Raw genomic sequence first — 57,671 nt, 5'->3', positions numbered from 1 at the left:
ATCACTTGCGCCTACTTCAGTCGCGCCACTCTTTTGCATGAAGATGTCAACATTACCATAGTCACCCTTAGATGCGAATGAGCCGAGCCTTGAATCGATAAAATCGGGTCCACTCTTAAGGTACTTCACTTTATTATTTTTATTCGCAAGCAGTCTTGCCAAAGCTAAACTTATAGTTGTCTTGCCGCTATTTGAGTTCATTGCGGCTATGCATATGCCTTTCAATTTTCTATCTCCCTTAGTTTTTCGATTAAATAATCATTCTCTTCACGAGTTCTTATCGCAAGGCGAATATAATTTTTGTCGATATTCTTGTAGCCTTGCATCCTTCTTATTAATATACCCTTTTCGAGCATAATCTTATACATTTCTTCGTCATTAAGTTTTTTTAATTTAATTAAATAAAAATTCGCATCACTATCTATCATCTCAAAATTTTCAAAATCTTTATATAAATTTTTTAATCTATTTCTTTCTTCTTGATAATATTTTTTTGTTTGGCTTAAATATTCTTCACTATTTGCCAATAATTTTGCTGCTTCATTTTGTATAAAGCCAGTCGACCAAGCAAGACTCAATTCATCGTAGTAGTCCTTGAAATCTTTTGACGCATAAGCAAAGCCAAAGCGCACGCCTGGCAAAGCAAATGTCTTTGTCATGGCTCTTACAATAATCACGTCTTCATCCTTAAATAATTTTATGCTGTCATAATCATGCATAGTAAACTCAATAAATGCCTCGTCAAGCAAAACTGTCGCGCCATGCTCTTTGCAAATCTCTTGCGCCTTAATTAGTTCTTCTTTTTTTAATAATCTGCCATTAGGATTATTTGGGTTAGTGAGTATAAGTAAGTCACCCTTCTTTAAAATATTTAATTCATCAAAATTTATTTTAAAATCCTTATAATTTATTCTAATCAGTTCTTTTTTGTAAACACTCGCTCTAAGCTCGTACTCGTAAAACGAAGGGTCAAAAATAACCACTCGACTCGCCCTGTGTATCGCCTTATCAATTATCTCTATAGACCCATTGCCCAGGATAATATTAGACGCATCACAAGCCAAGTAAGTGGCTACATTATCTATCGCTTCTCTCGCCTTTATGTCGGGATAAACATTGACATGGTCAAAATCTTCCCTGATAATTGAGAAAAGTCTTTCGTTCATATTAAATACGTTTATGTTAGAGCTGAAATCTATGAGTTTTTTATCATAATCATAAAAATTGGCTCCGTGCATAATTTACTTCCTTTTCTTTAAGTAGAATAGCGAGATATAATCGTTATCCTTGCGTATTTCTTCCTCATCTGTAAGATACATTTCGTTCGGCATCGATATTCTCTTAAAAAATTCTGCCTCGTAAGTATCTTTTAGCTTTAAAACAGCTTCTTTATTAAGAGTTCCTTTAAGTATAACAGCTCTTTCAGGCTTTGCCGACTCAACTAGCTCTGTGTTATCGCTTATCACAAGACTTTCGCCTTTTTCAATAAGCGGCTCTTTATTCATGGCAGTCAATGCAACGAAAGATGGCATACCATTGACAATATTTATATTTATCTTTTTATCAAGTATCTTACTTAGATTCATAGGTGTCGAGAAAACTGCCGCATCGCCTATAGTTACGAAGCTCACGTCTCTATACTCAGCTAAAGCCTCTTCTAGTTTAACTTTTAAATCATTATATAAAGCTTCGTTAGCACTTTTCATATCAAACGGCATCTTGATGATTGGCTTATCTTTAACATAGCTCATAACTGTGTCAAGAGCAAGATTACGGCCTCTGTTGTCAAGAACAAAGACAGCGTTTGTATTTTTTAAAGTAAGTATAGCCTTAACAGTTAATAAATCTTCATCGCCAGGTCCAACGCCAACTATGTTTAGTAACGGCTCTTCCATCGATTTAACTTTTTCTATACAGTCATTTAATATATACTCCTCTTCGCCAAGACCTTTATCAATAAGTTTTACTTCATAACCAAGCTTTTCTAGTCTTGTCTTGATTGAGTCTTCATCGTCAGGAGCAATATCTTCAAGCATGTGGACACCTGAAACTAGCATGAATGGTCTTAAATATAAAGTTTTTGTATCTTTGTCTAAATTTTTAATTACGCTTTCAAGATCAAGATCGCCTTCAATGCTCATCATGTGATACTTATCATTATGTGTTCTAAAAGCATTGTCAATGTCTTCATATATCCTATCAGCCACGTGATAAGTGCCATGACCTACATAAATAAATTCTTCGCCTTCGTTTAATTTAAAGGCAGTCATTCCATCTATAAGCTTAGCTATATCCTTGCTATTACTGATAAATGGCGTAGTCAGTCTATTTGAAACATTTTTAAGCTTCTTATACTCTTCTCCTGGGATGATGTTTGTCGAAACTACTCTTATGTCTTTGTATCCAGCTTCTTTAAGCTTCTTAATAGCCTCGCACTCATCATCAAAAGACATGCCCTTCTTTTCAAGTATCTTCTTAACTATCCTTGAAGTGAAGCATATCTTTATATCGCAGTCATTAAATTCATTTTTAAAGCCATTAATAAATTTATCAATGACTCTTTCGTGTTCCCTAAGCCTTGTTGTGCCAAAAAAACTAAGTAATATTGCCTTTTTCATATGAACCTCCATAATATGTACTCGAGAGAAAAGGAAAAATAGGAGAAGCGCGCCTTTTCTCTCGCCGGTTTTTTGGAAAATAAAAATCCTTGAATAGGGGTATCAAGGATATAAAACATACATATTTAGTAAGTTTTTCCTTCCCACCGAAGAAGTAACTTTATACGAACGTTCTAAAGATATCCTGACTTATAGATCAACCTCATCTAAACCTTCCCAGTTTCCCAGTGGTATACATAGACTCGTCACTATTTACAGTAGCGGGGGCTGTGCTGGATTTACACCAGCTTCCCTTTATATTGAACATTCAAAAATTACACCTATATAATATCATATATAAAAATTTTTTTCAAGTGTAATAATAAATTTTTATAAATTTTATTATTTGTGATTCAAAACACGGACACGACTTAATTAGAGCTATATAATATGTGCATACTTTTTCAAAAATAATTTCCTAAAAATTTAGCTTACAAAAAATGCAGAGATGTAAAACAATTGTTTTGACATAACTGCATTTTTTTATTTTATTATTAATTTTAAATAATCTATTCATTAGATTAACATGCTCTTCATCATTGAAAATTATAAATTTTATGATTTAGATATTACACATGTTAATATATGATTTCATATAATTTCACTATTGACTCCTTATTGATTTATATTTTTTAACAAATAACAGAACAATACCTATTTCAAGAAAAATAACTACAATTCCAAGTAGCCATACAATATTTATACCTGCTAATTCAGAGAAAAAGCCTAACAAATTTATAATAAAGAATCCAAAAATGGATTGTATCGTGCTAAATATTGAAGCATATGATGCTCTGACTTCACTTTTAATATATTCCATAGTCCATGTAGGTGTCATAGCTTGTTCTATTCCAAATCCAACTTCAATAAGAATAGAGCCTATAATAAATGTTATTAAATTATCCCCAAGAATTAATAATGCAAAACCTACAGCACTTACTATAAGTCCAACGATAGATACATAATAATTCTCTAACTTATTTGCAATTCTCGAAGACAGATAATTTCCAGCAGTTAAAGAAAACATAAATATAATAAGAAATATTGGTAAAAACTTTGCTTCTAATTCTAGTGTCTCCGTTAGATATATTTGCCAATAAAGTATAAAAGCCACAAAAGAAACATACGACAATAATTTTTTTATTGTTAAGAATATCATTCTCTTATCTTTAAGAAAGGATTTCAAGTTTTCATTCAACGTTTTCAACAGACTAGGATGCTTACTAAATCCATAATTATCTTCTCCCACAACGTATGAGTACAAACCTGTAAATATAGAGATTAGTCCAGCAACTATAATAGGCAAACTATTAGAAATATCTATAAAAAAATATGAAAAAATAGATGCTATTATTGCAAAAAAACTAACTATAGTTTGTATTTGTGGGAATATTTTAGTCCTTTCTTCGTAAACACCATCTTTTATCATATGGTCTACAAGCCAGGCACCTGGCGCTCCAGAGATAAGTGCTAGTCCTAATGCCATTAAAATCATTGAAATTAAAAAATAAGTATAGCTTTTAGAATAAGCAAATATTAGTAAACTGATCCCCCAAGTTATAAAGCCATGAGATGCTATTTTTTTCCTACCTATTTTGTCTGATATGGTACCAGTAGGGTAATCAAATATTGCTAATAAAATTTGTTCAATACTGAATAGATTAGATATTTGAAGCATAGATAAATTTGCAGATCGCATAAATGCAATATATATACTACCATAAAGTTTATCTGCAAATCCATATAAAGACATCATTATAATATATATTATTTTTGTCTTTTTGAAATTTTTCATATTTGTTTCTTTTGTTTGACTCGTATTCTCACCAATCTTTCTCCATGATAAATATTTCTATTAAATAATCATGTATATTTTCACATTACTGCATTTTTTTATTTTAGTATTAATTTTAAATATATGGCTGCAATCGCTATAACTAATAAAGTACTCATATACTAATGATATCAGAAATGGGGGGGGTGTCAACAACTATCTTTAATTTTTTCAAGTGAATAAAAAAATTTTATTTATTTTAATTTTCGTGATTTGAAACACTAATATAGCTTAGCAAAATCTGTATAATTTGAAAATACTTTTTCAAAAATAATTTCCTGAAAACTTAGCTTACAAAAAAATGCAGAGATGTAAAACGATTGTTTTGACATAAGTGCATTTTTTTATTTTATTATTAATTTTAAATATATAGCTACGATTGCTAATATCAATAAGACAAGTGCCTTATACATCGCTTTTATGGTGAAATAAACGCCATTTTTATTCACTTTCTCATCTAAGTCGCCAATATATGGTTTATCGACAATTTTAGAAAAATATTTGTGTGGTCCACCTAAACGAATTTTTAGGAGTCCTGCTATAGGCGCTTCAAGGAAGGCACTATTTGGGCTTGCGTGTGCATATCTATACTTAAAAAATGTTTTGCATGCGTAGAGAATATTTTTATTAAAGATGTTCGTGATTAATATAAGAAGCGCACTTAATCTTGCTGGCACTAGATTGACTAGGTCATCTATCTTTGCCGCGAAAAAACCAAGATTGTCATACTTTTCGTTCTTGTAGCCCCACATCGAGTCCATGGTATTTATAAATTTATAAACCAGTCCAAGTGGTGTATATATCGCGATGTAGATAAGCGGCGCTATGACACCATCTGAAGTATTTTCAGCGACTGTCTCGATGGTCGCCTTAAGTATCTCTTCTTCACTTAATTCACTTGTGTCACGTCCAACTATGTAGGAAAGCCTCTTACGGCCTCTCTCTAGCGAATGGTCTAGCTCTTTTACTACCATATCTGCCTCGAAGTGAAGTGAACGTGCGGCTAAGCACACGTATACCATGTATGAAGTGTAGATTAGATACAAATATTTATTGATCTTAAATAATATTATTGCCAAATAGCCGAATAAAAAGGCAAGGCTAATGTTGAATAATACCGCCACTAATCCAAGTACTTTCAAAAAGCCGCCTCTCGCCCCTGTCCTTCGAATTAATCTTTCTTCAAAGCTAATGACATTACCCATGACCTTAACCGGATGAAAAAAGTTATAAGGGTCGCCTAAGATTAAATCAAGCACAACGCCTATAAGTATGGCGATGAGTTTATAAGCCAAGTATTGCATTTAACTTATCTATATCGATGGCTTCTTCAAATACTTTAGCGAGTCTATCGATCTCGTTATTCATCGCATCGTGCTCTGCCATGTGAGCGTTGACGGCCTTCTCATAATCATGAAGTGAGTCTTCGTCCGCTATCTCAAGCTTTGTGTATGGCACTATGCCAAGACAGTCAAGTCCTGTTAGCTCATGAAGTTTTTTGATACCTTCATCAAGTAGGCTCGCATCGCCCCTAAACTTATTGATGATATAGCCCTTTATTCTCGATCTATCTTTTTCATCGAGTATCATGTACGTGCCATAGATTGAAGCGAAGACGCCGCCCTTGTCAATATCTGCGACGATAATTGCATTAGTATCGGCAAGTTCAGCCATACCAGTATTTACGAAATCATCTTCAAGTAGATTTATCTCAGCTGGTGAGCCAGCTCCTTCTATAATCATCACATCATATTTTTTCTCAAGTTTTTCAAAAACTTCTTTTACTTTCGCTTTTAGCTCTTTTTTAATCGAGTAATACTCCTTTGTATTCATGTGCTTATATAATTTGCCAAGCACATAGACGTCGCTACCTGTGTCAGACGATGGCACTAGAAGTATTGGGTTCATGTACTCGTCAGCCTTGATGCCAGCAGCGTATGCTTGTATCGCTTGAGCGTTACTAATAAGTTTTCCGTCTTGAAGCTTAAATGAGTTTCTCGACATGTTTTGCGATTTGAACGGACATACCTTGTATCCCTTGCCTTTATAATATCTGCACATAGCAGTCGCTATCGTCGATTTACCTGCTGACGATGTCGTTCCATATATCATTATCTTTGCCATTTAAAATTCCTCTTCGTTGTATTCAATAGTTCCTAAATCAGTCTCTATAGAAATTAAATTTTTCTTCCATTCTCTATATTTGGCCACTTCTTCGCCTATCGCCTTTATTAATATTGACACGCCAAATATTTTCGACGCTATGATGAAGAAAGCATTTTGCTTGTATGAATTTGGATACAAAACTATAAGTAGTCCTGAGATGATAAATAGCATATTTTTCTTTTCAATGCCTTTATAATGGCCATTGTAATAGTCTTTAACAAGGTCCAAAAAGTCATTGATTAGGTCTTGATACTTTGCCAAATCAGTATTTGTTTTGATTGCTTCACCGATGTCGCCAATCTTGTTCATGGCTTCATCCTTATTGAAATTACCAATGTTCATGTCTTTTAAAAAATCAAAGTTCATATCTACACTCCCTTTTTTAATACAAAATAAAAATTCGATCCTTTTCCATAGCTGCTCTCTACGCCAAACTCTGCCTTGTGAAGCAAAAGCACTTCGCGTGCGATGTATAAGCCGAGGCCTGTCGAGTACTTTTTAAGCTCATGGTTCGCGCTCGAGATGTAGTAGCGGTCCCAAACCCTCTTGATGTCCTCTTCTTTGATGCCCATGCCGTGGTCAATAACCTCGTATCTAACGCCTTTTTCCTCTTCAGTTATTCTTACAAGAACGTCCTCATCCTCATTTGAATAATTCAGTGCGTTCGACAAATAATTATATATAACGCTTCTAATCTTCTTCTCATCAGCCATGACCATAGTATCGCCACTTACGTCTAATTTAATTCTTTCTCTATTTTCAGCAGTATTTAATTTATCTATAATCTCTTTGGAAATAGCTTCGAGCGAAACCTTTTCTAAATTTAGTTCACCAAGGGCACTTACATTCTTTGACGCTTCAAGCATCTCGTTAATCATCGTGTTAAGCCTATCTGCCTCAGAGATGATGGTGTCAAGATTCTCCTCACGTTTTTCTTTATTATCACCAGTTATGTCTTTAATCATCTCAGCATAAGACTTTATCACGCTCAGAGGCGTTTTGAAGTCATGAGATACATTGGCAATGATATTCTCACGAAAGTCCATAGTCCTCTTTAAATCGTCATTTGCGCTCTCAAGGCTCTTCTTTAACTCCTCAATCTCTTCGTAGCCGCCCTCTTCTTCTACAGAAAAGCTCTTTGTGCCCAAAAATTTGGACGCTTCTGAAAGATTTTTGATTGGCTTAGTAAGTTTTTTTGCTAAAAAATATGAAAGAGCAAGTGCCAAAACTATTGCAACGAGACTTATGTATAAAAGCTCTTCCTTTAGCATCTTCTTAACCGAGCCATCTTCATCGAGATTGTCAATAAGCTTCATATATAATTTTGCGTTAACCGTTTCATATCTCTTTAAAAATACAAGGTATTCTCTATCGTCATGCTTCTTGATATAATCAACGCTATCTTCATTCTTTTTAACAAATTCAAGGTCTTCCTTATCAAGCTCAAGTAAATAATTTGGGTACAAGACCAAACCATTCTCATCGAAAATAATTATGCCGAGTCTAGTTTTGCCCGCAACGCTATTTAAAAACGAGACGAGATCTCTTCCTGAATAAGATGAAATTTCTTTTTCAGTGTTTTGAATGAGTTCTCTCTTCTTTTGCGTGTATATTTCCTTGAAGAAAACTATGTTAAATAGCCACATTGTTGATAGTATCAGCACAGTGAATATTAAAAAATAGCTGATTAACTTTGTGAATAATGATTTATTCTTCATCTTTTTTCTCCAGTTTATATCCATATCCACGAACCGTACTGATTATCTCCTTCTCAGAGCCAAGTGAGTTTCTAAGCATCTTTATGTGTGTATCAACAGTTCTATTGTCTCCGAAGAAATCGTAGCCCCAAACATTTTCAAGTATGGTGTCACGCGATAGAGCAATGCCTTCGTTTTGACATAGATAAGCAAGTAGCTCATACTCTTTTGGTGTTAAATCCAATTTTTTATCATTGATATAAGCTTCTCTCGCATCGAAATCTATTTTTAAGCTGCCATTAACGTAAACATTAGCTTTTGACTCAGTCTTGTGCCTTGCAAGTATCGCCTTGACCCTCGCCATAACTTCACGCGGGCTAAATGGCTTGACAACATAATCATCGATGCCTATCTCAAATCCATAAAGCTTGTCATACTCCTCGCCTTTTGCGCTAAGAACAAGAACTGGCACGTCCTTTACTTCCTTAATCCTCTTGTAAGCTGAGAAACCATCAAGCTTTGGCATCATTATATCTAAGATGATAAGGTCTATATCATTATTATTAACTTTGTTAAGTGCATCGATGCCGTCAACTGCCTCGATCACCTCATAGCCATTAATGACTGAGTACTCCTTGAGTACGTTTCTTATATTTTCATCGTCATCAGCTATAAGTATAGCCCCCATATCATCACCTCTATCAATTTTTACCCGATAATAATCTTTTTAAACGCTTTATGTAATCAGAGCCTTGCATTAACAAGGCCCGAATAATTATTTTAAACTGTCTAGATAATCTTTTAGCTCATCTATATCTAGGATGGCTCTTTCGTTGTCACCAAGTATAAGAGATGGTATGCCAATGTTTCCTATTCTCTTAGTCTCATCAAATTCCTTCATACTGTCTCTTGCTGCTAAAAACTTTTTCATGTTAGCAAGATTTTCTGTTATGTCTAGATATAGGAAGCGTACCCCTGATTCATCCATAACTTTTTTAAATGGTGGACAACCTGGACACATAGAGCTGCCGAAAACTATCTTCTTTTGTACTTTACTCATATAAATTCTCCTTTACTCATATATTTACTATTTTCTTATCTTCATTGTAATGGTAATGGCGGTTTTTGTCAAGAAAAAAGAAAGACCTAAGCTAATAGATCTTTCTTAACATAATTATTTATTTGATAATATCCCAAGCTTATCTGAAATAAATTCTTGCTTGCCGTCTCCATCTATCTTTATAGTGTAAACGCTTTGAACACCATAGCCCTTGCCACTATCGACTCTCTCCATAATAAGCACAGAATATAATTTGCCATCTTCAATATCATAAGAGACTTCTGTAAGTATCATATCACCGTCTTTGTGTGCTGACTTTTTATTAACTTTAACTTCATTAATGAAGCCGGACTTAAAGTTTTCAAGCTCTGCAATCTTCTCTTTGATGTACTCTTCATCATCTACTTCATCAAAAGTTTTATTAAAGTCTTCATTAGAGACGAATGAGCTTGGTGCTTTCCAATCAAAGTCTTTATATTCTTTTTCAAGGGCGTATTCTTTGCCTTCATTCCACCTTGTCAATTCAATTTTAAATATAGGCATCTTAATATTATTTTCTATGTTGATATCATCAATCGCATCTCTATCTACATTATCTAAAACTATATCGTTCTCTTTAATCTTCTTAATATCATCCAAGCTCACATTGCCCGCCGTAATTATGATAGGCTTCATCTCACTTGTATCGACATAATTAATACCATCTTTTCTTTCAAGCTTGTAATCAATAACTGCTATCACTATAGACTTAAGAAAGTCTTTATAATAAATCTTTCCTATGCTCTTTGTATAGTTTTTATTAAAGCTAGAGTTTTGATACTCACCATCAAGATAAGTATTCTTGACGTTATACACAAGCTCTTTAATATTCCAAGCGCCACTCTTAGCTGATGAGCTAATTCTTGAATAATCTTTCCAATACTTCATTATATCTACATCATCAATGTAGATGCTACCAGTAAATTCATCGGCAGCAAAAAACTTGTGCCTATAATTTAAATCCATGTGCAAAGTTGATTCGCTCCACTTACCATCTCTATATACAAATGCTTTCACATCACTTGTATATGGAAAGCTAAGTACTCCAAATCTAATAAAAAAGATTATTGCCAATATGATTATAAGTATTATTGTTTTCTTTTTCATATTGAACGCCTCCTTACTTAAGATAATTATATCACATTATTAAAAAAAAAAAAAAAAAGACCCGTAATGGATCTTTTCTTTATAAACTATTTTATTACTACTGTAAATATTTTGTTCTTTACATATATTTCTTTAACGATATTCTTGCCTTGCTTTGACTTTTCAAAAAGTTCGTGTGAATAAACTTTTTCTTTTACTTCGTCTTCAGAGGCATCTCTATCGATCTCAACAGTGTATCTAACTTTGCCGTTGAATTGAACTGGTATCTCTATAGTTTTGATGATGGTTTTGTCCTCATCAAAGCTTGGCCAAGTTGATTTATAAAGTTCTGTATCGAAGCCCACCATCTCATTGATTTCTTCTGTGATGTGTGGAGCGATTGGATAAAGAAGTGTGATATATGTCTTAAGCTCTTTTCTTGTGATGCTTCCCTTTGAAGTAATTTTATTAAGTAGTTCCATAAGTTTGGCAACTGCTGTGTTGAATTTTAAGTTTTCAAAATCTTCTGACACTTTTTTAATAGTGATGTGGAAGTCTTGTTCTAAGTCTTTAGAATAGTTTTCGTCGTCATTTAATATGTCCATCAAGCGATAAACTCTTTCAAGGAACTTTCTTGAGCCTTGTATACCTGTCTCTGACCACATAGCAACTTTTTCGTAGTCGCCCATAAACATTTCAAAAACTCTTAGTGTATCTGCGCCATACTCTTCAACTATGTCATCTGTATTAATAACATTGCCTCTTGACTTACTCATCTTTTCGCCGTCTTGAGCAAGTAGCATACCATGTGATGTTCTCTTTTGATATGGTTCGCTTGTTGGCACTACACCGATATCGTATAGGAATTTATTCCAAAATCTTGAGTATAGTAAGTGAAGCGTAGTGTGCTCCATACCGCCGTTGTACCAATCAACTGGCATCCAGTACTTAAGCGCATCCATGGATGCTGGTGCAGTAGAACACTTTGGATCAGTATATCTTAAGAAGTACCAGCTTGATCCTGCCCAGTTAGGCATAGTATCTGTCTCTCTCTTAGCAGGGCCGCCGCAATGAGGACAAGTAGTATTAACAAAGCTGTCGATCTTAGCTAGTGGTGACTCGCCTGTATCTGTTGGTTCGTAAGCTTCAACGTCTGGTAATGTTAATGGCAAATCTTCTTCATTAAGTGGCACCCAACCGCACTTTTCGCAGTATACCATAGGTATAGGTTCTCCCCAATATCTTTGTCTTGAGAATACCCAGTCTCTTAACTTATAGTTTGTCTTAACGACGCCTACTTTTTTATCTTCAAAATATTTAATTATCTTTTTCTTTGCTTCGTCAACTGAAAGACCATTTAAAAAGTCTGAGTTAACTAAAATGCCTTTTTGTGTATCAGTATAAGCTTCTTTACTAATGTCGCCGCCTGAAATAACTTCTTTAATCTCTTCGCCAAAGGCTTTTGCAAAGTCATAGTCTCTTTGGTCATGTCCAGGTACTGCCATGATGGCGCCTGTACCATAAGTCATTAATACGTAGTCTGATACGTAGATGACAATTTTTTCTCCATTAGCAGGGTTAATTGCAGTAAGTCCATCAATCTTAACGCCAGTCTTTTCTTTAACAAGCTCTGTTCTTTCAAAATCAGATTTTAATTTAGCCTTATTTTGATATTCATGAACTTCGTCAATATTTTTGATAATATCTTTGTACTTTTCTATAAGCGGATGCTCTGGTGAGATAACCATGTATGATACGCCAAAGATAGTATCTGGTCTAGTTGTATAAACTTTTAGCTTGTCATCTACTTCATCTATATCAAAATCAAGCTCCATACCGTGACTTCTGCCTATCCAATTAACTTGCTGTGTCTTAACTCTGTCAATGAAGTCAACTGTGTCAAGGTCATCTATAAGTCTGTCAGCATACTTAGTTATAGCTAGCATCCATTGAGTTTTAACTCTGTGTTCAACTGTATGGCCGCATCTTTCGCAGTGGCCTTGAATAACTTCTTCGTTCGCTAGACCAATCTTACAGCTTGGGCACCAGTTAATATTCATTTCCTTTTTATAAGCAAGACCTTTTTTGAATAATTGTATAAATATCCATTGAGTCCACTTGTAATATTCTGGATCAGTTGTGTTTATCTCTCTATCCCAGTCAAATGAAAGACCTAATGATGTCAATTGATGCTTGAAGTGAGCAACATTTCTCTTAGTAACATCCTTTGGATTCATTTTGTGCTTAATGGCATAATTTTCAGTTGGTAGACCAAATGCGTCCCAGCCCATTGGGTACAAAACGTTGTATCCCTCAAGTCTTCTCTTTCTAGCAACTATATCAAGTGCTGTATAGCTCCTTGGGTGACCAACGTGTAAGCCCTCTCCTGATGGATATGGGAACTCAACCATCAAAAAGTATTTTGGCTTGTCTGAATCGTTTTCTGCATGAAACGCTTTATTATCTGCCCAAATCTTTTGCCATTTGCCTTCTATATCTTTATGATTATATTCTTTCATATGGTCCTCCTAGAATTCACAGTGATGAACTGTTCTTGGGAATGGTAGGACGTCTCTGATATTTTCAATACCAGTTATATACATGATAAGTCTTTCAAAACCAAGACCATAACCAGAGTGAACTACGCTGCCATATTTTCTTAGATCCATATACCAAGTGTATGAGTCCATATCAAGTCCTAGCTCATTTATTCTCTTTTCAAGTTTAGCATAGTCTTCTTCTCTTTGTGAACCACCAACAATCTCGCCAATGCCAGGAACTAAGCAGTCCATGGCGGCAACTGTCTTATTGTCTGGGTTGAGCTTCATGTAGAAAGCTTTGATATCCTTTGGATAATCAGTAACAAAGATTGGTTTTTTAAATATTTGTTCAGTTAAATATCTTTCGTGTTCAGTTTGTAGGTCCATGCCCCACTCAACTTTAACATCGAATTTTTCTTCGTGTTCTTTTAATATTTCTATAGCTCTAGTGTAAGTAACTCTTTCAAAATTAGAGGTTCTAACGTGATTTAGTCTATCGATTAGACCCTTGTCAACGAATTGATTGCAAAAATCAATTTCTTCCTTGGCATTTTCCATAACATAGTTAATTACATATTTAAGCATTGCTTCAGCTACATCCATGTTTTGATTGTTATCCATGAATGCCATCTCTGGCTCTATCATCCAAAATTCTGCCGCATGTCTAGTTGTATTTGAATTTTCTGCTCTAAATGTTGGTCCAAATGTATATATTTTTGAGAAAGCCATGGCAAATGTTTCGCCCTCTAATTGACCTGATACTGTTAAATGTGTTGGCTTATCAAAAAAGTCTTTGCTGTAATCAACTGCACCATCTTCTGTTCTTGGTGGATTATCTATATCAAGTGTAGTTACTTGGAACATTTCTCCTGCGCCTTCAGCATCTGATGCTGTAAGTATAGGTGTGTGTACATAAATGAAGTCTTGTTCGTTGAAAAATTTGTGTATAGCAAAGGCTGCTAGTGATCTAATTCTATAAGCTGCTCTAAATAGGTTAGCTCTTGGTCTTAAGTGAGCTATGCTTCTTAAGAATTCCATAGAGTGTCTCTTATTTTGCAGTGGGTAATCCGCTGTTGAATCGCCTAAGACTTCAATCTCTTCTGCCTTTATCTCAAAAGCTTGTTTATTGTTTGGTGTAAGAACTAGCTTGCCCTTTACTCTGATTGATGCGCTTAAATATAGCTTTGAAACTCTTTCAAAGTTTTCTAGTGTGTTATCATAAACAACTTGAACACTACTAAAGAATGATCCATCATTAATTTCGATAAAACCAAATTCTTTTTGTGCTCTTAAATTTTTTATCCAAGCTTGAACCTCAACAGTTTTTCCGTCAAGCTCCTTATAGCTCTTAAAAAGTTCTCTAATATCCATACCCTCACTCCTATTTATAATCTTCTACTGTAATACTTTCAATTACAACGTCTTCTAGAGGTTTGTCGTTTTCGTTAACTTGTGATTTTGCAATCTCGTCAACAACGTCCATACCCTCATATACTTCGCCAAAAACTGTGTGCTTATAATCAAGCCAGAATGCGCCGCCAATCTTTTTGTAAGCGTCAACAACAGCCTTTGGATATCCTTTATCTTCGCCAGCTTCTTCCATTTGCTTGATGATATCATCTTGAACAGCTTGGCCTTGTACGATAAAGAATTGTGATCCGTTAGTGTTAGGACCAGCATTGGCCATGCATAGAGCGCCTCTGAAGTTTCTTGTATTTATATCAAATTCATCTTCAAATGGTCCGCCAAATATGCTTTCTCCGCCAGTTCCATTACCATTTGGGTCACCGCCTTGAATCATAAAACCATTTATAACTCTATGGAAGATTAAATTGTCATAATATTTATCTTCTGCGTGCTTAGTAAAGTTCTCTACTGCCTTTGGAGCTACTTCAGGGAATAATTTTACCTTGATTTCGCCCTTATTTGTCTTTATAGTTGCTACCTTGTCACCTGCTTTAGGATTTTGTAGTTGAACAAGTTCTGCATCCTCTGTAGTTACTTCGCTTTCGCTTCTTTCTTTTTTCATTTCTCCCTCACCACCATTGTCATTTTTTTTGCTACATGCAGTTAAACTAAAGCACATAGCCATCATTAATAATAATAAAATTATCTTTTTCATAATTCCTCCTACTTAAGTATTCTTTTTTGGCTAACTATATTTACATCCAAATCTAAAATATTTTTCTTTATTACATCACCTACGTTTATAGGTGCCTTTGCGCGCAAATTAAATATTTCTTTTAATATTGCTTGATGATAAATTTTCTTCACTTTTTTATCAGTTTTTACTGGCAGACCTGAAACCATCAGACTATCTATCCTAATCTTGCCATAAACGTAGTCGTCCTCTTCTTGAAGAAGGCTTTTTGCGTAATTATATCCTCTTCCGCAGCGATTGCCAGAAATTTCTTCACCATCAATTTTTATTCTGCAGCAAACTGGGCAGCAGACGCATTGTACCATCATGCTATCACCCTCGGTTCTATCTCTTTTTTAAGTATAATCTTAAACCAAACATAAGCAACTATCCCCTTTAATATTGACGATAGTGAAATTGCTATCCAAACGCCATCTAGTCCATAGTATTTCATAAAGAATATTGCAAATGGTATACGCATTAAATTTAGTATAACTCCAGAGTATGATGGCTCCTTCGTTCTACCTATGCCATTGAAAAATCCTGTTACGCCTATCTCTATAACCATGAATAATTGTGAATAGCCAAGTATTCTTAAATAATCAGCTCCAGCCTGCATCGCGACTGGGTCATTTGGTAAAAACGCTGAGAATATCGGAGTTGCAAATACTATAAGTAATAGTGATGTAGCTGTTCCAAGCGTTGACATGATTCTCATGGACTTTTTAAATCCAAGAACTATTCTATCATAAGTACCTTTACCAAAGTTTTGTCCAGTAAAAGCTGTGTTTGCAACTGAGAAACCATTCGCCGTCATCCAAGATATTGACTCTATCTGCGAGCCTATCGACATAGCTGAAACCGCATAAGCACCAAGCTTTGTTAAATAGCCTGTTAATACCATAGATACCGCTGCATGACACGCTTCCATAAGCGTTATTGGTATGCCAAGTTTAAGTATGTGATTTGTTATTTCACTTGGCACTTTTTTAAGATAATTCACTCTAACATAAATTAAATCATTTTTAAAGCCTATGTAAATATATATTAAGAATATTACTAAAGTTGCTATAACTGAGGCAATTGCTGTACCCATGGCTCCCATGTGAAATACAAATATAAAGACTGGGTCTAAAACCATGTTTACTAATAAACCGATTGAGCTTATTATAAATGGCGTCTTGCTATTGCCCATGCTATTAAATGTTGCTGCAAAGAGTGGATTTAAGAACATAAAGGCTAAACCAAAGGCAATTGCTACCATGTATTCACTTGCTAGCTCTTGAACAGCTGCGTCACCCTCTTTGAATGAATATAGTCCTATGAGCTCATTGTGAAAAATTATAAATATAGCTGTGATCGTCATGGCAATTATAAGGCCTAATCTAAAACCGCCGCTTATATAATCTTTAGTTTTTTCTAAATCTGATTTACCAAAGCTTTGTGAAACACCAACAGATAGTCCAACTTGGCACAGTATTATTAGTGAGCTAATCAGCCAAAGGTATTGACCAACTATGCCGACGGCCGCAACCGCCTGTGTACCAACTTTGCCAAGCCAGAACATGTCTGTGATTTGATATGACATTTGCAAGAGCGAGGTACCCATCAAAGGAATTGCAAGTTTAAATAGTATTGGTGATATTTCTCCTTGTGTTAAGTCTCTCGTATCTCTCATCTAAACATCTCCTTGATCAGTCGTAATTATTACTCCGTTGTCAGTTAAAGCTAAAGTATGCTCGAATTGAACGCATTTGCTACCATCTTTTGTTCTAGCAGTCCAACCGTTCTTGTCAAGCTTCATAGCCGCAGAGCCCATGCATATCATTGGCTCGATCGTAAAGGCCATGCCCTTAACTATTCTTGGTCCTTTTATACCAGCATCGTAATGAAAAACTTGTGGGTCCTCATGCATGTTCTTGCCAATACCGTGACCAATAAATTCTTTCACTATTGAATATCCCTTTGGTTTAGTAAAAGCTTCGATGCACTTACCAATCTCGCCTATCCTAACGTTTTCATCAACTATGCTGATGGCTTTGTACATTGCCTCTCTTGTGTGATCAAAAAGTTTTTGATCCTCTTCAGAAAGTTTTCCTACTGGATATGACCAACATGAATCAGCCATCCATCCTTTGTAATTGACAACCATATCGATGGAGATGATGTCGCCATTCTTAAGAATTACGTCCTTGCTTGGAAAACCGTGGCATATCTCGTCATTAACTGATGCGCATATAGCATAAGGAAAACCTTCGTATCCTTTTTGCTCTGGATAAGCGCCTTGACTTACTATGAAATTATCAACAAAATCGTTTAACTCCATAGTTGTTACGCCCTCTTTAACCTTGTCTCTCAAGGCGTGATGCACGCTGATAAGTATCTTGCCTGCATCAATCATTTTATTAATTTGATCCTTTGTCTTTAAATAAATCATATAACACTCCTTTTAAGTCTATTCTATTATTATATATATTTTACGCCAATATGTCAAGAAGTTCACAGTCATATAGAGAATTTATCTCTTAACTGTGAACTTCTTAAATATTTTATTAAATTATCTAATTCTTAGTGTGTTTATAACTGATATAAGTGTTACTCCAACATCGCCAAAAACCGCTAACCATAGAGGTAATTGTATGAATAAAGATAAAATGATGATGGCTGCCTTAACAAATCCTGTGAAAATTAAATTTTCTAAAATAATTTTGTTAACAAAGTGTGATGTATCGAAAATATTTACTATCTTTTCAATTCTATCATCCATGATAACTATATCAGACGCTTCGATGGCTGCATCTGAACCAAGTGCTCCCATGCTTAGACCGATATCCGCTCTCTTGATAACTGGCGAGTCATTGATGCCGTCACCAACAAAGGCTACGAGACCATCTTTACCTTGTTCTTTTTCAAAAAACTTTATTTTATCCTGAGGAAGTAATTCTGCCTCGAATGAATCTATACCTAAGTCATGAGCAACTTTCTCAGCATATATCTTAGTATCGCCTGTAAGCATAACAGGTTTAACATTTCTTTCTTTAAGCTCATTAACTAATCTCTTTGTCTCTTCTTTTATTTCGTCTTCTATATAAAGATGCGCTATAAGTTTATCGTCAAGATAAGTGTCAAGAACTTTGTATTCACTTTCCTTTTCACTTGTAATAACTTTTACGCTGCCAAATTTTGTTTCAGCCTCCACGCCATTCTTAAGGCTTGTGTAAGAAATTATCTCATCTTTATCAATATCCTCTCTACTATCAAGTATAGCTCTTGATATAGGGTGTTTTGAGTGATATTCGGCAAGTCTTGCTAAGTGAAGTGCCTTTCCTTCATCTATGTCAAAGGCTTCTACACTAACTAGCCTAAATTTACCGCTAGTTAATGTGCCAGTCTTATCAAAGCAAAATGTTTTTATATTTCTAAATTGATCTAAGAATTTTGTTCCTTTAAAAAGAATACCGTTTTTGCTCATCTTGCCTATACCAGAGAAATATGCTAATGGCACTGAAATGATGATTGCGCATGGACAAGATACTATTAAAAATGCAAAGCATGTGTGAAGAGCTTCCTTAAGCGGCATTATTTTTAGTACTGGTGCTACAAGTGCAATAAGCGCTGCGATGAAAACAACAATTGGTGTATAAACTCTTGCAAATTTTGAAACGCCTGTCTCAAGATTAGCTTTATCGCTTTGTGAGCTTCTAACAAGATCTTGTATTCTAGCTGCTGTCGAGTTCTTAGCAAGTTTAGTAGTTTCTATAATTAAGTATCCTTCCTTAACTATGGCACCTGAATAAACCTCATTATTGACATCTACATAAACTGGTTCTGACTCGCCGCTTATGTGAGCGTTATCAACTTTTGCGCTTCCTTCAATAACTATGCCGTCTATGGCGATGGACTCGCCTTCACGAACTATTATCTTAGAGCCAACAGCTACTTCAGATGGTTCGCTTTGAATTTCTTTGCCATTATTTAAAACAGTAGCAAAAACTGGTGACTTAACTATAAGCTCTTTAATTTTATCTCTTGATTTATCAACTGCGATGTCACTAATGATTTCACCAATTTGATATAAAAGTGCTACTAAAACTGCTTCTAAATACTCACCTATAATTATGGCGCCGACTGTTGCGACTGTCATTAAAAATTCTTCAGCAAGTATGCCGCGAAAAACGCCTTTAAGTCCATGTATGATTATATCATATGAAATAACAATGTATGCTAGTCCAAAAAAGACCATCTTATATGGACTGTCAATGAATAAATATGCAGCTAGTCCTAGAAGTGATAAAGCTATCCTTATTAAAAATATTTTTGAAAAGCCTTCTTCCTCTTCTTCTTCTTCGCTCTCGGCTTCACCGCGTGTAACTAAAACGTCTGGCTCTAAGTCATTAACATATTTTGTAATATCTCTTAAAGCGCCTTCAGCGTCAGATCCTTCTTTAATTTCAATCGATAAAATCGAATTGATAAAATCCAAGCTAGCACTTTCAACTGATTCATGCTCATTTGCAAAGCTTTCTATCTTTTGTGCGCAATTGGCACAAGTAAGTCCATTTAAAATTAATTTTTCCATGACTGCCTCCTAATTTATGTTAATTATTTTAATGTTATGTTTATATGTATGCATCAACACATAAACATATATTTATATATCAATAATAATATAGCACATATCTTTTTAAAAATCAATACTTTTTTTAAAAATTTTCATTGTTTTAACACTTTTGTATATATTTAATACGTCCTTTATGTTATAATCAAGATATATAATAAAGGAGGAAACATGCAAGAAATTATCGAACTAAAAAAATTAAAAAAAGCATTTAAGATCGGTAAAGAAAGTCTTCTTGTACTTAAAGGCATAGACCTCACTCTATATAAGGAGCAAGCGATATGCATTGTTGGACCATCTGGTTCAGGTAAATCTACTCTTTTAAATATGATGGCTGGACTTGAAAAGCCAACGTCGGGAGAGATAATTGTCGGCGGCATACACATTGAGAATCTTAATGAGGATGACCTAACTAAGTTTAGGCAGCTAAACATTGGTTTTGTGTTTCAGTCGTATAACCTCATCCCTACCCTAACTGCACTTGAAAATGTAGGTTTAGGTTTAATATTTAAAGGCATTTCTAAAAAAGAAAGAGATGAACGAAGCGCGTATCTACTCGAAAAGGTAGGCCTAAAGGATAGAATGAAGCACAAACCAAGCGAGATGAGTGGTGGTCAACAGCAAAGAGTAAGTATAGCTAGAGCTTTTGTAAACAAACCGAAGATAGTCTTTGCAGACGAACCAACAGGTAACCTTGATACTAAGACTAGTGTCGAGATTATGGAACTAATGACTACTATGACGAAAAAAGACAAGCAAACGCTTATCATAGTAACTCATGACTTAGAAACAGCAGTCTACTCGGACAGGATAGTTCACGTGCGTGACGGACTGATTGAGAAAGACGAGATGAACACAGATAAAAAGGAGGCACAATTAAGTGAAGAAGATATTTAGCATTTTATTAATTGCTATAATGATGATAAGCACCTTGAGTGTAAATATGTATGCGGGTAGCCCTACTAATCCAAGTAAACCAACTAACCCATCCAATCCAGGTGCACAAACACCACCAAGCACAGAGCCATCAGTAGTTGAGGATGATTTATTTTTGGTATCAACATCTACTGAAGAATTAAAACCTGGTGATGAAACTACAATATATTTTGAACAAGATAATCCTGGTTATCGTAGATATTACAATTATGCTGGTGATTATGAAATCTATTCAGTAAGAGCTACTAGCGATAGCCCCAATAACTGCTATGTTATTAACTCATATGGCGGAATGAATGGTGCTGAAGTAAGAGTTAGAATCCCACAAAGTGCAGAAGCAGGTACTTATAGGATTAGCCTTGTTGGTAAAACAAAGCGCAGAGGTGCTAGTGATGGTGCACCTGTTAAGGTTGAGGGTGAAGCTTATGTAAGAGTTAACGGAGGCAGTCAAAACAAAGCTCAACTAAAAATTACTAGAGTTGACATACTTCCAGAAGCAAATGTAGTTCCTGGCTCTTATGTAGCCTTTGGTTATGAAATTGAAAATATTTCCGATGTTTTAGCTAAAAATGTTGAATTAAACATATCTGGTCTTGCTGCAGCTGGCTTATCAGTTAAAGGCGGCACTACTACTCAAAAAGTTAAAACTATAGAATCAGGAAAGAAAATTTATTTATACTATGAATTAAATGTAGCAAAAACTGCTAAATTTGGTTCTTATGAGATAAAAACTGACCTAAGTTATGAAAGTGAATTTAATAAAGAGCCAATCAAAGAAGAAACAACTGCCTTTATCAATATTGGCGGAGATGCTTCACAAGACTCACAATTAATCATACAAGATTTAAAATTCCCTTCAGCAACACTTGGCGTAAATAAAACATTCGATGTAAGCTTTAAAATCAGAAACCAAGGTCAATCCATTGCTAAGAGGATCAGAGCAAGCGCTAAGAGCGATGATCCATCAGGCGTTGTATCAAGAACAGTTTCTGATATACTTGTTAGAGACCTAGCTCCTGGCGAAGAAGAAACAGTTAGTTACAAGTTCTTTACAACAAAGGGTGGCTCGACTAAGAACTATCCTATCAATATTAAGATAGAATATCTTGATGATTTTACTGAAAGCAAAGAGCCAAAGACAGTTGAACAAATTGTTGGCGTTTTCTTAAATAATCCTGAAAATGTTGGCGATGGCAAAGATGCTAAGAAATCAACTCCTAAGCTAATCATTGACAGATACGAATTTGAACCAAAACTTCCACTTGCTGGAAACGAATTTGAAATGAATCTATCATTCTACAATACAAACGCTAAAAAAGCAGTTAAGAATATTAAGATAGACCTAACAAGTCAAGACACAAGTAAAAGCGACTCAAACACAGCTGGCTCATCAGTATTCACTCCTGTTGATAGTTCAAATACTTTCTACATCGGTAGAATTGCTCCGAGCGGCAAAGTTGAAAAAACTATCAAAATGTTTGTCGTTCCAGACGCTACAGCTAAAACTTACAATATCACAGCTAACTTTGAATATGAAGATGACGAAAATAACGAGTACAAATCAAGTGAAAATATCGGCGTACCAGTTTATCAAGAATCAAAACTTGATATAGACCCAATAAATTATCAAACAAACGCCATGGTTGGAGATAATATTCCAATCACTGCAAATTTCTATAACACAGGTAAGGTTACTCTATATAACTTCAAAGTTACTTTAACTGCTGATAATGCTACTGTTAACAACGGCACATACTATATCGGTAACTTTAACTCTGGTGGACAAGACGTTTATGAAGGCTCAATCATGCCAAATGAACCAGGTGAAATAAAAGGTAAGCTTAAATTTACTTATGAGGACTCAACTGGTGAAGTAAAAGAAAAAGAAGAAGATATCAATATAACTGTTGAAGAGGCTCCTCCAGTAGATGAAAACGCTGGACCAGACGGCATGCCACTTCCTGATGGAGCTATGGGAGAAGCTCCTTGGTATAAAAAACCTTTATTTATAATTCCAGTGGCACTTGTAATTTTAGGAGCTATAGGCTTTGTAGTATTTAAAAAGCTTAAAAATAAAAAGAAAGAAAAGGATTTGAAGATAGATGAAGACTAAAGATCTAATATTGATGAGTTTAAGAAATCTTAATAGACGTAAATTAAGAACATTCTTAACAGTATTAGGTGTAGTTATTGGTTCTATATCCATCATCATGATGATATCCTTAGGCTTTGGTATGACAGACTCAACTAAAAAGCAACTTGCTTCAGCGGGATCTTTAACTCAGATTGACATCTACCCTGCTAATAGATATGGCGGCGATATGGATGAAGATGGCAATCAGAAGAAGAAAAAAACTGACAAAGTAGCTAAGCTTGATGACGCCACTGTTGAACAGCTAAAAAAAATTCCTCATGTTGATGCGGTTTTAGCAACTGAACAATTTGACGCGAAGATAAATGTAAAAAATTTACAAGGATATGCTTCAATAGTCGGTGTAGACCCTGCCGAATATGCTAAATTTGATATAAAGCTAGATAGCGGTAGACTTCTTCAAGAAGGCGATATGAACAAAGTTGTCATGGGTAGAGACGTTCTTAGATGGCTAAGCAATCCGCAAAGGCCTCGAATGAACGGTCCTTCGAAGGATCAAGAAAGAGATCCACTTACAACTAAGATGTTTCTTACTTTAGATACAGGTGGTAGCTACGATCCAGAAGGTCAAAGTACTGAACCTAATAAGCCTAATGTAAAATATCCCATCGAAGCAGTTGGTGTATTTAGAGATGACGACTATGAAAATAATTATTACATCGTAATGCCGATAGAATATTTAAGAAAAATTAAAAAAGATGCCAAAAAATTACAATCTGGTGGCAATCAAAATATGTATGGCGGATATATGATGGGCGGACGTGAAGATAAAGACAATAAATATAATAACATCAAGGTAAAAGTCGATAACGTTGACAATGTTCAAATTGTTCAAGAGCAGATAGAAGCTATGGGACTTAAGCCTCATTCCTTAAACGATATCTTGGTCGAAATCAATAACTCATCTAAAACTCAAAGACTAATACTTGGAGGTATCGGTGCCGTATCCTTATTAGTCGCAGCTATCGGTATCTCGAACACCATGGTCATGAGTATATACGAAAGAACAAAAGAAATCGGCGTTATGAAGGTTATAGGCGCAAGCGTTTCTGATATAAAGAAAATGTTTTTAACTGAATCAGCCTTCATCGGTCTACTTGGTGGCTTGGTGGGTATAGTCCTCAGCTACGCGATAAGCACACTCTTAAACTACTTGGGCGTGAAATATGGTTTTGCTGGTAATATGTCAGGAGGCGGCTTCTCACCAGATTTTGACCCATCTCAGTTAAAGATGTCAATCATACCAGTTTGGCTTGCACTAGCGTCTTTAGTTTTCTCAGCACTTATAGGTATAGTATCTGGCTACTTCCCTGCTAAGAAAGCAACTAAGCTAAGTGCACTTGAAGCGATGAGACAAAACTAAATATAAATCAGAAAAGAGTGAGCAATATATCTGCCCACTCTTTTTTTGCATAGTAAAGGCGATGGACTAAGCCATCGCCGTATTTTTATAAATTATTTTTTCTTTAATTATTTAGCTGGCTTTACATCTTGTACTAAAAATACTGTGTTAAGCGCTCTGCCTGCATTTCTATAGTATTTGCCGTTCGCATACATAGCGCTTGATGCGCCTCCATCAAGGTTAAAAGCATCTGTGCAGCCAAGGTCTTGCATTATACCTGTTACTTGTGCCATAGTTCCTGAAGTAGTTACCATGACTAATTGATTTGATTTATTGATGCCTATCAAGGTTCTTGCACCTGCTCCAGTTGTCATCTTCGCTTCCATGCCTTTAACATAAGTTTCGTACACGCTCTTAGAGTTTTCTATTAGTAGTGGTCCAGCAGATATTATCTCAGTAACTTTTGTATATGAAATTTTTTCTCCATTGTAAGCAAACTCAGTTTCAGTCACGAAGCCATCGTTAGTTTTCTTTGACAAAACTAATTCAAGTTCAACTGTTCTTCCCTCTTGGAATCTATCATTAATATATTTATCGTCACAAGCTTCTTTACCATAATAAATTATGTAGCCATTCTTTGGCAAAACCATGTTCTCAGATGATTTATATACTTTACTTACTTTATTATCAACAACTTCTATGACAGTTCCACCGCCAAACTTAGTAGGAGCGTTTCTGTATGAATTGTATACGTAAGCAGTCTTTTCACTTGTTAGATTGCCATTGACATTCCAAATTTCAAAAGTGTTTGCTTTTTTATTTATCCAGTCATTTTCTCTTTGTCCATCAAGAAAACCATTGTAACGAAGAAAGCCTTGCACTATCTTGAATTTATTTTTGTCAAAAACAAGTAGACTCGCGTGATTACCTGACATGTTTATCATCTTGCCCTCAGTCATTTGCGTACCATAAGGGTAAAATCCGCCCTTGTACGCTTCGAAATAATTTGCATTTATCGCAGCTCTTGGCTTATATGAAGCAATAAAATTTTTAAAATTTGTAACACCAACTTGCTTCATATTTGGCTTAACTACCTTAAAAGCAGTAGTATCATCAGCTGTAACAGTAATTACATTGCAGCTTCTATTTCTAAGCTTAACTTGTTTTACCTCAGTCTTTGCAAGTAGATTCACTTGACTTAATAAAAGCATGCCAGCTAGGGCTATACTCATAATTTTCTTCTTCATAAAATTACCTCTCTTCATTTACTTTATTCTATTATATAAGAAATGAAAAATAATTGCAAGAGAAAAGCCAAGATTTCTCTTGGCATATATTAGTACTCAATATTATTTTTTAAATATTCTCTATACTTTAATAAAATTTCATAAATTTCATCAAAATCTTTGCTCTCGCAGATGGCGTTTTTCACTTTCGCAGCGTTTCTAAGTCCCTTGATGTATTGGAGTAGCTGCTTCTTCATATTATTTTTTAATAGCTCCTTAGGATATAACTCCAAATCTAGCTGCATGTGTCTTATAGCTACGTCAATTTTTTGATAATCTTTAGAAATATATTCTTCGCCTTTTAAGTAGCTAGCTATCTCTTTAAATAAAAATGGATTTGCAAGCGCCCCTCTGCCTATAGCAACTCCACTTGCATCTGTCACTTCAAGTATCTTCTTGTAATCATCAAGGCTCGCCACATCGCCATTAGCAATGACTGGTATATCAACTGCGTCTACAATCTTTTTGATGTAGTCCCAATTAGCGCTTCCTGTGTAGAAGGCTTCTCTAGTCCTTCCGTGAACTGTGACTGCGTCTGCTCCTGCCTCTTCTATCGCCTTAGCATTGTCTATGCCATTTAAGTTATCATCGTCCCAGCCAATACGTATTTTTACGGTAATTGGTTTAGCTGAAGCGCTTTTCGCAGCTTTGACTACCTTATATACTTTTTCTGTATCTCTTAAAAGCGCACTGCCATCGCCATTTTTCGTAATTTTTGGCATAGGGCAGCCCATGTTGATGTCTATGATGTCAATGTCCATAGCGTTTAGATGCTCATCAATTGCTCTTTTGTAATCATCTTCATTGCTTCCAAAAATTTGTACTGCGTAGATGGCATCGTCTTTTATTCTTTTAGTTAGATCCAAAGTTTTTTTGTCATCATGAACAAGGCCTTTGACATTAACCATCTCAGAGACTGTCATGCCAGCACCAAGTTCACAAGCTATGTGCCTAAATGCATAGTCAGTAAAGCCTGCCATAGGCGCCAAGACTAATGAATTTTTTATTTCAAAATTCGATATTTTAAGCATGATTCATCTTATATATTTCGTAAAGACCTAGAAGAGTTAGATTTGGCTCAATTAAATTAACATATTCGCTGTATTTGGCAACTTTTTCTGAAAGTCCACCAGTTGCAACGATTAGAAGCTCTTCCTTAGTCTTTCCAATCTCTTCCAAAATCTTTTTTATGATGTAGTCCATCTCACCGATTTTTGAGTTCATAATACCGCTTTTAATGCTCTCAACAGTATTTTTGCCAAGAACGTGCTCAGGCATTTCAAGCTCAACGCGCGGAAGCTTTGATGTTCTCTCAGATAGAGCGTCCATCGATATCTTAAAGCCTGGTGTGATGATGCCTCCAAGGTAGTCACCTTTTTCATTTAAATAGTGATAAGTATTTGCTGTGCCTAGGTCTATGACTATAGCTGGTTTATTTGTAATGGCTCTAACAGCAACTGAGTTTACTATGTTATCTGAGCCAACCTCCTTTGGATTATCCATAACAATGTTGATCTTAGTTTTAAGATTTTTGCCAACAAGTTCAGCATCAACATTAAAATATTTTTTAATTGAATCAATAAGTGGTCCTGTCACAGGAGGCACAACCGATGAGATGATGGCTGCATTAACTTCTTTTGCATCAACTTTTGCAAAATTCAAAAAATCATGAAAAATAATGCCATATTCATCCAAAGTTTTATCCTTATCTGTGGATAGTCTAAAGCTTTCTATCATATTATTATCGTCGAACAAACCTAAAACTATGTTAGTATTGCCGACATCCATTGCTAATAGCATAATTATCTCCTCTCAATTGATAATACTCTTGAAGCGATTACTGTAACAGCCACAATCGCTATGATGAGCTCAGGTATTGCGTTTGTTGTTGCAATTGCAAGTATATAGCCCTTTGCAGCGCCTGCTTCTAGTCCGAGTGCTCCTTCAATGAAGCTTCCATAAATTAAATACATAAATGATAAGACAAGTCCAGTGTTTGCAAGCGTCCCAATAAATGCTGGCACTACTAGGTCAAGTCTATACTTTTTTGAGCCTTTAATGATAAAGATGAGTATCATTAGCGTAATTAATAAAAATCCTACGTTAACTAGCTTGTTTATGACTTTAATCTCAGGACTTGCGATGAAAAGGATGACCCATCTTAAATAATAGATAAAAATTAGTGCAAATACTGTTAAAGTTATTGCCTTATTTGTTTTTTCATCTCTTTTGTTCATAAATTTAAAGACAAGACCAGATACTAAGCCTATCAAAATTCTTGGCACAACAGCTATAATTGGATTTAAAAATACTAGTGATATAGGATTTGGCTTGATTATTGCATTGATTATACTTGTTATACCAAAAACAAAACCAACAATGGCCCCAATAAGTGGACCTTCTAGTATACCCGCCAAAATAACTGGTATATGTAGTGTAGTTGCATTAGTTAGACCAACTGGCACGAAGCCTATCGGTGTAAATGCAAATAGTAGTACAATAGCTATATAAATAGCTGTGTACGCGACTCTTTTCGAGTTCTTGCTCATGTTCATTAAATTACCTCCATTCCGGTTCACTAAGGATACCGTTTGATTTACGCTAAATATTATAGCACAAAGACAAATCCATTGCAATGATTAAAAAATAAGCAGCCATTGCTGACTGCTTACCCTGTAATAATTATAGTTTACTAATTAAAAAATTATTGAAGTATTGTACCTACTAAAATACCGTACCAGTTGCCTAGAACGTATCCAAGTGTACCAACTAATAGTGCTGGAACAATAAGTGCTTGCCAGCCCTTAGATACAGCCATAGCTGCTGCTGTTGTAGGTCCACCAACGTTTGCGTTTGAAGAAATAATGATTTCTTCGATAGAGAATTTGAAAATCTTTCCAAATATAAGTGATACGATTAAGTTTGTAAATACTATGATTGCTGCTAGTAATAATAGTAGTGGAGATTGTTCGATGATTAACTTTAATGATGCTGGTGCACCGATTACTGCGAAGAATAGGTAAATTAAGAAAGTACCGATTTCTTGGCTACCGTTAATCTTTTCGAAGAAGCCGCTAAATACTGATGCAAGTATCATAGTAATAGTTGTCATGATTAGGTATTTGTTACCTAATAGACCGTTAAATAATTGCATTACAAAGTTGCCTGTTGGTATAACTGATCCTAAGAATGAAGCAATAAGGTCAGATACTGTAACGATTAGGAAGGCACTTGCAACTACTGTTGCTATATCAAGTAATGATATATTCTTTGCTCCCCAATATTGAGCTGCCATAGTCTTGCTGCTGTCTTTAAGATCTGCGTTCTTTTCAAGTTCATCAATGTATGGATGCTTGTAAGCTTTTTTGATGAATGAAAGTCCTGGTAGAGCAATTAAAACGAAGAAGTAGATAGCCATTAATAAGTTATCTGCAACTAGAGCGGCACTTGTAACTGATTGATCAACTGCATAGTTGTCAGCCATAGCTACGAAGTTAACGCTTCCGCCTGTGTATGTTCCTGTGAACATAGGGATAATTCTACCAAGGTCATTTATAGCGCCTCTTAAGATATAGAATGCTGCGAAAGAACCAAGTATTGTTCCTACTGAACTTAATAGATAAATAATAAATACTCTTCCTGATTCCTTAGCAATTTTCTTAATATTAGCTTTGAATAATAGCATTGGTACTGCTAGAGGTACTACATAGCCCCAAACTGCATCATAAACTGGTGCATCTGTTGGGATTAGGCCCGCGTTTGAAAGTATCATAGTGATAGTTAACGCTAAGATACAGCCTGTTACTTTGTTAGCCCATTTGTATTTTTGTTCTAGGAATATTGCTAAAGCAGCTGAACATGCTAGAACTGACCAAAGAGCCCAAGTGTTCTCAGGCGAAATAAAACTTGCTAAAAACATAAAATCACTCCTTTGTAGTAAACTATTACAATAGTTATTATATCACTTTATAAAGTTTTTTTCAAGTTTATTATAATTTTTATTGTAAATTATTTTAGTAAATGTAATAATTTTGTCTCTTTGTGATAATATAATATTTTTGCATAAGAAAAGCGACTAAATTTATAGCCGCTTAATAATCTTATTGATTTTCTCCAAGAACTTCTAAGAATTCTTTTCTATTAATTGTTTCTTTTTCAAGAAGTGTTTGTGCTAATTTTTCAAGTTTATCTTTGTGCTCTAAAAGTATTTGAGTTGCTTCTTCTTTTGCCTTCAAGATAAAGTCTTTAATTTCTTGATCTATAGCGTATTGAACTTCTTCTGAATAAACTTTTGTTCTTCCGTAGTCCCTTCCAATGAAGACGTTTTCGCCTTCATTGTCATAGCAAACTGGTCCAAGCTTATCGCTCATACCGTAGACAGTAACCATGTTTTTCGCAAGATCTGTTGCTCTTTCAATGTCGTTTGATGCGCCTGTAGATATATCTTTAAATATAATCTCTTCAGCTATCCTACCGCCAAGTAAGGATTTAAGCATATTCTCCATCATGGACTTAGTTGTGTAATTAAAATCTTCTTTTGGAAGATATTCTGTGAAGCCGCCTGCTCTTCCTCTTGGAACTATAGTTATCATATTAACTGGATATAATTCATCTGTGTAGTGACTAACTATAGCGTGACCTGCTTCATGATAAGCAACTATCTTTCTTTCTTTTTCTATAACTGTTTGTGATTTCTTTTCTGGTCCAGCAACTACCTTGATTGACGCTTCTTGAACAAGTCTCATAGGTATCTTATCAAGATTTTCTCTAGCTGTTAATAGTGCTGCTTCATTAAGAAGATTCTCAAGGTCTGCTGGTGAGAATCCTACTGTTTTCTTAGCAATATTTTCTAAGTCAACATCTTCATCAAGCTTTTTATTCTTTGCATGAACTTCAAGTATTGCCTCTCTAGCCTTAACATCAGGAAGCGAAACATATATATTTCTATCGAATCTACCTGGTCTTAATAAAGCCTTATCAAGTATATCTGGTCTATTTGTTGCCGCCATAACGATAATGCCTTCATTTTGAGTGAAACCGTCCATCTCTACAAGTAATTGATTAAGTGTTTGCTCTCTTTCATCGTTGCCACCGCCAAGGCCTGCGCCTCTTTGTCTACCAACTGCATCAATCTCATCTATAAACACAATACAAGGTGCATTCTTCTTTGCTGTTTGGAAAAGGTCTCTAACTCTTGAAGCACCAACGCCGACAAACATTTCTACAAAGTCTGAACCGGATATAGTATAAAATGGTACTCCTGCTTCGCCAGCAACTGCCTTTGATAGATATGTTTTACCTGTACCTGGCTCACCAACTAGCAAAACGCCCTTTGGTATTCTTGCGCCAAGCTTGATATATTTCATAGGATTTTTTAAGAAGTCAACTATTTCAAATAATTCTTCTTTTTCTTCGACAAGTCCTGCAACATCTGCAAATTTAATGACTTTACCATTGACAGTTTTTGATTCTCTCGCTCTAGATCTGCCAAAATTTTGCGGACTTGTTCCATCTTGTCCTCTCGGTGCAATTAACGCACGCATGATAAACATGAAGAATAGCATAGATCCTGCCATCATAAGTATATTTATCATCATGGAGTTATCCTTAGGCATGCTCACATCGTATTGAAGTTTGTTTGCTATAACTCTATCTTTAACATAATCATCATATATAGACTGCCAAACATTTGGATCTACCTCAACATAATCACTTTTACCGTCATTTTTTGTATATTTAAATCCATAACCTTCTTGGCTAATTCTCTTTACTTTTCCATCTTTAATATCGTTTATGAAAGTATTGACATTGGCTCTATCCTCCGAGAAAAAACTTCCCGAGAAAAATCTCAAAGAGAAAAAGACAAGTATCAATATAAATGCATAAACAATTATATTTCTAATTGAAGATCTTTTCAAATTATTCCTCCTCACCTAAACAAGTTTCATCTAAAACTCCTATGTATGGCAAATTTCTTAAGTGCTCGTTAAAATCAAGTCCGTAGCCGATGATAAACTTATCTGGTATTTCGAAACCAACGTAATCAACCTTTATATCTACAACTCTTCTTTCACTCTTGTTAAGTAGTGTAACTATCTTAACTGATTTTGCTCCCTTGTTTAAAAGGTACTCGTGAAGACACTTAAGAGTGTAGCCTGAATCGATGATATCTTCAATGATAAGTACGTCCTCACCCTTTGGATCAAACTCCATATCTAACTTGATATTGACCTTGCCATCGGATTTAGTTTTGTTTCCATAGCTTGATGCTCTCATGAAATCAACTCTAAGCTCGTGATTGTCAACATTTTTAATAAGGTCAGCCATAAACACAAAGGATCCTTTTAATATCCCAACAAAGATTGGGCTCTTTCCTTTATAATCCTCTGTTAATTGTTTTGCTAGTTCTAAAACTTTTTCTTGAATTTGTTCTTCAGTGAACATAATTTCTTTAATTCTATAAGCCATAATTATCCTCCATTATAATGTTAAGATAGTTCTTTGTTTTTGTGCTTGCTCTGTATTTATTAGCTATGTCGTAGCCAATAACACATGCTATATCCTCATCATTTGTCAAAAATAAAATTTTAGCTCTTTCATCTGAAGAAATTTTTTTATCAATAAAGTAGTCCTTAATCTTTTTTGAGCCACTCATGCCGAAGGGGTTGAATCTGTCGCCACTTCTTCTATTTCTAAGACTAAGCTTTCCATTTAATAAATCATAGTCGAGATATTTTTTGCTAAGAATTTTATCACTTAAGACAAATTTAAATTTTCTTCCATAGATATTGTATACTTTATCTAATTTAAAGTCAAGCGATATTTCTTCTGAAAACTCATTGTTATCAAGCACTTTGAATGTGGTTTTATTAAAATCATTTACAAGATAATGTTTATTATCTATATCATACTTTTTACCCGAATCGAGCATAATTAAATTGATCATCTCTTCAATATTTTCTTTACTAATATTATTTAAATATTTTAAATTTTCTTTTAAAAATTTTCTTAAAATAATAGTTTTTTCGTAGTGATGAAGCATATTAAAACCATCCCTGTCAATGCTACCCGCCTTGACAATGCTTTTATACTTATCATTTATAATAATCTCAAGATATTCATTATTCTCTTTAGAGATTGCTGCAAGTCTAGCCATAGATGCAATTACATTCTCATTAAAATTCTTTTCAATAAATGGTATCATCTCGTTACGAATAAGATTTCTCTTGTAATCGTTGGTGAAATTAGTCGAGTCATCAACATAATTAATATTATTTTCTTTTAAATATTCAAGAATTTCTGATTTTTCAAAGCAAAGTATTGGTCTTATGTAAAAATCTCTTCTTAGTGGAATTGATTCAAGTCCGTCAAGTCCTGTGCCTCTAAATATATTTAGCATCATGGTCTCTGCTACATCGTTTTCATTGTGAGCTATGGCAACTGAATTTGCCTTGTATTTATTTTTAAGCTCTTCAAAGAAGATATATCTTAACTTTCTACCTGCTTCTTCACAAGTTAATGAATGCTCTTTGGCATAACCCGCCATGTCAATGTGCTCTACTTCATATAAAAGCCCATGTTTTTCAGAAAGATTTTTTACAAAATCTTCATCTCTTTGTGCCTCTGCTCCTCTAAGGCCATGGTTAACGTGACAAACTATAATATTAAGCTCATATTCTTCTTTAATACTAAGAAGCATTTCAAGCATAAAAACAGAGTCAGAGCCACCAGATACAGCACTGACTATGGTATCTGATTTATTTATTAAATTATTTTCTTTGATGAAATTTCTAAATTTTTCTATACTATTCATACTAACCTCTGCCATAGTTAAAATATAAAGAAAATTAAAGGCTGAACAATTGTTCAACCTTGCTAAATACTTATTAGACTCAAAAGCAATTAATTTCTATAGTCACCTTTTTTTGAATGATAACTGCTTCTTCTGTTTTCTTTAAACTTCATTTGATCCATTTTTTCAGTGCTTTCTTTCAAAAACCTTGAAATTTTATCTTCGAAGCTTAAATCATGAGATTCTGTCTTTTCCCCTTCCCAAGTATAAGCTTTTCTTGCTTGTGGCTTAGAAAAATCTCTTCTCGGTTTTGAGAAATCTTTTTTACTATTAAAATCTTTTTGTTTAACAAATTCCTTTTTTGGAAGAGTTTGCTTAATTGACAAACTTAGTTTTCCGTTGTCATTCGACAAAACTTTAGCTTTAACCTCTTGTCCCTTTTTTAAAACATCTGAAACATTTTCTACGTAATCATTTGATATCTCCGAGATATGCACAAGACCATTCTGTCCACCCTCTATCTCGATAAATGCTCCAAAATTAGTTATATTAACAACTTTTCCACTCACGATGTCTCCAACTGAAAGCGTCATAAAAAACAAAATCCTCCTTAATTATTATTTGTTTTCTTTAAATATATCTGTGTCGACTTTGTCAACAACTTTTATTTCTTTAGGCTTAATCATGCCTAATTCATCTCTAGCTATTAGTTCAATAAATTCTTGAGTTTTAGACTTAGAAAGCAATACCTTTACGTTTGATATTTCGTCCTTAAGTTCTGCAATCTCTTCTTGCTTTGCTTTATCTTCTTTCACTAATTTATTGTAAGTTGCTATTTGATTATAAAAATGGATTGATACAATTAAAAATAAAGATATAATTCCTAATTTAAATGCAGTAATGCCACCTTTTTTATTTTTCTTCATAATCATCACTCCTTACAAATCATAGCTCTTTATACATCAGCTTAGCTTGATCCTTGTTTGGACTTTCAAGCAAGGATACTACTTCATAGCTTCTGTGGTCTTCATTAAACGTTGTCGTTATAATGTCGCCAACTTTTAAATCATCACCTGGTTTGGCTACTTTTGAATTTATAAGTATCTTGCCGCTCTTTGCAGCATCATTAGCTACTGTTCTTCTTTTAATAATTCTCGATAGTTTTAAAAACTTATCAAGTCTCATGAAATCACCCTTATGTACATCGTAGAAAGTCAGGCATAGCCTGACTTATCTACTTATTGTGTTTTAAGAAAATATCCTTTTGGGACTATTTTGCTTTCTTTTTACCTTTAGTGTTTACAGTTTCCTTTAAAGTCTTACCAGCTTTGAAAACAGGTGCTTTAGATGCAGGAATTTTTATTTTTTGTTTAGGATCTCTAGGGTTTCTTCCTTCTCTAGCTTTTCTGTCCTTTACTTCGAAAGTACCAAAGCCTACTAGTTGAACCTTTTCACCGCTCTTAAGTGTTTCAGTAACAACACCTGTGAAAGCGTTAAGACAAGCTTCAACATCTTTTTTTGTCATTTCAGTTTTTTCAGCCATAGCTGCAACTAATTGAGATTTGTTCATAATAAATCCTCCTTTTAAAAAGTGCTTGAAAAGCCATTCGTGGCTCTTCTATACTTATATTATAACCTATTTTCTCTAAAAATCAAGGTTTTTTTGCATTTTTTTTAAATTTTTATGAAAAAATAGCGATTTTTTTGCTATTTTGATATAAAATCTTCAATTTTTACCAATTTTAGTAAAAGTGCGAGACCACCATAAACTATTATACCTAATGAAATCGATAGCGATGTTGATATTAAAAGGGAAAATCTCATGCTTAAAAGTTCATAAGCTACCTTAACCGAAATCGCCATAAATATGCTTACAGCTAAAACTTTTACTGCATAAAATAATAAATTATATTTTTTATCAAGTATTTTTTCTAAATCAATGTAATTTAATATCATCGCTACTAAAAAAGCAGCGTTTGTGCTTATTGCCGCGCCTTTTACATTGAATATGGTGATTCCAGTTAGTAGATAAGTTAAAATTATCTTTACAATAGAACCAATTACAAGGTTTTTAACTGGTTTTTCTGGGCTGCCAACTGCTTGGAGTATAGCTGTTAGTATTTGTATTAAGCATAGAAAGATAAGGCTTATCGATAAAATACTTAATAATTCAGCCGTTCCATTTATTGCTTCAGGTGAATTATTATAATAAATTAAAGATATTATTGGCTTACTTAAGGCAATAAATCCAAGTGCACAAGGGAATGCAAAAAGACAAGTGAACTTAAGTCCTGTAAATATTGTTTGATGCATTTTTTCGTTATCTTTTTTAACCATGTATGCTGAAACTAGTGGCACTATACTCATTGACAAAGCTATGGATATAGCTTGTGGCATATTAATAAGTGTTGTCGCCATGCCCTTTAGCCATCCAAACATATCGTTGGCCTGTTCCATAGTATATCCGATATCTGTTAGTCTCATAAAAACTAGTTTTGTATCGATAAAATCCATAAGAGGATTGATTGATGCGCCGATGGTAATTGGTACTGCAATTGATAAGATGTTTCTTATAACTTCTTTATCTCCATAGACAAAGCCGCTTTCGTCTAGTTTTTCTTCTGCTTTATATGATTTAAAATTAAATAAAAATACTATAAGCAAAAATAAAAAGCCAAAGAAGGCACCGATTGAACCGCCTGATTGTGCTGCGCCTGCTGCGACAGCTACACCATACATCTTAAGAGCATACTTTGTTAGTACAAGCCCAAATATTAACTTAAATAACTGCTCAATAACTTGTGAGATGGCTGTCGGAACCATATTGTCCTTGCCTTGATAAAAGCCTCTAAATGATGACATAAGTGGCGCAAATACAAGGGCTGGTATTAGTGCAACTAATGAGTACCAACTGTTTTCATTTTGTAAAAAGCCAACAATTTGGTGACTGAACACATAAACAAAGAGTGCACTCGCTATGCCCAAGATGAACATTAGCTTTGTCGACTCTCTGAATACTTTATGAGCTGCCTTTATCCTGCCTAGTGCATAATTTTCTGAAACGAGCTTTGCAACCGCTATCGGTAGGCCTGCTGTTGATATTGTTAAGAGTATTTGATACACAGGATAAGCCGCTTGATAGTAGCCAATCCCTGTATCCATGATGATGTTTGTTATAGGTATTCTATATACAGCGCCTATAATCTTAACTAAAATTCCTGCTATAACAAGAATAAAGGTATTTTTAAAAAATTTATTTGTTTTTTTCTTTTCCATATATTAATCTACGAAGTAGTAGCCTACCCCCCATTTAGTCTTTAAAAATTTTGGTCTCTTGCTGCTCTCTTCTATCTTATTTCTAAGTCTTCTGACATGAACGTCAACGGTTCTTTCATCTCCATAGAATTGATAGCCCCAAACCTTTTCTAAAAGGTCTTTTCTTGAGAAAACAACTTCTTTATTCGAAGCAAGTATATATAGTAAATCAAATTCTTTACCTGTTAATGAAATTTCAACGCCATCTTTGAAAAGTTTTCTGCCAATGGTGTTTATGGTAAAGTGATTAAACTCAAGTATACTGTTCTTTGAATCATCGCTTGCGCCTTGAACTCTTCTAAATAATGACTTCATCCTCGCTTTAAGCTCAAGAATATTGTATGGCTTAACTAAAAAATCATCTGCGCCATATTCAAGTGCAAGTATCTTTTTTATCTCTTCCTTATTATTTGTTGATATGATTATGCCGACATTTGAGTCTCTTCTAATGTCTTGACATAGGTTTAAACCGCTTTTGTCTGGCAAGTCTATCTCCATTATAATTAAATTGTACTCATTTGGCTTAAGAAGCTTTTGTGCCTCTTCAGCGCTATATGCTGTATCTATAAGATACTCGTCTTGTTCTAAACTGTATTTGAGTCCCTGAACGAAGGTTTCATCACTATCTATTAATAAAATCTTTTGCATATATTTTCCTACCTTTTTAATACTCTCTTATCGCCAAGCCTCTTAGTTAAATTGGCTTTGTCAAAATCTTCAAGCAAAGCAAGCGATATTTTTCTATTTGATGAAATAAGGTCTCTGAACTCAGCTAAACTTATCTCTTGATTATTATTTAAAAACTTAATTAGCTCTTCTCTTGCATTTAAGAAGGCTTTGTAGCTTATATAGTCATCTTGAAGCCTGTATATGCTCTTGCTAGCTTGTAAATCTTGTAGTGCTTCATTTAAAAATTCTAGATTAATCTTAATTTTTTCTTGAATTTCTTCTTTTGTGATGCCATCATATTTTGCTTCTTCAATCATATTTAAAACCATGTCCATGGATTTTTTGTCTTCATCTGATAAACTTGGCGCGTATCCTTTGATTGATACTAGCTCGCCATTTAATTCTAGGCTTGCTTCATCAAGTATAAGTCCAAGAACATATTCATAAAGTTTTTGATTGTTATTAAGTTTTTTGAAAAATCTATTCTTAATCTCTTCTTTAAAAATTCCTCTTCTAAGTGGATATTTTTCATAGTACTTATTTAAATGAACTATAAGTTCTTCGTTCACATTTTGTATATATCTTAAGGATATAGGATAAAGTCCGTTCTTTAGCTCGTAAACTTTTATTGCACCTTCATTAACCAATTCACTTAGCTCTTTATCTACTAAATCTTCTGATTTGCTTAATAATTTAGCAATTTCTTTTTTATTTAAGAAATCATCTTGTCTTGTGTAGATAAGATTGTTAAGAACATCTGTGTCTGAGCCGCTTTCATTTATTTTAAATTCTTCAACAGCATCTTCATCGAAACGTTTTTTCTTCTTTGGATTAGTTTCAAGTATTACGCCGCCTGCTATTGTCGACATTGGTGAGTAAAATCTTAGTATGAACCTATCCATCCTCTTACAAACTGTTTCACTCTCAAGAATTAGTTGAGCATAGCCTTCTTCGCCAGGATTAAGCACATCTCTATCTAAAAGGACTACTCTAGCTAGAATTTCTTCAGTGCCTATATATAAGAATACTCTCGAGCCATTCTTAATAGCTCTTTCTTGATCCTTAATACACTCGATCTTTACATCAATAAGATTAGTGTTCTTAAGTGCATCAGGAAGGCTTATTACGCTGCCCCTATGTATATCTTCTTTTTTAACGCCAGGAATGTTTAAAGCGCATCTTTGTGAATCATAAGCCACATCTTGTGACTCTTGATGCACCTGAATAGATCTGATCTTAGTCTTGATTCTCTCTGGATATATCTCGATCTCATCTTGAAGTGATAGCTTGCCATCCATAAGAGTGCCAGTAACTATGGTTCCAAAGCCTGATATAACGAAAACTCTGTCTATAGGAAGTCTTGGTGTATCATTCTTTTCTTCTTTTTCAAAGCTATCGGCATGTTTTCTTAAAATATTTTTAATATCATCTATGCCCTCTAAAGTTTTGTTAGATACTCTAACTATCTCAGAATTTTCAAGAAAAGTGCCTTTTAAAGCGTCTCTGATATCTGAAGTAACTAATTCTATCCACTCTTCATCAACTAAATCAGTCTTGGTTAAAGCAACAAAGCCATGTTCAACGCCAAGCATCCTAAGTATGTTTAAGTGCTCTATCGTTTGAGGCATTATGCCCTCGTCAGCTGCTATAACAAGCATAACAAGATCCATGCCACTAACGCCTTGAACCATGTTTCTGATAAATTTCTCATGGCCCGGAACATCGACTATGCCTACTCTTAAATCTTTTTCAAGATCAAAGTAAGTAAAGCCAAGCTCTATCGATATCCCTCTTTTTTGTTCTTCCTTAAGCCTATCTGTTTGTCTGCCAGTTAGCGCGCGTATTAAAGAAGTTTTCCCGTGGTCTACGTGACCAGCAGTTCCAAGTATTAAATGTTTCACTATTACTCTCCTAAAATCCCTCTAATTTCACTTGCAATAATTTCGTATTCTTCTTCGTCAATAGTCCTTAAATCAAGGAGCAACTTGTCCTTGTATATCCTTACAATTATTGGTATTTCAAGGTGTCTAAGTTTTTCTTCAAGCTTTGCAGCCGATATATTTTTTGGATCGATTTCAATTGCTTTTGACTTAATAAATTGGTTTGGAAGTGAGCCACCACCTACTTCTGAAGCTGTTTCAACTATACTTAATTCAGCTCCATTCACGCCTTCAAGCATTGAGAATAGTTTTTCCGCTCTTTTCTCTATTGATTCATAAGACTCTGTTATCATCTTTATAGTTGGTATCTCAAATGTTTTGTTCTTGTCAATATAATAGTTTAGTATTGTTTCTAAGGCTGCTATAGTCATCTTGTCTACACGAAGTGCTCTAAGTAATTGATTCTTCTTGATTTGACTGATGTATTTTTCCTTGCCGACAATAATGCCTGCTTGTGGACCGCCTAAAAGCTTGTCCCCGCTGAAAGTAACTACATCTACGCCGCTTGCAACTGATTCCATAACAGTTGGTTCGTGCTCAAGACCATAATCCTCAAGATTGATTAAAACGCCTGAACCAAGGTCTTCTATAAGAGGCAAATCGCCTTTTATAGTCGCAAGTTCTCTCGCACTAACGCTTTCTGTAAAGCCTAAAATTTTGTAATTTGATGTATGAACTTTTAAAATCGCGCCAGTCTCTTCATTTATAGCGTTTTCATAATCTCTTAGATGAGTCTTATTTGTTGTGCCGACCTCTCTAAGTGTCGCTAAACTTCTCTCGCAAACGTCAGGTATTCTAAATGATCCACCTATCTCGATAAGTTCGCCTCTTGAAGTGATTACTTCTTTGTTCTTGCTAAGCGTATCAAGTACAAGCATAACGGCTGCAGCATTGTTATTTACTACGAGTGCCGCCTCTGCTCCAGTAATCTTTTTAAGTTTTTCTTCTATATGAGAGTATCTTAGTCCTCTTTCGCCTTTTTCAAGGTCATATTCAAGATTTGAGTAGCTTGATAATAGCCTCATAATATTTTCTTGAGCTGTTTTAGGTAATTTTGATCTGCCAAGATTAGTATGAATGATGACACCTGTAGCATTTATCACAGGTCTAAGGCTATAATTAAGTTCATCTTGAAGCCTTTCTATAACAGTCTTATCAATATTTTTAAGTCTAGCTCTAAGTGAGTCCTCATCAAGTCCTTTCTTAATGTCATCTCTCATCTCATCTAAGATATTTCTTATAGTATCGTTAATAAGTCCAGCGTCGTGAAGCTCAAAAAGCTTCTTGATCTCTTCATTTTCCATGACTTGATCAACTCCTGGGATCATTCTAAATAAATTCATATCACACCTACTTAATTAAAATATATTTATCGTCAAATTTTTTTGCCTTTGCAACTATATTTACACCAAATGGAAGGTCTATCCTTTCCATATATGTCTTTGCATCCTCTTCTGATAGTGAAATCAATAGTCCTCCAGAAGTTTGTGGGTCAAATAAAAGATCTTCCATCTCTCTTTTAATATTGCCGTCTATTCTAAAATTATCACCAACAAAAACTCTGTTGTCATAAGCACCTGCTGGAACAAGGCCCATCATCGCATAATCAAGTGCTCCTTTTAGCACAGGAAGCTTTTCTGTATAAATTTCTACTGTTACATCAGTATTTCTAAGCATTTCATATACGTGACCCATAAGTCCAAAACCTGTTATGTCTGTGCATGCGTGTACATCAAGGCCATCCATGGCATCCTTTGCCTTCTTATTAAGTGTTTTCATAACTAAAACCGCCTCATCTAAGGAGTCTTTATCGCAGATGCCGCCCTTGATAGCTGTATTTATTATGCCAAGTCCAAGAGGCTTAGTTAATATAAGCACGTCGTCCTCCTTAACGCCAGTATTTCTAAGCACTTTATCTGGATGAACAAAACCTGTAACGCTCATACCGTATTTAAGCTCGTCGTCTTGAACAGTGTGTCCACCTATTAGCAAGGCGCCTGCTTCCTTAACCTTGTCAAAGCCGCCCTTTAATATTAATTTTAATATATTTGGCGATAAACAATTTGGGAAGCATGAGATATTCATCGCAAGTATTGGCTCACCGCCCATAGCATAAACGTCTGAAAGTGAGTTTGCTGCCGCTATCTGACCAAATGTATATGGATCGTCAACTATTGGTGTAAAGAAGTCTAATGTTTCTATGATGGCTCTGTCCTCGCTAACCTTGTATACAGCTGCGTCATCACTTGTTTCCAAGCCTACCAATAGATTTGGGTCTGGTGCACTTTTTTCTAGTCCTTTTAATATTTGATCTAAAACCTCCGGTTTTACTTTAGCCGCTCAACCAGATGTCTTAGCGAAACTTGTTAATTTTACATCTGCATCATTAATCATAAAATCACCTTCCATTTACACATATATAATCTTTCATATTTTTAAATTTATTTTCACCGATTCCATCTATGTTCATGACATCTTCAATCTTTTTAAACTTTTTCATCTCTCTATAGTCAATAATTTTTTGCGCAGTCTTCTCGCCAACACCTGGTATTGAAGTTAGTTCAAATAAATCAGCCTTATTAATGTTAATCTTCTTAGACTGTACAGCGCTTGCTGCATGACTTATCTCATCTGTTTCATTAGCTTCTCCTTTAGCAGGGACAATTATTCTCTCCTCATCAACTAGCTTTTCAGATAGATTGATTTGGTCTATGTCAGCATCTTCAGTAAGGCCGCCCGCTTCTTTCACAAGATCATCCATACGAGTGCCAGACTTCATCTTATATACGCCAGGCTTTTTAATCTCGCCAGTGATGTGAGCATAAATATATGCATCAGCCTCGTCACTTTCATCCAAAGAGTCTTTAGAGCCCGTATCAAAGGCCTTATCTACTTTTACATCTTTGTCATTTTGATTAAAAAAGTCTTTATTCATCATATTTATAAAGAATATTATCAGTAATATTATAAGAAATATTTTTATTCCTTTTTTGATTTTATCGATGTCCATAGAATCACCTAATATATTATAACACAAATTTGATAAAAATGAAACAACTTTATGAACTTTTATTCATAAAGCTTTATAATGCTTGCAATTGCTTATACTTATATGCAGTCACCGTCCATTGTAAATGGACTTATAGTTTTGCATCTATACCAATAAAAAAATAGAAGAGTTAATTAAATAACTCTTCTATAACTCTTCTACAAAATAACAAGCTTAAGAGGTTCTTGCTCTTCTCTTAAGTTATACATATCATAACACAAAAAAAGAGAAAAATCAAGAACATTTTTAGGATGTGAAAAAATGGAAGAACTAAGAACCGAACTAATACAAATAACAAGCACGCCAACCGTTAAAAAATTAGCATAAAAAAGGGCATAGACTTTGTCTATACCCATGTGGTGGTGGAGATGAGGGGGTTCGAACCCCTGTCCGAAAGCCCTTCCTAAAGAACTTCTCCGAGCGCAGCTTTTTATCAATTTTCACTAAGACCAATTTAAAAAGCAAAATAAAGTCTTAGCTAGCTTTAAGATAATCTTTTAACTTTTAAGCTTGGCTAAAAGATTTTCTCGTCTAAGTTGACCCAATATAAAGCCGTACGAGAAAACTCTATATTGAGAGATGCCTAACTAGGCAGCGTATGCAAAATTATTGTTTTCTGCGTTTATATTTTTTTGACAGATGTAACGTATCCATCGATCCGGCTCGCTATTCTAAATTCCAAACCCCCGTCGAAACCAAAATTCATCCCCGTACTTATTATTTTTACCCAAAATATCTCTAAATATAACTTTGATAATAATTTAAGGTGCGCTAGGCACCCTAAACTATATTTCCTTTTGATAAATTCTATATGTTATGTTAATTTTTGCTCCAAAGCTTTCAACGTCGTTCATCATATCTCTGTTGTACTCCCAAATTGTTGATCCTTCAAGCTCTGTATAGCCCTTCTTTAGTGCGTTTAAATAAGTTTTTAAATACATTACGCTTGTAACGCCTTTTTTCCTGTACTCTGGCACTACGAATAAAACAAAAAATCTAATTCTATTGATCTTTCTCTTATAATACAAGAATTTTAAAAATCCAAATGGGAACATTTTTCCATTCATCTTTTTAATTGCTTGATTATAATCTGGAAGTGTTATATTGAAACCGATTGGCTCATTTGTTTTATTGTCTCTCGCTATAAATATAAGATCTGAATCGGCAAATGGTACTAGCTGCTTAACTATCTTTCTTATCTCTTCTTCCTTTGGCGGAGCAAAGTCGTCCCACTCACGTGGTAAGGCTCTTTCTAGAACGTTCATGATGTCCATGGCGTCCTTATCTACATTAGAAAGATTAATATTATCCACTCTAAAATCAAATTTCTTCATTGCATAAGGAACTAGCTTTTCATATCTCTCTATGTCAGCATTTTCAATGGTGTCCTTATATGCGTAGCAGTCATAATACTTTTCAAAGCCATACTTTACAAAAAAGTCGTTGTAATATTTTTTATTGTATGTGTTCATGATAAATGGCTGTGCATCAAAATTATCTACGATAAAGCCTCTGTTGTCCTCGCCGCCTGGAAGTGATAGAGGTCCCTTGACCTTTGTCATGCCTTGAGATTTTAAAAATTCTATCGCCTTATCAAGAAGTTTTTCAGCGTACTCATAATTTCCCACGCACTCAAACAAAGAGATGTACCCTTCTTTAAATCCGTGATAATTATTAATAATGTTATTCACACCAACTAAAAGTCTTCCAACTACTTTATCATCATCATAACAGATGTACTTAGCATTTGGTCCGGCTTCATTTAGGTCGTTGTCAACACCTTGAACGTACTTAATATAGTCACTTCTTAGTGGCGGAACAAAATTTTTATCTCCTTTATAATTTTCATAAATAAAATCTACGAAATCATTTAGTGTTTTTTTGTCATTGACTTCTTTTATACTTATCATTGTAAGCACCTCTCTTTTAAATATTCATACACATCTTGGCTTAAGTATTTTTTAATGCTCTCAAAATCTGTTTCTAAGCCTTCTCTAAGCTTTGATGCGCTTATATACTCGTCATTTATCTTTTTTCTCTCAATAAATTCGCTCTCAACACCATATTCAAAAAGTATCTTCTTCATCATCTCATTGTATTTTTCAGTAACTTTGTCAATTGGTTCTGTGCCAAAATATCTTTTTTTTATATTTAAGTCCTTAGCTATGCGCTTTGCAAATATCTTTGCGTCAAGCTCTGTATATACCTTGAGTTTATCTGTATCCTTTTTTAAAAAATATGTTGGAAATGTTGCTCTTGAAATAATGTAAGGACCTGATTTATACACATGTACACGGCCATTATTATGATAATGATTTTTAACTATCTTATATCTATCCTTAGTACTAAAGTATGAAGCATCCTCTTCTAAAACGAAAATTATTAAGTCGCGAGCCTCTTCTAAGGCTTTATCTACTAGATATTCGTGACCAAGTGTGAGTGGATTTGCATTCATGACGATTGCGCTATACTCATCTTTATCAAGGTCTTTCTTAATATTTTGAATCCAATCAGCATATTTAAAGAATCCGCCCTCTAATAGCACGACATCTTCAGTTTTTTCAATTACGTCCATAGATAATGAAGTGAAAATGTTTTCATTTTTTGCCTTGGTGAACACAAAATAAGTTCTGTATCCCTTGGAAATGATGTCTTCAAGCGCACTATTGATCAGCTCTATGGCTAGTCCTTCGCCTTGATACGCTTCATCGATGTAGAAGAATTTGATTAGATTCTTCTTTACTGATACTGTGGCGATTATATCACCAGCATTTCTTATAACGTAGCTCGCATCAACATCTTCATAAATAACTTCTTTATCTAATAAAAATTCTTCAAGAGCCTTTTCGCTCGATGAGCCTTTAATTATTTTATCTACATAAAACATAGCTGATCCACTATAACGCCGCCGCCTACAACAGTTCTGCCATCGTAAACAACTAGGCTTTGTGAAAGAGTTATAGCTCTTTGTGGCTCTTCAAAAGTAACTGTGTAAGTACCGTCGTCATTTTTCTTTATTTTTGCTTTTTCATCATTCGATCTATATCTAACTTTTGCTGTATATACCTTATCTTCATCGATCTCATCAATTGAAATCCAGTTTACGTCTTTAATTATAGCAGTCTTTTTAAATAAATCCTCTTCTGGTCCAAGAATAATCTCGTTATGGATTGGATCTATCTTAGTCACAAAAGCTCTTTGACCTAAAGCAACATTTAGTCCACGCCTTTGGCCTATTGTGTAGTTCCTAATGCCATCGTGCTCGCCTAAAACTTTGCCACTTTTATCCTTAATAAGACCCTTCTTGCTAATATTTTCTGAATATTTATTTAAAAATGCCTTATAATCATCATTTGCAATAAAGCAAATCTCTTGCGAATCCTTCTTATTATAAACAGGTATGCCAGCTTCCTTGGCAATGGCTCTAGTTTTATCCTTGTCCATAGCACCAACAGGGAATATCGCGTCTTTTAATTGATCTTGCTTGATATTATATAAAAAATAGCTTTGGTCTTTTCTGATATTTGAAGATTTTTCTAGATAATGAATACCATCTTCTTCGTATTTTTCAACATAATGACCAGTTGCAATAAAATCAGCATCAAAATTTTTCATCTCATCGTGAAATCTTTTGAATTTAATATTTTTATTACAAAAGATACAAGGGTTTGGCGTATGGCCAAGCTCGTACTCGCGGATGAATGGCTCAATGACCTTCTCTTTGAAGTCTTCCTTGTAATCAACCACGTGATGCTCTATGCAAAGATAGTCTGATACTCTCTTTGCGTCCTCTATCATCCTTGTGTAATTGTCTTTAATAATATCGTCGCACAAGTTAAATGTGATGGCTACCACATCGTATCCTTGCTTTTTTAGTAAATATGCGCTGACGGAGCTATCTACCCCGCCCGATAAAGCTATTAAAACTCTCTTCAAACTATTTCGTCTCTCTTTCTATCAAATCAACTAAATCTTTAGCTAATCTTTTTAATTCATCTTCATCTTCACCTTCAAGCATGACCCTTAGAAGCGGCTCAGTGCCTGATGGTCTGATGACTACCCTCATGTCGGGGTTATTCTTAGTTAAATCATCTATAGCGTTTTTAACGCTTTTTATATCTAAAACTTTATTTTTTATCTCGTTAGTAACTTTTGCGTTTAAAAGTACTTGTGGATATGTTTTCATAAGTCCGTTTAATTCAGCGGCTGTCTTTTTTAGCTCTACCATGGCATTTATCAAAAATATCGCACTTAATAGGCCGTCGCCAGTATTTTGATAATCCTTTAATATTATATGACCCGATTGTTCGCCGCCAAGTGATAAATCGTCCTTAATCAATTCAGCTAGGACATATCTATCGCCAACGCTAGTCACATCAAGCTCTACGCCAATAGTATCAAGGTACTTCTTTAAGCCGATGTTTGACATGATAGTCGCAACAAGTTTATTCTTCTTAAGCTTATCATGCTTTTTCAAATATGTCGCAAGCGCTGCTAATATATGGTCTCCGTCCATAATCTTGCCTTCATTATCAACTACTAATAATCTATCCGCATCGCCGTCAAAGGCAATGCCTATATCCGCCTTATTGTCTTTAACAGTTTCTGTAAGTGATTCCAAATGAGTTGAACCACAGTTTTTATTGATGTTTCTGCCATTTGGCTCGTCATGAATGTATATCATCTCAGCGCCTGATGCGTTTAAAACTTCTTTCGCAGTCACATAGTTTGCTCCATTTGACATATCGCAAACAATTTTAAGGCCGCTATAATCCTTCATAAGCGAGCGTAAATAGCTTACGTACTCAGTTTTATCAATCTCATCATTGATGAAATTACCAAAGCGTTCCGGCTTTTTAAGCTCTTTACACTCAAGCATATTCGTTTCAATCGCTTCTTCAACTTCATCTGCAAGCTTGTAGCCGTCCTTATTAAATACTTTTATGCCATTGTACTCATAAGGGTTATGAGATGCAGAGACAACAATCCCGAATAAAGAATCGTTTTTGCTAATGATGTAGCTCGCTTCTGGTGTCGATGTTACGTTTAAATCATATACATCAAGCCCCATAGATGTGATGGCTGCAGCAAGTGATAGTTTTATCATATCCTTTGACTCTCTTGTGTCGCTCGCTATAAAAACTTTTTTGCCCTCACCGCCAATAAAGTAGTCTGCTATATATTTACCTAATTTGTATGAAAATTCACTAGTTAAAAACTCGCCAGCGACGCCTCTAACGCCGTCTGTGCCAAATAATTTCTTCATTATTCTTCCTCCATATATTCTTTAAGAAGTGGGAGCAAAGTTTCTCTGTCGTTCTCAAGCTCGCCTAAACTCACCATTTCTTTAATTTTTCCAAGTACGTACGCAAATTTTTTGCCTGGCGCATAGCCCATGGCAATTAAATCATCGCCGCTAACAGCAAGTTTAAGCTCGCCGCTTTTATCAAGACTATCCTCTATCTCTTTTATGTAAGTCTCAAATTTTGTTATATTATCAAGCTCTCTCCCAGGTCTCGTCGCAATAGTATCCGCTCTAATTAAATCAAGATAGCGATAAATATTATCCTTACCATAGTAATTATAAAGCCTTCTCACAGCCTTGATGCCAAAGTTTGGGTCCTGCTTCATGTGCTTTAAGATGAGGTCATGAGCCAAATTTATAGTCTTCTTATCATAATTAAATTTTTTTAAAATATCTACTGCCATCTCGGCGCCGACCTTGTCGTGATCGTAGTAGTGAGAAACATCCCCATCTTCAGAGCGTGTCAATGGTTTTGCAACGTCATGAAATAAAGCCGCAAGACGCGTCGGCAAATCTTTTTCAGTCGCTTCAACTGCCTTCATCGTATGAGTAAATAAATCGTAGCTATGATAAGGATTGTTTTGGTCATAATTAAACTCGGTATCAATCTCAGGAAGGACTTCCTTCAAAATGCCTAGCTCGTGCATAAGAGTAAAAGCGTAATGAGCATTGTCAAGAAGCAAAATCTTGTTGAATTCTTCACGAAATTTGTCTTTTGAAAGAGTTTTTACAAAAGGCGCATATTTTTTCGCTGCCTTAAAAGTCTCTTGCTCTATCTCAAAACCTAGCTTCGCCGCAAAGCGCACTAAACGCAGTATTCTCAAGTAGTCCTTGGCAAAACTTTCGTAAGGATCAATCACAGTTCTTAAAATTTTCGCATCAAGATCCTTTTTCGCGTCCATATAATCATATATATTTTTATTCTCACCCATTAGCATGGTGTTTATGGTGAAGTCGCGCCTAATAAGGTCTTCCTTGACATCACTAGTAAAACTTAATGTGCTTGGGTGCCTGCCATCAGTGTAGTCATCCTCACGCCTAAAAGTAGTTATCTCAATCGCATTCTCGCCCTTAATCTTGACAGATCCATATTTCATAAATTTAGTATCAAGCTCATAATCACTTAAAAGATTTATTATCTCATCAGGCTTCTTTGCCGTGCAAATGTCTATGTCGTAGACATCCTTGCACAGCAAATAGTCCCTCACAGCACCCCCAACAATGTATGAGGAACTTCCTAATCTTTTCAAGATATCAATAGCGTAATCTAAATTTTCCATAATATACAATAAATTATATCATATTCATAAGAAAAAATCAAAAATATGTAAATGTAAAAGAAAAACAGCCACATAATGTAGCTGTTAATCCATTATAATATCTCTTTTAATTTTTCGCTTTCGTATAAACAATAATCTTCAACTCTATCGACTTCATAATCAAATTCATCTATAATTTTTTCAAGAGCTTCTCTATTTTTAATCGAAGTGGCTAAACTATTGCCACAGGATGAAGAAAGATCTCTCGGTGTTGGTATGATGAGTGATCCGATGCCAATCTCTTTGAGTTTATTATTTAACATAAGGCACGATGATATTGAGTAGAATGTTACTATGACAACATTATTTTGTTGCTGTGATTTCAAAATCTTCTCCACTTTCCTTAACTGCTACTTTGTAGCCAGCATTTTCAAGAAATCTTGATACATTTTCTTTAGCAACTTCTATGTCAACTAAAACTGTAATGCTTTTTGTGCCTTTGTCAGCTTCATTTTTTGTTAATATAACTGGTTCTGGGCAAGAAAGTCCTCTTGCATCTATAATGTTATTTGCCATTGTGAGCTCCTTTCTTTCTTTCAGCTATGATGTAGCAAGCAGCGATAGCTACTAGTACAAGTCCAACTATGACAGCTACTCTTCCTGATGGTGTAGTGCCTTTACCTGATGAAGCTAGGTTAAAGTTGTGTGATGCAGCTGCTCCGCAGATAAGACCGATGACTGTCATGAATGCGTCTGTATCGCCTTGTGAAGCAAGTATAGTTTGTCTAATTGGGCAACCGCCTAGTAATACTGCTGTTAAACCGACTAAGCCCATTGACAAGAAGTTCCATAGGTGTTCTGAGTGAGCAATTGGTTGTTCAGCAAAACCTAGTTTGAATTGTCCTAGAGCCATGTTTAATACAGCATTTGCAAGAACTATACCTATGATGCCATATAAGAAATGGTAGTCTTTAATTAAAACTGCATCTCTAAATCCAGCTGCTGTACAAAGTCTTGTTCTTTGTAGGATAGCTCCAACTATAAGTCCTGCGCATAATGACATTGCAAATGGTGCGTGCATTGAGCCAGGTCCCTTTGCTGAGAAGTTTATAAACATAGGTTTAGCTAGTGCTAGAACTAAAAGTATTACAGCAAATATTGGCATAATAAGTCCTGATAATTTTGATTGATCATGGTTTCTACCAAGTGAGTAACCTTTTTTAATAAATACAATACCTACTAATATACCGCCTATAAAGCCTAGCAAGCCTACTACAGCGTTTAGGTCTCCAGCTCCGATTCTTAGAAGCATTCTAAGTGGGCAGCCTAAAAATACTAGAGCGCCTATCATCATTAAAAAGCCGTAAACGAAACGAAGTGCTGGGTTTGAGCCACCCTTTGCTCTAAATTCGCCTGTAGCCATGGAAATGATAAAAGCTCCTAATATAAAACCGATAATTTCTGGTCTTATATATTGAACTCCCTTTGCTCCGTGTAAGCCTAAAGCTCCAGCTATGTCTCTAAAGAAACATGCAACGCAGATACCCATGTTACCTGGGTTACCGAAGTGCATTAATAAGGCTCCGATTATACCGATAATGGCGCCTCCAATGAAGATCATTAAGTTTTGTTTTTTCTTCATAATATCCCTCCTTTATATGAGTATATCATAATTATAAGACTTTTTCGTTATTATAAGAAAATTTTATAGTTTAAGCCTTTATTATAAAAAATTATTATTAAAAATATTTATAATAAAGCCTCTAAGTATTAAATTATTTTATACTTATTGAATATGACTTCTTAATGAGATATAATCAAATTAACTATATATTAAGTGAGGTATATTATGCATTACATAGGAATTGACATAGGATCAACTGCTTCTAAAGCTGTTATCCTAGACGAAGAAAAAAAGAACATATTGCACGAAAAAATTATGCCGAGCGGTTGGAACAGTAAAGAGACTGGTGAAGAGATTAAAAGATGGATCAAATCACTAGGATACGGCGAAGATGATGTTAAAATCACTGCGACTGGCTACGGCAGAATCAGTGTGCCTTATGCTGACAGAACTGTTACTGAAATTACGTGCCACGCAAAAGGAGCTCACTTCTTAAATCCTGAGGACATGACAGTTATCGATATCGGTGGACAAGATACTAAGGTAATTATTGTGCAAAACTCAAACGTTATGGATTTTATCATGAATGACAAGTGCTCAGCAGGTACTGGAAAGTTCTTAGAAGTCATGGCTAATAGACTTGGACTTTCATTGCAAGAGATGTTTGAATTTGCTAAAAGAGGCCAATCTGTTAACATATCATCTGTTTGTACAGTATTTGCCGAATCAGAAGTAATTTCACTTATGGGCAAAGGAACTCCTCGTGAAGACATCGCAAGAGGCGTTGTTGACTCGATAGTTAAGAAAGTATCTGCCCTTGCCAATAGAAAAAATGCTTCAAACAATTATTTCTTAACTGGTGGTTTCTGTGACTCAGAATTTACAGTTGATTTGCTTAGCCAAAAACTTGGTGGACCAGTAAAGACTCATAAAGACGCAAGATTTGCTGGGGCCATAGGCGCTGCACTACTTGCAAAATAATGATAGACGTAGAATTCTTTAAAGAATTAAGGCGCAACGCCTATGTCGATGCTGTCACATTTAAAATGACTGAGAATAACGTCATCGGCTACTTTGCCAAAGACATCGACGAAGCGTTTTTACTGAGCTACGGCCTCGTTCCCTACCCAATCGAATCGACTGACACTGAGATTTTACAATATGGTGAGTATAACACCTGCGATATGATAAGCGCGACTACCATTTATATGACTACAAAAAAGTGTCCACTCATCTATTCATCGAAAATATTTTTGATTGAAGATATTTGTAAAAAATTTACAGAAGTCTTTAGTGCTAATTGCGATAGATATATATATGAATATAGTGGGGATATTGCAGGAACAGATATTGACGGCATAATAAAATCAGTTTACGGCTTTAATTTTGACGAGAAAAAATATAAAGAGAACAAAAAAATATTTTCTAAAATCGATGAACTTTTAGAGACGATAGAAAAAAAGATTGAGCCGTATGAGTATAACATTGTTAAATACTATATTAGATATGTGGCTGAACCTCAAAAAAGAGTAAAAATTCTTGAAAAGGTTTTAGAAGATAATATTAATGGCATTAATAAAACTAAATATAAATGTATTAATGTAGCCTGTCCAGAAATAATTCTGGATACACTAAAGAGCCCAATTTGTGAGAGCTACAAGAAAATCGACCTAGCTCCCAAGGGCTGTATATTAAAAGGAGGACAAAATGGATAAGAATCATGAAATGTGGAACAAACTAGGCATGGACATTGAAAAACATGATATGCTATGTGAAGTTTTACCAGGAGCTTTTGGAGACGTATTCCTAAGCCAAGAAAACAGACCAAAGGGTATGGACTACTGGAACATGGTAGTTGGCGATATCCACGGTATTAGACCAGCTGAATTAATCGAACATCAAAAAAACGGTGGCAAAGTAGTTGGAACATTCTGTATACACGTACCAGATGAAGTGCCTATAGCTGCTGGAGCAATAGTTACAGGACTTTGCAGTGGATCACAATTCTGGGTACCAGGAGGAGAAAAGAAACTTCCTACAGCAACTTGCCCACTAATCAAAGCATCACTAGGTGCAAGATTTGACAGAACTTGCCCATTCTTCAGAATAGCTGACCTATTCGTTGGTGAAACAACTTGTGACGGTAAGAAAAAAGCTTGGGAAATACTTGCAGAAGACGCACCAATGTTTATCATGGACATACCTCAAATGAAAAGAGACGAAGACTTCGAAAAATGGGAAGCAGAAATAAAACGCTACATCAAGAGAATCGAAGAACTAACTGGTAACAAAGTTACTGAAGAAGGTCTAAGAAAGGCTATACATATTGTCAACAACAAGAGAAAAGCATTAAAGAGACTTAATGAATTTAGAAAGAACGATCTAGTTCCAATAAGCGGTAAAGACGTTTTAGTTATCACACAAGTTGCTTTCTATGACGATCCAGAAAGAACTACACAAATGATTAATAAGCTTTGTGACGAACTTGAAGAAAGGGTTAAAAATAAAGTTTCAGTTTATAAACCAGGCGCAAAGAGAATACTTCTAACAGGTACACCACTTTCAATACCTAACTGGAAGATGCACCACATCATCGAATCACTTGGAGCAGCTGTTGTTTGTGAAGAAATGTGTACAGGAATTCGTTACAGCTACAAACTTGTTGAAGAAGATGATGGCGCTGATATGGATACTATGGTTCATAATCTTGCACAAAGATACCTTGGCAGCATTAACTGCGCTTGCTTCACACCAAACCATGCAAGAATCGACGATATCGTAAGACTAGCTAAAGAATACAAGGCAGACGGCGTTATCGACCTTAACCTTAAGTTCTGTAACCTATATGATACAGAAGGCTACTTCGTAGAAAAAGAACTTAACAAGCTAGGTATACCAGTTATGGGCATAGAAACAGACTACACAGACGAAGACGCAGAACAATTAAAGACAAGAATCGGTGCCTTCATAGAAATGCTTGACTAATAAAATGAAAGAGCTAAGAAATTACATTCTTTTAAGCGATTCAGCTTCGGCTACAAAACTATACTATCTTCTTAAAGATAACGGCTTTGATGTTACCATAGCGCCAACACCGAGAAATGCAGACCATTGCTGTGGTTTGTGCATAATATTTGAAGCACAAGATAAAGAAAAGATAGCGATACTCGCAGAAAAAAATTCCATAAAGATAGATAGATTTTGGGAAGACATCGTAAGAGATGATCCAAATAGAATGAGATTTTGCTAATATAAAAGGGATAGGCCTGTGGCCTATCCCTTCTTTTTCTTAAACTTAGCAAATAATTGTTAAAACTATAGCGAGTACTATTAAGACTAATCCAATAACAAATTCTATCAGGCCTAGTTTTTTAGCATAAGAAGCATCTCTTCTTTTATATAAAATATCTAAGTTAAAAGAATTTATCAAAGAATATTTCTTTTTAAAATAGATAAGATATCCGAATGTAGAAAAGATTGCGCCTAAGATAAATAATAATATTTTTAAAATCAACATAACTTTCTCCACCCCCTAATATAAACTATACTTCTTTATTCAGTAATATCGTTTTAAAATTAAGACCATTCAAGTAATAATAGTCCACAGATTTAAATGCTTTATTCTTTAAAGCGTAATCGAGAAATATTTTATCCCCTTCCCAATGAGGACTAGCGTAAAATTCCTCTTCACTCATAAACTTAAGAGTGCCTTCAGAACATTCTTTTATCTCACCTGTATAATCATCGCTGTAATATACATACATTTTTTCATAAGTACTAGAACCTATGTCGATGTAGCGAACCTCGCCCATGTAATAAAAAGTCTTAAGTGTAAGATTCGTCTCTTCATAGACCTCGCGCATAATGCACTCATCCTTCGACTCGCCCGGCTCAATCTTACCGCCAATGCCAATGTACTTGCCATGATTAATGTCATTTTCCTTTTTATTCCTGTACAAGAACAAAAATTTATTAGTAGTCTTGTCCTTGATGTATATAACAGTGTAAGCTTGTTTTAATTTCATAATAAATTACCTTTTATTTGCAAAATTTATTCCAAAAATCCACCCAGCTGCCATGTACTTCTCTTTGGTCAATGTAAGTAAAAGTATCTTCATCATACCAATCATGGTTAACTATATCGTCAATAGTCTCAGGAACAAAAAAGTTGAAAAATTCTTTCTTGAACGAACTTCCATACTGTAAATAATATGCGCCTACCATCTTTGTAAAATTGGTTTTCTTTACATCTTGTGGTTTATACAAAAGTGCTTCTCCAACCTGATTTAAATCAGGGCTTACTTCAAGAAAAACTAAACTTAAATCATCTTCCTTATAGCCAATTATAAAACTTCTGTATTTATAGGAAACGGTACGAAGCATTACGAAATTCGCACCACTAATATCTTCTGAATAAGCATAAACTATTTTATATTCCGAACCATTATCTACTTGCTTATCAAAGATTTCTCTCATGCGATTTTTGTTTTCATTGCTTTTTACATTATCTAACTCAACTGTTTTTTTGCCACCAAATAAATTAAACAAGCCCATTTTATTATCTCCTTTTATAATTTAGATTTTTTTCAGGTAATTATAGTATTTTTGCATTATTCCATTTATTAACTCAGTATAAACAAACTCAATAATTCCATTCTCTTCAAAAAGCCTTAAATGATAATGTATTTTAAGCCGCTAACTTATAAAGCATCTAAAAGGTCTTGTGTCGCCTTTGCTGTAGTGCCAATGTTGTAATTATTTTCAATCTTGCAGGATTACTCACTAAATTAATCTCTTTTAGTGTGCTTAATATGTGAACCTCTTTCATTTTCACATCATACTTACCATCTTTGAATATAAAATAGCATAAATTAATTCAACAGTCAAGTATTTTTTAACATTAAATTATATTTTATATATTTATAATATTTTTTATAGGCACGATAATTTGTCAAACCTATTATACAAGAATACCGCTCTTATTTTATTTGTTTTTGTAACATATGTTATACCACATAACATTAAAACACTTCATGAAAATTATTAACTGATGGTAATTTTCTGATACTATTATTAAATACCCAATATACAGCTACTGCCAGTATTATAAAGCTAGCTACTAAAATTGTCACAGGGCTTCCTAAGTACTCACCTAAGGCTCCGCCCATAAGTGCACCAAGAGGCGCCATGAATGTTGATATACCAACCATCGCTCCCATTGCACTTCCTAATTTATCTCTTGGCACTAAAATTTGCACCATAGTTTGAGCATATACATTAACAACTCCAACAACAAACCAGCCAAGTCCATATAATATAACAGCTAGAATCATATTATTTGAAAAATACGAAACACCTGACCAAAATATACTAAGAATTAGCATGCCATAAATATAAAGTTTTCCAAGTGGGCATTTTTTAAATATTGAAAAGCTCGAGAATAATGATCCTATTAAAACGCCAGCTCCCATCGCTGCTAGCATAAGTGAGTAATAAATCTCTCCACTTGCAAAAGCAGGCAGTACAGCGCTTAAACTTGTTGCAGCAAAGTTTATAAATACAACGCCAAATACTAAAGCATATATCCTAGAATCTTTAAATAGTGCTAAGCCTTCCTTTAGTTCTGCAAAATGATTTTTTATAAAGCTTTCATTATCTTTCTTTTCATGTTTATTATATTCACTCAAGCTTCTAGATAAAAATGTAAATAGTATAGCAGTAATTATAAAAGTGACAGAATCAGTGTAAAATGCCGCCATAAATCCAAATGCTGCAATAGTAATTCCGGCTAAGGTATCAAATATTGCGTTTGATCCCTGATATGCCATTGTCATCAATGAATTTGCTGTAACTAGCTCGTCTTCACTAAGTATCTTAGGTAATAATGATATTTGTCCAGGATAAACTAACTGATTTATAAGTGATATAATAGGCATTATAATCATTATATGATATACTTCAAGAGCATTTAATGAGTGTAATAATGGTATTAATAAAATTAAGACAGCTTGTATAATTTGACTATTGATTAAAAATTTCTTCATGTTTATTCTGTCAAGTATTGGACTTAATAAAAGCTGCACTATAGCCGTGGATGATGTGAGAAATAGTGTTAGACCAGAATAAAACGTTGAGCCACTCATCTTATAAACAAGTAGCGTTGAAGCTATAGCATACAAGCTGTCTCCAAAGTTGGTTATGAGTCTACCTAATAACAAGATATAAAAATCTTTACTTCTTATGAATTTCTTTTTTTCTTTGCCTTTTTTAAACATTTTAACATTCTCCTTTTATTTATCGTTCAGTTTTATTTTACAGTTCACTTATTTTTTTCCGGTAAGCATATCACTTACCGGCATTAACTAATCTAATTTATAAACTTCTACTTGAAGCGTTTCCTTATCTTCTTCTCCAGCGCCATATTTTTTTATGAGTTTATCTAAGTCTTCACTAAATTCATGGTATTTTTCTTTATTAATTTTAAAGCTAAAAATATTTTCGTTTGATTCCTTATTAAAAATATCGCTCTTAGGTATAAAAGCTTTAGCTACAGGCAAAAAATATTTTTGCGTTATTCCATTTATTAGCTCTGTATGAACAACCTCTACGATGCCATTGTCTTCAAGAAGCCTTAAGTGATAATGAATTTTCGATCGACTAACTCCAAGGGCGTCCGAAAGGTCTTGTGCAGTCTTTGCTGTAGTTCCAAGCGTTGTAATTATTTTTAGCCTTATAGGATCACTTACTAAATTAATTTCTTCTAGTGTGTTTAATATGTGAACTTCTTTCATTTTCTCACCTCACTTACAATCTTTAAATATATAATAACATAAATTAATTTAACTGTCAAGTATTTTTTAACGTTAAGTTATATTTATTTTGTCTATAATTATTCTTGGCAAATAAAAAAGCTACTAAGTTATAATACTTAGCAGCATAATACAATCTATTCAAATAAACAACCTTCAGTCAATTCTTTATTTTTTAATTAATATATCCACTATTTTGGTATAGAGTCAAGACCTGATATGTACCCTCTTTACTGGACAAACCAGTAAGGAGGGTATTTTTATGCGATATAGTTATGAATTCAAAAAAGAATGCGTAGAACTATACAAACAAGGAAAGTGGATGGAAACGCCAGAAGGTGTCAAACAACATATGT

At 34.6% G+C, this 57,671-nt stretch carries 55 protein-coding genes, 1 other RNA gene and 1 riboswitch (1 of these 57 running past the window's edge); of the genes, 7 read left to right on the top strand and 49 right to left on the bottom strand.

Annotation, left to right across the window (positions count from 1 at the left end):
• The 18 genes from AC2UOP_RS00280 to AC2UOP_RS00195 all read right to left on the bottom strand — a co-directional run.
• Window positions 1-225, bottom strand: partial view of a cobyrinic acid a,c-diamide synthase CobB gene (locus AC2UOP_RS00280; protein WP_484832257.1) — the 5' end (the start) only. The gene continues 1,077 nt to the left of window position 1, outside the view; 225 of the gene's 1,302 nt are visible here — the first part of the coding sequence; its start codon is at window positions 223-225; its stop codon lies off the left edge, out of view.
• The gene (locus AC2UOP_RS00275) at window positions 222-1,238 is read right to left on the bottom strand and encodes a pyridoxal phosphate-dependent aminotransferase (RefSeq protein WP_484832256.1); all 1,017 of its coding nucleotides are present in this window, start codon (window positions 1,236-1,238) and stop codon (window positions 222-224) included. The genes AC2UOP_RS00280 and AC2UOP_RS00275 overlap by 4 nt, the downstream gene beginning before the upstream one ends.
• Window positions 1,239-1,241: 3 nt before the next feature.
• Entirely contained in the window at window positions 1,242-2,618 is a 1,377-nt protein-coding gene (locus tag AC2UOP_RS00270) for a sirohydrochlorin cobaltochelatase (protein WP_484832255.1), read from the bottom strand.
• Window positions 2,619-2,778: 160 nt separating this feature from the next.
• Window positions 2,779-2,950: riboswitch (cobalamin riboswitch) on the bottom strand.
• A 311-nt stretch (window positions 2,951-3,261) separates the two neighbouring features.
• A complete protein-coding gene (locus tag AC2UOP_RS00265) occupies window positions 3,262-4,452 on the bottom strand; it encodes an MFS transporter (protein ID WP_484832254.1) in 1,191 nt (396 codons plus the stop codon).
• A gap of 383 nt (window positions 4,453-4,835) precedes the next feature.
• Complete coding sequence (cbiB, locus tag AC2UOP_RS00260) at window positions 4,836-5,795, bottom strand: adenosylcobinamide-phosphate synthase CbiB (protein WP_484832253.1); 960 nt, start codon at window positions 5,793-5,795, stop codon at window positions 4,836-4,838.
• Window positions 5,776-6,615, bottom strand: coding sequence for a cobyric acid synthase (locus AC2UOP_RS00255; RefSeq protein WP_484832252.1), 840 nt, complete (start codon window positions 6,613-6,615; stop codon window positions 5,776-5,778). The genes cbiB and AC2UOP_RS00255 overlap by 20 nt, the downstream gene beginning before the upstream one ends.
• Window positions 6,616-7,023, bottom strand: coding sequence for a hypothetical protein (locus AC2UOP_RS00250; RefSeq protein WP_484832251.1), 408 nt, complete (start codon window positions 7,021-7,023; stop codon window positions 6,616-6,618). It lies immediately after the preceding gene.
• A gap of 2 nt (window positions 7,024-7,025) precedes the next feature.
• Complete coding sequence (locus AC2UOP_RS00245; protein ID WP_484832250.1) at window positions 7,026-8,375, bottom strand: sensor histidine kinase; 1,350 nt, start codon at window positions 8,373-8,375, stop codon at window positions 7,026-7,028.
• On the bottom strand, window positions 8,365-9,042 hold the full coding sequence (locus tag AC2UOP_RS00240; RefSeq protein ID WP_106017994.1) for a response regulator transcription factor: 678 nt from the start codon (window positions 9,040-9,042) through the stop codon (window positions 8,365-8,367). The genes AC2UOP_RS00245 and AC2UOP_RS00240 overlap by 11 nt, the downstream gene beginning before the upstream one ends.
• An 87-nt stretch (window positions 9,043-9,129) precedes the next feature.
• Window positions 9,130-9,414, bottom strand: a complete 285-nt coding sequence (locus AC2UOP_RS00235) for a glutaredoxin domain-containing protein (RefSeq protein WP_019214601.1) — start codon at window positions 9,412-9,414, stop codon at window positions 9,130-9,132.
• Between the two features lie 114 nt (window positions 9,415-9,528).
• On the bottom strand, window positions 9,529-10,560 hold the full coding sequence (locus AC2UOP_RS00230) for a hypothetical protein (RefSeq protein ID WP_484832249.1): 1,032 nt from the start codon (window positions 10,558-10,560) through the stop codon (window positions 9,529-9,531).
• 86 nt (window positions 10,561-10,646) lie between these two features.
• The gene (gene leuS / locus AC2UOP_RS00225) at window positions 10,647-13,058 is read right to left on the bottom strand and encodes a leucine--tRNA ligase (RefSeq protein WP_484832248.1); all 2,412 of its coding nucleotides are present in this window, start codon (window positions 13,056-13,058) and stop codon (window positions 10,647-10,649) included.
• 9 nt (window positions 13,059-13,067) lie between these two features.
• Window positions 13,068-14,450, bottom strand: coding sequence for an asparagine--tRNA ligase (asnS, locus tag AC2UOP_RS00220; RefSeq protein WP_484832247.1), 1,383 nt, complete (start codon window positions 14,448-14,450; stop codon window positions 13,068-13,070).
• A 10-nt stretch (window positions 14,451-14,460) separates the two neighbouring features.
• On the bottom strand, window positions 14,461-15,201 hold the full coding sequence (locus AC2UOP_RS00215; protein WP_484832246.1) for a peptidylprolyl isomerase: 741 nt from the start codon (window positions 15,199-15,201) through the stop codon (window positions 14,461-14,463).
• A gap of 8 nt (window positions 15,202-15,209) precedes the next feature.
• Window positions 15,210-15,548, bottom strand: a complete 339-nt coding sequence (locus AC2UOP_RS00210; protein WP_480020688.1) for a DUF1667 domain-containing protein — start codon at window positions 15,546-15,548, stop codon at window positions 15,210-15,212.
• Entirely contained in the window at window positions 15,545-16,897 is a 1,353-nt protein-coding gene (locus AC2UOP_RS00205) for an MATE family efflux transporter (RefSeq protein WP_019214593.1), read from the bottom strand. The genes AC2UOP_RS00210 and AC2UOP_RS00205 overlap by 4 nt, the downstream gene beginning before the upstream one ends.
• Window positions 16,898-17,656: a type I methionyl aminopeptidase gene (map, locus tag AC2UOP_RS00200; protein ID WP_019214592.1), complete on the bottom strand. Its 759-nt coding sequence runs from the start codon at window positions 17,654-17,656 to the stop codon at window positions 16,898-16,900. It abuts the gene before it with no gap.
• Between the two features lie 120 nt (window positions 17,657-17,776).
• Window positions 17,777-19,798 carry a heavy metal translocating P-type ATPase gene (locus AC2UOP_RS00195; RefSeq protein WP_484832245.1) on the bottom strand — a complete coding sequence of 674 codons (2,022 nt, stop codon included), beginning with the start codon at window positions 19,796-19,798 and terminating at the stop codon, window positions 17,777-17,779.
• Between the two features lie 210 nt (window positions 19,799-20,008).
• Between AC2UOP_RS00195 and AC2UOP_RS00190 the strand changes: the two genes are divergently transcribed.
• The 3 genes from AC2UOP_RS00190 to AC2UOP_RS00180 are packed head-to-tail and all read left to right on the top strand — an operon-like array spanning window position 20,009 to window position 24,288.
• Window positions 20,009-20,734 (top strand): ABC transporter ATP-binding protein, encoded by a 726-nt coding sequence (locus tag AC2UOP_RS00190; RefSeq protein WP_283162610.1) that lies wholly within the window; start codon window positions 20,009-20,011, stop codon window positions 20,732-20,734.
• Window positions 20,718-22,886: a COG1361 S-layer family protein gene (locus AC2UOP_RS00185; RefSeq protein ID WP_484832244.1), complete on the top strand. Its 2,169-nt coding sequence runs from the start codon at window positions 20,718-20,720 to the stop codon at window positions 22,884-22,886. The genes AC2UOP_RS00190 and AC2UOP_RS00185 overlap by 17 nt, the downstream gene beginning before the upstream one ends.
• Window positions 22,876-24,288, top strand: a complete 1,413-nt coding sequence (locus AC2UOP_RS00180) for an ABC transporter permease (RefSeq protein WP_484832243.1) — start codon at window positions 22,876-22,878, stop codon at window positions 24,286-24,288. The genes AC2UOP_RS00185 and AC2UOP_RS00180 overlap by 11 nt, the downstream gene beginning before the upstream one ends.
• Before the next feature lie 107 nt (window positions 24,289-24,395).
• On the opposite strand, the gene AC2UOP_RS00175 is transcribed toward AC2UOP_RS00180, so the two are convergent.
• The 27 genes from AC2UOP_RS00175 to yedE form a co-directional block, all read right to left on the bottom strand.
• Window positions 24,396-25,514: a phosphodiester glycosidase family protein gene (locus AC2UOP_RS00175; protein ID WP_484832242.1), complete on the bottom strand. Its 1,119-nt coding sequence runs from the start codon at window positions 25,512-25,514 to the stop codon at window positions 24,396-24,398.
• Window positions 25,515-25,603: 89 nt separating this feature from the next.
• Window positions 25,604-26,584, bottom strand: coding sequence for a tRNA dihydrouridine synthase DusB (dusB, locus tag AC2UOP_RS00170; protein WP_484832241.1), 981 nt, complete (start codon window positions 26,582-26,584; stop codon window positions 25,604-25,606).
• Window positions 26,577-27,353, bottom strand: a complete 777-nt coding sequence (locus tag AC2UOP_RS00165; protein ID WP_070598645.1) for a type III pantothenate kinase — start codon at window positions 27,351-27,353, stop codon at window positions 26,577-26,579. The genes dusB and AC2UOP_RS00165 overlap by 8 nt, the downstream gene beginning before the upstream one ends.
• A gap of 2 nt (window positions 27,354-27,355) precedes the next feature.
• Window positions 27,356-28,108 (bottom strand): ECF transporter S component, encoded by a 753-nt coding sequence (locus AC2UOP_RS00160; RefSeq protein ID WP_480020695.1) that lies wholly within the window; start codon window positions 28,106-28,108, stop codon window positions 27,356-27,358.
• A gap of 149 nt (window positions 28,109-28,257) precedes the next feature.
• Window positions 28,258-29,472: a DUF819 family protein gene (locus AC2UOP_RS00155; RefSeq protein ID WP_484832240.1), complete on the bottom strand. Its 1,215-nt coding sequence runs from the start codon at window positions 29,470-29,472 to the stop codon at window positions 28,258-28,260.
• Between the two features lie 181 nt (window positions 29,473-29,653).
• Entirely contained in the window at window positions 29,654-31,471 is a 1,818-nt protein-coding gene (ftsH, locus tag AC2UOP_RS00150; RefSeq protein WP_083304618.1) for an ATP-dependent zinc metalloprotease FtsH, read from the bottom strand.
• Window position 31,472: 1 nt separating this feature from the next.
• A complete protein-coding gene (hpt, locus tag AC2UOP_RS00145; protein WP_019214581.1) occupies window positions 31,473-32,021 on the bottom strand; it encodes a hypoxanthine phosphoribosyltransferase in 549 nt (182 codons plus the stop codon).
• A complete protein-coding gene (gene tilS, locus AC2UOP_RS00140; RefSeq protein ID WP_484832239.1) occupies window positions 32,011-33,366 on the bottom strand; it encodes a tRNA lysidine(34) synthetase TilS in 1,356 nt (451 codons plus the stop codon). Before tilS ends, hpt begins: the two co-directional genes overlap by 11 nt.
• A gap of 89 nt (window positions 33,367-33,455) precedes the next feature.
• Complete coding sequence (locus AC2UOP_RS00135) at window positions 33,456-33,938, bottom strand: S1 RNA-binding domain-containing protein (RefSeq protein ID WP_484832238.1); 483 nt, start codon at window positions 33,936-33,938, stop codon at window positions 33,456-33,458.
• A gap of 24 nt (window positions 33,939-33,962) precedes the next feature.
• Window positions 33,963-34,271, bottom strand: a complete 309-nt coding sequence (locus tag AC2UOP_RS00130) for an FtsB family cell division protein (RefSeq protein WP_019214578.1) — start codon at window positions 34,269-34,271, stop codon at window positions 33,963-33,965.
• A 19-nt stretch (window positions 34,272-34,290) separates the two neighbouring features.
• Complete coding sequence (locus AC2UOP_RS00125; protein WP_019214577.1) at window positions 34,291-34,530, bottom strand: RNA-binding S4 domain-containing protein; 240 nt, start codon at window positions 34,528-34,530, stop codon at window positions 34,291-34,293.
• A gap of 85 nt (window positions 34,531-34,615) precedes the next feature.
• Entirely contained in the window at window positions 34,616-34,915 is a 300-nt protein-coding gene (locus tag AC2UOP_RS00120) for an HU family DNA-binding protein (RefSeq protein WP_019214576.1), read from the bottom strand.
• Window positions 34,916-35,052: 137 nt separating this feature from the next.
• On the bottom strand, window positions 35,053-36,621 hold the full coding sequence (locus AC2UOP_RS00115) for a putative polysaccharide biosynthesis protein (RefSeq protein ID WP_484832237.1): 1,569 nt from the start codon (window positions 36,619-36,621) through the stop codon (window positions 35,053-35,055).
• 3 nt (window positions 36,622-36,624) lie between these two features.
• Complete coding sequence (locus tag AC2UOP_RS00110) at window positions 36,625-37,308, bottom strand: response regulator transcription factor (RefSeq protein ID WP_019214574.1); 684 nt, start codon at window positions 37,306-37,308, stop codon at window positions 36,625-36,627.
• 8 nt (window positions 37,309-37,316) lie between these two features.
• A complete protein-coding gene (gene selB / locus AC2UOP_RS00105; protein ID WP_484832236.1) occupies window positions 37,317-39,230 on the bottom strand; it encodes a selenocysteine-specific translation elongation factor in 1,914 nt (637 codons plus the stop codon).
• A gap of 2 nt (window positions 39,231-39,232) precedes the next feature.
• Window positions 39,233-40,612 (bottom strand): L-seryl-tRNA(Sec) selenium transferase, encoded by a 1,380-nt coding sequence (gene selA, locus AC2UOP_RS00100; protein ID WP_484832235.1) that lies wholly within the window; start codon window positions 40,610-40,612, stop codon window positions 39,233-39,235.
• A 7-nt stretch (window positions 40,613-40,619) separates the two neighbouring features.
• Entirely contained in the window at window positions 40,620-41,663 is a 1,044-nt protein-coding gene (gene selD, locus AC2UOP_RS00095) for a selenide, water dikinase SelD (protein ID WP_484832234.1), read from the bottom strand.
• Between the two features lie 4 nt (window positions 41,664-41,667).
• Complete coding sequence (locus AC2UOP_RS00090; protein WP_484832233.1) at window positions 41,668-42,279, bottom strand: helix-hairpin-helix domain-containing protein; 612 nt, start codon at window positions 42,277-42,279, stop codon at window positions 41,668-41,670.
• A gap of 399 nt (window positions 42,280-42,678) precedes the next feature.
• Window positions 42,679-43,028: a transfer-messenger RNA gene (gene ssrA / locus AC2UOP_RS00085) on the bottom strand.
• A gap of 75 nt (window positions 43,029-43,103) precedes the next feature.
• A complete protein-coding gene (locus AC2UOP_RS00080; protein WP_484832232.1) occupies window positions 43,104-44,228 on the bottom strand; it encodes a hypothetical protein in 1,125 nt (374 codons plus the stop codon).
• A complete protein-coding gene (locus tag AC2UOP_RS00075) occupies window positions 44,225-45,205 on the bottom strand; it encodes a GNAT family N-acetyltransferase (RefSeq protein ID WP_484832231.1) in 981 nt (326 codons plus the stop codon). The genes AC2UOP_RS00080 and AC2UOP_RS00075 overlap by 4 nt, the downstream gene beginning before the upstream one ends.
• Window positions 45,193-46,254, bottom strand: a complete 1,062-nt coding sequence (mnmA, locus tag AC2UOP_RS00070) for a tRNA 2-thiouridine(34) synthase MnmA (protein ID WP_484832230.1) — start codon at window positions 46,252-46,254, stop codon at window positions 45,193-45,195. The genes AC2UOP_RS00075 and mnmA overlap by 13 nt, the downstream gene beginning before the upstream one ends.
• A gap of 1 nt (window position 46,255) precedes the next feature.
• Window positions 46,256-47,584, bottom strand: a complete 1,329-nt coding sequence (glmM, locus tag AC2UOP_RS00065; RefSeq protein WP_484832229.1) for a phosphoglucosamine mutase — start codon at window positions 47,582-47,584, stop codon at window positions 46,256-46,258.
• The gene (locus tag AC2UOP_RS00060) at window positions 47,584-48,903 is read right to left on the bottom strand and encodes a CCA tRNA nucleotidyltransferase (RefSeq protein ID WP_484832228.1); all 1,320 of its coding nucleotides are present in this window, start codon (window positions 48,901-48,903) and stop codon (window positions 47,584-47,586) included. The genes glmM and AC2UOP_RS00060 overlap by 1 nt, the downstream gene beginning before the upstream one ends.
• Before the next feature lie 92 nt (window positions 48,904-48,995).
• Window positions 48,996-49,268 carry a putative Se/S carrier protein gene (locus AC2UOP_RS00055; protein ID WP_070598660.1) on the bottom strand — a complete coding sequence of 91 codons (273 nt, stop codon included), beginning with the start codon at window positions 49,266-49,268 and terminating at the stop codon, window positions 48,996-48,998.
• Entirely contained in the window at window positions 49,246-49,458 is a 213-nt protein-coding gene (locus tag AC2UOP_RS00050) for a sulfurtransferase TusA family protein (protein ID WP_019214561.1), read from the bottom strand. The genes AC2UOP_RS00055 and AC2UOP_RS00050 overlap by 23 nt, the downstream gene beginning before the upstream one ends.
• Window positions 49,448-50,524, bottom strand: coding sequence for a YedE family putative selenium transporter (yedE, locus tag AC2UOP_RS00045; RefSeq protein WP_484832227.1), 1,077 nt, complete (start codon window positions 50,522-50,524; stop codon window positions 49,448-49,450). The genes AC2UOP_RS00050 and yedE overlap by 11 nt, the downstream gene beginning before the upstream one ends.
• A 207-nt stretch (window positions 50,525-50,731) precedes the next feature.
• On the opposite strand from yedE, the gene AC2UOP_RS00040 reads away from it, so the two are divergent.
• Genes AC2UOP_RS00040 through AC2UOP_RS00025 form a run of 4 tightly spaced genes read left to right on the top strand, consistent with a single transcriptional unit; the run spans window position 50,732 to window position 53,756 of the window.
• Window positions 50,732-51,487: an acyl-CoA dehydratase activase gene (locus AC2UOP_RS00040; RefSeq protein WP_484832226.1), complete on the top strand. Its 756-nt coding sequence runs from the start codon at window positions 50,732-50,734 to the stop codon at window positions 51,485-51,487.
• Complete coding sequence (locus tag AC2UOP_RS00035; RefSeq protein WP_484832225.1) at window positions 51,487-52,221, top strand: hypothetical protein; 735 nt, start codon at window positions 51,487-51,489, stop codon at window positions 52,219-52,221. Before AC2UOP_RS00040 ends, AC2UOP_RS00035 begins: the two co-directional genes overlap by 1 nt.
• Window positions 52,214-53,491: a double-cubane-cluster-containing anaerobic reductase gene (locus tag AC2UOP_RS00030; RefSeq protein WP_019214557.1), complete on the top strand. Its 1,278-nt coding sequence runs from the start codon at window positions 52,214-52,216 to the stop codon at window positions 53,489-53,491. Before AC2UOP_RS00035 ends, AC2UOP_RS00030 begins: the two co-directional genes overlap by 8 nt.
• 4 nt (window positions 53,492-53,495) lie before the next feature.
• The gene (locus AC2UOP_RS00025; protein WP_484832224.1) at window positions 53,496-53,756 is read left to right on the top strand and encodes a putative Se/S carrier protein; all 261 of its coding nucleotides are present in this window, start codon (window positions 53,496-53,498) and stop codon (window positions 53,754-53,756) included.
• Window positions 53,757-54,048: 292 nt separating this feature from the next.
• Here AC2UOP_RS00025 and AC2UOP_RS00020 read toward each other — a convergent pair whose 3' ends face one another.
• The 4 genes from AC2UOP_RS00020 to AC2UOP_RS00005 all read right to left on the bottom strand — a co-directional run bounded on the left by AC2UOP_RS00020 (window position 54,049) and on the right by AC2UOP_RS00005 (window position 57,297).
• Window positions 54,049-54,531, bottom strand: coding sequence for an NUDIX hydrolase (locus AC2UOP_RS00020; protein WP_484832223.1), 483 nt, complete (start codon window positions 54,529-54,531; stop codon window positions 54,049-54,051).
• A gap of 13 nt (window positions 54,532-54,544) precedes the next feature.
• Window positions 54,545-55,060 carry a hypothetical protein gene (locus AC2UOP_RS00015; RefSeq protein ID WP_484832222.1) on the bottom strand — a complete coding sequence of 172 codons (516 nt, stop codon included), beginning with the start codon at window positions 55,058-55,060 and terminating at the stop codon, window positions 54,545-54,547.
• A gap of 467 nt (window positions 55,061-55,527) precedes the next feature.
• On the bottom strand, window positions 55,528-56,781 hold the full coding sequence (locus tag AC2UOP_RS00010) for an MFS transporter (RefSeq protein WP_484832221.1): 1,254 nt from the start codon (window positions 56,779-56,781) through the stop codon (window positions 55,528-55,530).
• Between the two features lie 87 nt (window positions 56,782-56,868).
• Window positions 56,869-57,297 carry a helix-turn-helix domain-containing protein gene (locus tag AC2UOP_RS00005; protein ID WP_484832220.1) on the bottom strand — a complete coding sequence of 143 codons (429 nt, stop codon included), beginning with the start codon at window positions 57,295-57,297 and terminating at the stop codon, window positions 56,869-56,871.
• Window positions 57,298-57,671 lie beyond the last annotated feature (374 nt).

The organism is Fenollaria sp. (genome assembly GCF_057222035.1).
This window is presented reverse-complemented; position numbering and strand designations above follow the sequence as displayed.

Bases quoted from the DNA above. Each gene is read 5' to 3' on its own strand.
- AC2UOP_RS00275 (WP_484832256.1), bottom strand. From the start codon at position 1,238: ATGCACGGAGCCAATTTTTATGATTATGATAAAAAACTCATAGATTTC.
- AC2UOP_RS00270 (WP_484832255.1), bottom strand. From the start codon at position 2,618: ATGAAAAAGGCAATATTACTTAGTTTTTTTGGCACAACAAGGCTTAGG.
- AC2UOP_RS00265 (WP_484832254.1), bottom strand. From the start codon at position 4,452: ATGAAAAATTTCAAAAAGACAAAAATAATATATATTATAATGATGTCT.
- cbiB (WP_484832253.1), bottom strand. From the start codon at position 5,795: ATGCAATACTTGGCTTATAAACTCATCGCCATACTTATAGGCGTTGTG.
- AC2UOP_RS00255 (WP_484832252.1), bottom strand. From the start codon at position 6,615: ATGGCAAAGATAATGATATATGGAACGACATCGTCAGCAGGTAAATCG.
- AC2UOP_RS00250 (WP_484832251.1), bottom strand. From the start codon at position 7,023: ATGAACTTTGATTTTTTAAAAGACATGAACATTGGTAATTTCAATAAG.
- AC2UOP_RS00245 (WP_484832250.1), bottom strand. From the start codon at position 8,375: ATGAAGAATAAATCATTATTCACAAAGTTAATCAGCTATTTTTTAATA.
- AC2UOP_RS00240 (WP_106017994.1), bottom strand. From the start codon at position 9,042: ATGGGGGCTATACTTATAGCTGATGACGATGAAAATATAAGAAACGTA.
- AC2UOP_RS00235 (WP_019214601.1), bottom strand. From the start codon at position 9,414: ATGAGTAAAGTACAAAAGAAGATAGTTTTCGGCAGCTCTATGTGTCCA.
- AC2UOP_RS00230 (WP_484832249.1), bottom strand. From the start codon at position 10,560: ATGAAAAAGAAAACAATAATACTTATAATCATATTGGCAATAATCTTT.
- leuS (WP_484832248.1), bottom strand. From the start codon at position 13,058: ATGAAAGAATATAATCATAAAGATATAGAAGGCAAATGGCAAAAGATT.
- asnS (WP_484832247.1), bottom strand. From the start codon at position 14,450: ATGGATATTAGAGAACTTTTTAAGAGCTATAAGGAGCTTGACGGAAAA.
- AC2UOP_RS00215 (WP_484832246.1), bottom strand. From the start codon at position 15,201: ATGAAAAAGATAATTTTATTATTATTAATGATGGCTATGTGCTTTAGT.
- AC2UOP_RS00210 (WP_480020688.1), bottom strand. From the start codon at position 15,548: ATGATGGTACAATGCGTCTGCTGCCCAGTTTGCTGCAGAATAAAAATT.
- AC2UOP_RS00205 (WP_019214593.1), bottom strand. From the start codon at position 16,897: ATGAGAGATACGAGAGACTTAACACAAGGAGAAATATCACCAATACTA.
- map (WP_019214592.1), bottom strand. From the start codon at position 17,656: ATGATTTATTTAAAGACAAAGGATCAAATTAATAAAATGATTGATGCA.
- AC2UOP_RS00195 (WP_484832245.1), bottom strand. From the start codon at position 19,798: ATGGAAAAATTAATTTTAAATGGACTTACTTGTGCCAATTGCGCACAA.
- AC2UOP_RS00190 (WP_283162610.1), top strand. From the start codon at position 20,009: ATGCAAGAAATTATCGAACTAAAAAAATTAAAAAAAGCATTTAAGATC.
- AC2UOP_RS00180 (WP_484832243.1), top strand. From the start codon at position 22,876: ATGAAGACTAAAGATCTAATATTGATGAGTTTAAGAAATCTTAATAGA.
- AC2UOP_RS00175 (WP_484832242.1), bottom strand. From the start codon at position 25,514: ATGAAGAAGAAAATTATGAGTATAGCCCTAGCTGGCATGCTTTTATTA.
- dusB (WP_484832241.1), bottom strand. From the start codon at position 26,584: ATGCTTAAAATATCGAATTTTGAAATAAAAAATTCATTAGTCTTGGCG.
- AC2UOP_RS00165 (WP_070598645.1), bottom strand. From the start codon at position 27,353: ATGCTATTAGCAATGGATGTCGGCAATACTAACATAGTTTTAGGTTTG.
- AC2UOP_RS00160 (WP_480020695.1), bottom strand. From the start codon at position 28,108: ATGAACATGAGCAAGAACTCGAAAAGAGTCGCGTACACAGCTATTTAT.
- AC2UOP_RS00155 (WP_484832240.1), bottom strand. From the start codon at position 29,472: ATGTTTTTAGCAAGTTTTATTTCGCCTGAGAACACTTGGGCTCTTTGG.
- hpt (WP_019214581.1), bottom strand. From the start codon at position 32,021: ATGGCTTATAGAATTAAAGAAATTATGTTCACTGAAGAACAAATTCAA.
- tilS (WP_484832239.1), bottom strand. From the start codon at position 33,366: ATGAATAGTATAGAAAAATTTAGAAATTTCATCAAAGAAAATAATTTA.
- AC2UOP_RS00135 (WP_484832238.1), bottom strand. From the start codon at position 33,938: ATGACGCTTTCAGTTGGAGACATCGTGAGTGGAAAAGTTGTTAATATA.
- AC2UOP_RS00130 (WP_019214578.1), bottom strand. From the start codon at position 34,271: ATGAAGAAAAATAAAAAAGGTGGCATTACTGCATTTAAATTAGGAATT.
- AC2UOP_RS00125 (WP_019214577.1), bottom strand. From the start codon at position 34,530: ATGAGACTTGATAAGTTTTTAAAACTATCGAGAATTATTAAAAGAAGA.
- AC2UOP_RS00120 (WP_019214576.1), bottom strand. From the start codon at position 34,915: ATGAACAAATCTCAATTAGTTGCAGCTATGGCTGAAAAAACTGAAATG.
- AC2UOP_RS00115 (WP_484832237.1), bottom strand. From the start codon at position 36,621: ATGGAAAAGAAAAAAACAAATAAATTTTTTAAAAATACCTTTATTCTT.
- AC2UOP_RS00110 (WP_019214574.1), bottom strand. From the start codon at position 37,308: ATGCAAAAGATTTTATTAATAGATAGTGATGAAACCTTCGTTCAGGGA.
- selA (WP_484832235.1), bottom strand. From the start codon at position 40,612: ATGAATTTATTTAGAATGATCCCAGGAGTTGATCAAGTCATGGAAAAT.
- AC2UOP_RS00090 (WP_484832233.1), bottom strand. From the start codon at position 42,279: ATGGACATCGATAAAATCAAAAAAGGAATAAAAATATTTCTTATAATA.
- AC2UOP_RS00080 (WP_484832232.1), bottom strand. From the start codon at position 44,228: ATGATAAGTATAAAAGAAGTCAATGACAAAAAAACACTAAATGATTTC.
- AC2UOP_RS00075 (WP_484832231.1), bottom strand. From the start codon at position 45,205: ATGTTTTATGTAGATAAAATAATTAAAGGCTCATCGAGCGAAAAGGCT.
- glmM (WP_484832229.1), bottom strand. From the start codon at position 47,584: ATGAAGAAATTATTTGGCACAGACGGCGTTAGAGGCGTCGCTGGCGAG.
- AC2UOP_RS00060 (WP_484832228.1), bottom strand. From the start codon at position 48,903: ATGGAAAATTTAGATTACGCTATTGATATCTTGAAAAGATTAGGAAGT.
- AC2UOP_RS00050 (WP_019214561.1), bottom strand. From the start codon at position 49,458: ATGGCAAATAACATTATAGATGCAAGAGGACTTTCTTGCCCAGAACCA.
- yedE (WP_484832227.1), bottom strand. From the start codon at position 50,524: ATGAAGAAAAAACAAAACTTAATGATCTTCATTGGAGGCGCCATTATC.
- AC2UOP_RS00040 (WP_484832226.1), top strand. From the start codon at position 50,732: ATGCATTACATAGGAATTGACATAGGATCAACTGCTTCTAAAGCTGTT.
- AC2UOP_RS00035 (WP_484832225.1), top strand. From the start codon at position 51,487: ATGATAGACGTAGAATTCTTTAAAGAATTAAGGCGCAACGCCTATGTC.
- AC2UOP_RS00030 (WP_019214557.1), top strand. From the start codon at position 52,214: ATGGATAAGAATCATGAAATGTGGAACAAACTAGGCATGGACATTGAA.
- AC2UOP_RS00025 (WP_484832224.1), top strand. From the start codon at position 53,496: ATGAAAGAGCTAAGAAATTACATTCTTTTAAGCGATTCAGCTTCGGCT.
- AC2UOP_RS00020 (WP_484832223.1), bottom strand. From the start codon at position 54,531: ATGAAATTAAAACAAGCTTACACTGTTATATACATCAAGGACAAGACT.
- AC2UOP_RS00015 (WP_484832222.1), bottom strand. From the start codon at position 55,060: ATGGGCTTGTTTAATTTATTTGGTGGCAAAAAAACAGTTGAGTTAGAT.
- AC2UOP_RS00010 (WP_484832221.1), bottom strand. From the start codon at position 56,781: ATGTTTAAAAAAGGCAAAGAAAAAAAGAAATTCATAAGAAGTAAAGAT.
- AC2UOP_RS00005 (WP_484832220.1), bottom strand. From the start codon at position 57,297: ATGAAAGAAGTTCACATATTAAACACACTAGAAGAAATTAATTTAGTA.